General features: G+C 63.0%; 53 protein-coding genes (2 of these 53 only partly in view). 42 read left to right on the forward strand and 11 right to left on the reverse strand.

Annotated features, from left to right (window positions below; all coding sequences use genetic code 11):
* Both MESAU_RS25285 and MESAU_RS25290 read left to right on the forward strand, forming a co-directional pair.
* Positions 1-702 carry the 3' portion of an aminopeptidase gene (locus tag MESAU_RS25285; protein WP_015318867.1) on the forward strand. Its footprint begins 555 nt before the window's first position, so only the last 702 of its 1,257 coding nucleotides appear in the window; its start codon lies off the left edge, out of view; the stop codon is at positions 700-702.
* Between the two features lie 23 nt (positions 703-725).
* Complete coding sequence (locus tag MESAU_RS25290) at positions 726-1,079, forward strand: DUF488 domain-containing protein (protein WP_015318868.1); 354 nt, start codon at positions 726-728, stop codon at positions 1,077-1,079.
* A 96-nt stretch (positions 1,080-1,175) separates the two neighbouring features.
* Here the strand turns inward: MESAU_RS25290 and MESAU_RS25295 are convergent, their stop codons facing one another.
* On the reverse strand, positions 1,176-1,526 hold the full coding sequence (locus MESAU_RS25295; RefSeq protein WP_041163511.1) for an ArsC family reductase: 351 nt from the start codon (positions 1,524-1,526) through the stop codon (positions 1,176-1,178).
* A gap of 165 nt (positions 1,527-1,691) precedes the next feature.
* Here MESAU_RS25295 and MESAU_RS25300 point away from each other — a divergent pair, with 165 nt between their 5' ends.
* Together MESAU_RS25300 and MESAU_RS25305 are read left to right on the forward strand one after the other, a co-directional pair.
* Entirely contained in the window at positions 1,692-2,048 is a 357-nt protein-coding gene (locus MESAU_RS25300) for an ArsR/SmtB family transcription factor (protein ID WP_015318870.1), read from the forward strand.
* The gene (locus MESAU_RS25305; RefSeq protein WP_015318871.1) at positions 2,045-2,524 is read left to right on the forward strand and encodes an SRPBCC family protein; all 480 of its coding nucleotides are present in this window, start codon (positions 2,045-2,047) and stop codon (positions 2,522-2,524) included. The genes MESAU_RS25300 and MESAU_RS25305 overlap by 4 nt, the downstream gene beginning before the upstream one ends.
* A gap of 95 nt (positions 2,525-2,619) precedes the next feature.
* Here MESAU_RS25305 and MESAU_RS25310 read toward each other — a convergent pair whose 3' ends face one another.
* Complete coding sequence (locus MESAU_RS25310; RefSeq protein ID WP_015318872.1) at positions 2,620-2,973, reverse strand: SnoaL-like domain-containing protein; 354 nt, start codon at positions 2,971-2,973, stop codon at positions 2,620-2,622.
* 125 nt (positions 2,974-3,098) lie between these two features.
* The gene (locus tag MESAU_RS25315; RefSeq protein WP_015318873.1) at positions 3,099-3,701 is read right to left on the reverse strand and encodes a 2'-5' RNA ligase family protein; all 603 of its coding nucleotides are present in this window, start codon (positions 3,699-3,701) and stop codon (positions 3,099-3,101) included.
* 258 nt (positions 3,702-3,959) lie between these two features.
* Here MESAU_RS25315 and MESAU_RS25320 point away from each other — a divergent pair, with 258 nt between their 5' ends.
* From MESAU_RS25320 to MESAU_RS25340, 5 genes are all read left to right on the forward strand, one after another.
* Complete coding sequence (locus MESAU_RS25320) at positions 3,960-5,117, forward strand: fumarylacetoacetate hydrolase family protein (RefSeq protein WP_015318874.1); 1,158 nt, start codon at positions 3,960-3,962, stop codon at positions 5,115-5,117.
* Positions 5,118-5,412: 295 nt separating this feature from the next.
* A complete protein-coding gene (locus tag MESAU_RS25325; RefSeq protein WP_015318875.1) occupies positions 5,413-6,348 on the forward strand; it encodes a substrate-binding domain-containing protein in 936 nt (311 codons plus the stop codon).
* A gap of 117 nt (positions 6,349-6,465) precedes the next feature.
* Complete coding sequence (locus MESAU_RS25330; RefSeq protein WP_015318876.1) at positions 6,466-7,452, forward strand: ABC transporter permease; 987 nt, start codon at positions 6,466-6,468, stop codon at positions 7,450-7,452.
* A 3-nt stretch (positions 7,453-7,455) separates the two neighbouring features.
* Entirely contained in the window at positions 7,456-8,247 is a 792-nt protein-coding gene (locus tag MESAU_RS25335; protein ID WP_015318877.1) for an ATP-binding cassette domain-containing protein, read from the forward strand.
* Positions 8,248-8,278: 31 nt separating this feature from the next.
* Positions 8,279-9,301 carry a LacI family DNA-binding transcriptional regulator gene (locus MESAU_RS25340; RefSeq protein ID WP_015318878.1) on the forward strand — a complete coding sequence of 341 codons (1,023 nt, stop codon included), beginning with the start codon at positions 8,279-8,281 and terminating at the stop codon, positions 9,299-9,301.
* Between the two features lie 310 nt (positions 9,302-9,611).
* On the opposite strand, the gene MESAU_RS25345 is transcribed toward MESAU_RS25340, so the two are convergent.
* On the reverse strand, positions 9,612-10,202 hold the full coding sequence (locus tag MESAU_RS25345; protein ID WP_015318879.1) for a TetR/AcrR family transcriptional regulator: 591 nt from the start codon (positions 10,200-10,202) through the stop codon (positions 9,612-9,614).
* 491 nt (positions 10,203-10,693) lie between these two features.
* On the opposite strand from MESAU_RS25345, the gene MESAU_RS25355 reads away from it, so the two are divergent.
* A complete protein-coding gene (locus MESAU_RS25355) occupies positions 10,694-13,870 on the forward strand; it encodes an efflux RND transporter permease subunit (RefSeq protein WP_015318881.1) in 3,177 nt (1,058 codons plus the stop codon).
* Positions 13,871-13,885: 15 nt separating this feature from the next.
* On the forward strand, positions 13,886-15,037 hold the full coding sequence (locus MESAU_RS25360; RefSeq protein ID WP_015318882.1) for an efflux RND transporter periplasmic adaptor subunit: 1,152 nt from the start codon (positions 13,886-13,888) through the stop codon (positions 15,035-15,037).
* A gap of 43 nt (positions 15,038-15,080) precedes the next feature.
* On the opposite strand, the gene MESAU_RS25365 is transcribed toward MESAU_RS25360, so the two are convergent.
* On the reverse strand, positions 15,081-15,989 hold the full coding sequence (locus tag MESAU_RS25365) for a LysR substrate-binding domain-containing protein (protein ID WP_015318883.1): 909 nt from the start codon (positions 15,987-15,989) through the stop codon (positions 15,081-15,083).
* Positions 15,990-16,089: 100 nt separating this feature from the next.
* Between MESAU_RS25365 and MESAU_RS25370 the strand changes: the two genes are divergently transcribed.
* From MESAU_RS25370 to MESAU_RS25405, 8 genes are all read left to right on the forward strand, one after another.
* Positions 16,090-16,878, forward strand: coding sequence for a HalD/BesD family halogenase (locus MESAU_RS25370; protein WP_015318884.1), 789 nt, complete (start codon positions 16,090-16,092; stop codon positions 16,876-16,878).
* Positions 16,879-16,996: 118 nt separating this feature from the next.
* Entirely contained in the window at positions 16,997-17,689 is a 693-nt protein-coding gene (locus MESAU_RS25375) for a GntR family transcriptional regulator (RefSeq protein WP_015318885.1), read from the forward strand.
* Between the two features lie 34 nt (positions 17,690-17,723).
* On the forward strand, positions 17,724-18,830 hold the full coding sequence (locus tag MESAU_RS25380; protein WP_015318886.1) for a mandelate racemase/muconate lactonizing enzyme family protein: 1,107 nt from the start codon (positions 17,724-17,726) through the stop codon (positions 18,828-18,830).
* Position 18,831: 1 nt separating this feature from the next.
* Complete coding sequence (locus tag MESAU_RS25385; protein WP_015318887.1) at positions 18,832-20,016, forward strand: mandelate racemase/muconate lactonizing enzyme family protein; 1,185 nt, start codon at positions 18,832-18,834, stop codon at positions 20,014-20,016.
* A gap of 264 nt (positions 20,017-20,280) precedes the next feature.
* Positions 20,281-21,945 carry an ABC transporter substrate-binding protein gene (locus MESAU_RS25390; protein ID WP_015318889.1) on the forward strand — a complete coding sequence of 555 codons (1,665 nt, stop codon included), beginning with the start codon at positions 20,281-20,283 and terminating at the stop codon, positions 21,943-21,945.
* Between the two features lie 70 nt (positions 21,946-22,015).
* Positions 22,016-22,969 (forward strand): ABC transporter permease, encoded by a 954-nt coding sequence (locus MESAU_RS25395; RefSeq protein ID WP_083883283.1) that lies wholly within the window; start codon positions 22,016-22,018, stop codon positions 22,967-22,969.
* Positions 22,966-23,844 (forward strand): ABC transporter permease, encoded by an 879-nt coding sequence (locus MESAU_RS25400; RefSeq protein ID WP_015318891.1) that lies wholly within the window; start codon positions 22,966-22,968, stop codon positions 23,842-23,844. Before MESAU_RS25395 ends, MESAU_RS25400 begins: the two co-directional genes overlap by 4 nt.
* Positions 23,837-25,900 (forward strand): dipeptide ABC transporter ATP-binding protein, encoded by a 2,064-nt coding sequence (locus tag MESAU_RS25405; RefSeq protein WP_015318892.1) that lies wholly within the window; start codon positions 23,837-23,839, stop codon positions 25,898-25,900. Before MESAU_RS25400 ends, MESAU_RS25405 begins: the two co-directional genes overlap by 8 nt.
* A 14-nt stretch (positions 25,901-25,914) precedes the next feature.
* On the opposite strand, the gene MESAU_RS25410 is transcribed toward MESAU_RS25405, so the two are convergent.
* The gene (locus tag MESAU_RS25410; RefSeq protein ID WP_015318893.1) at positions 25,915-26,817 is read right to left on the reverse strand and encodes a LysR family transcriptional regulator; all 903 of its coding nucleotides are present in this window, start codon (positions 26,815-26,817) and stop codon (positions 25,915-25,917) included.
* 115 nt (positions 26,818-26,932) lie between these two features.
* Between MESAU_RS25410 and MESAU_RS25415 the strand changes: the two genes are divergently transcribed.
* The 6 genes from MESAU_RS25415 (at position 26,933) to MESAU_RS25440 (ending at position 35,037) form a co-directional block, all read left to right on the forward strand.
* Positions 26,933-28,588, forward strand: a complete 1,656-nt coding sequence (locus tag MESAU_RS25415; RefSeq protein ID WP_015318894.1) for an ABC transporter substrate-binding protein — start codon at positions 26,933-26,935, stop codon at positions 28,586-28,588.
* A 265-nt stretch (positions 28,589-28,853) separates the two neighbouring features.
* Positions 28,854-29,651, forward strand: a complete 798-nt coding sequence (locus tag MESAU_RS25420) for a DUF427 domain-containing protein (RefSeq protein ID WP_015318895.1) — start codon at positions 28,854-28,856, stop codon at positions 29,649-29,651.
* Positions 29,652-29,725: 74 nt separating this feature from the next.
* Positions 29,726-30,490, forward strand: coding sequence for an SDR family oxidoreductase (locus MESAU_RS25425; protein WP_015318896.1), 765 nt, complete (start codon positions 29,726-29,728; stop codon positions 30,488-30,490).
* 454 nt (positions 30,491-30,944) lie between these two features.
* Positions 30,945-31,919 (forward strand): ABC transporter substrate-binding protein, encoded by a 975-nt coding sequence (locus tag MESAU_RS25430; RefSeq protein ID WP_015318897.1) that lies wholly within the window; start codon positions 30,945-30,947, stop codon positions 31,917-31,919.
* Between the two features lie 74 nt (positions 31,920-31,993).
* Entirely contained in the window at positions 31,994-33,061 is a 1,068-nt protein-coding gene (locus MESAU_RS25435) for a quaternary amine ABC transporter ATP-binding protein (protein ID WP_015318898.1), read from the forward strand.
* The gene (locus tag MESAU_RS25440; RefSeq protein WP_015318899.1) at positions 33,058-35,037 is read left to right on the forward strand and encodes an ABC transporter permease; all 1,980 of its coding nucleotides are present in this window, start codon (positions 33,058-33,060) and stop codon (positions 35,035-35,037) included. Before MESAU_RS25435 ends, MESAU_RS25440 begins: the two co-directional genes overlap by 4 nt.
* Before the next feature lie 10 nt (positions 35,038-35,047).
* Here MESAU_RS25440 and MESAU_RS25445 read toward each other — a convergent pair whose 3' ends face one another.
* Positions 35,048-36,406: an NAD(P)-binding domain-containing protein gene (locus MESAU_RS25445; RefSeq protein ID WP_015318900.1), complete on the reverse strand. Its 1,359-nt coding sequence runs from the start codon at positions 36,404-36,406 to the stop codon at positions 35,048-35,050.
* A 257-nt stretch (positions 36,407-36,663) separates the two neighbouring features.
* Between MESAU_RS25445 and MESAU_RS25450 the strand changes: the two genes are divergently transcribed.
* Positions 36,664-37,380, forward strand: a complete 717-nt coding sequence (locus tag MESAU_RS25450; protein ID WP_015318901.1) for a helix-turn-helix domain-containing protein — start codon at positions 36,664-36,666, stop codon at positions 37,378-37,380.
* A 160-nt stretch (positions 37,381-37,540) separates the two neighbouring features.
* Here the strand turns inward: MESAU_RS25450 and MESAU_RS25455 are convergent, their stop codons facing one another.
* The 4 genes from MESAU_RS25455 to MESAU_RS25470 are packed head-to-tail and all read right to left on the reverse strand — an operon-like array spanning position 37,541 to position 41,323.
* Positions 37,541-38,581 (reverse strand): heme-dependent oxidative N-demethylase family protein, encoded by a 1,041-nt coding sequence (locus MESAU_RS25455; RefSeq protein WP_015318902.1) that lies wholly within the window; start codon positions 38,579-38,581, stop codon positions 37,541-37,543.
* Between the two features lie 9 nt (positions 38,582-38,590).
* Positions 38,591-39,556 carry a PDR/VanB family oxidoreductase gene (locus MESAU_RS25460; protein WP_015318903.1) on the reverse strand — a complete coding sequence of 322 codons (966 nt, stop codon included), beginning with the start codon at positions 39,554-39,556 and terminating at the stop codon, positions 38,591-38,593.
* Positions 39,553-40,149, reverse strand: coding sequence for a dimethylamine monooxygenase subunit DmmA family protein (locus MESAU_RS25465; RefSeq protein WP_015318904.1), 597 nt, complete (start codon positions 40,147-40,149; stop codon positions 39,553-39,555). Before MESAU_RS25465 ends, MESAU_RS25460 begins: the two co-directional genes overlap by 4 nt.
* Before the next feature lie 40 nt (positions 40,150-40,189).
* The gene (locus MESAU_RS25470; protein ID WP_015318905.1) at positions 40,190-41,323 is read right to left on the reverse strand and encodes an aminomethyl transferase family protein; all 1,134 of its coding nucleotides are present in this window, start codon (positions 41,321-41,323) and stop codon (positions 40,190-40,192) included.
* Positions 41,324-41,609: 286 nt separating this feature from the next.
* Between MESAU_RS25470 and MESAU_RS25475 the strand changes: the two genes are divergently transcribed.
* The 16 genes from MESAU_RS25475 to MESAU_RS25555 form a co-directional block, all read left to right on the forward strand.
* On the forward strand, positions 41,610-41,897 hold the full coding sequence (locus MESAU_RS25475; protein ID WP_015318906.1) for a hypothetical protein: 288 nt from the start codon (positions 41,610-41,612) through the stop codon (positions 41,895-41,897).
* Between the two features lie 11 nt (positions 41,898-41,908).
* Positions 41,909-42,286, forward strand: a complete 378-nt coding sequence (locus MESAU_RS25480) for a hypothetical protein (RefSeq protein WP_015318907.1) — start codon at positions 41,909-41,911, stop codon at positions 42,284-42,286.
* Between the two features lie 32 nt (positions 42,287-42,318).
* Positions 42,319-42,480 (forward strand): hypothetical protein, encoded by a 162-nt coding sequence (locus MESAU_RS30490; RefSeq protein WP_015318908.1) that lies wholly within the window; start codon positions 42,319-42,321, stop codon positions 42,478-42,480.
* A 14-nt stretch (positions 42,481-42,494) separates the two neighbouring features.
* Positions 42,495-43,901, forward strand: coding sequence for an APC family permease (locus tag MESAU_RS25490; protein WP_015318909.1), 1,407 nt, complete (start codon positions 42,495-42,497; stop codon positions 43,899-43,901).
* Positions 43,902-43,946: 45 nt separating this feature from the next.
* Positions 43,947-44,636: a hypothetical protein gene (locus MESAU_RS25495; protein WP_015318910.1), complete on the forward strand. Its 690-nt coding sequence runs from the start codon at positions 43,947-43,949 to the stop codon at positions 44,634-44,636.
* Positions 44,633-44,962 (forward strand): hypothetical protein, encoded by a 330-nt coding sequence (locus MESAU_RS25500; RefSeq protein WP_015318911.1) that lies wholly within the window; start codon positions 44,633-44,635, stop codon positions 44,960-44,962. The genes MESAU_RS25495 and MESAU_RS25500 overlap by 4 nt, the downstream gene beginning before the upstream one ends.
* Positions 44,963-45,045: 83 nt before the next feature.
* A complete protein-coding gene (locus tag MESAU_RS25505) occupies positions 45,046-45,942 on the forward strand; it encodes a class II glutamine amidotransferase (protein ID WP_015318912.1) in 897 nt (298 codons plus the stop codon).
* 4 nt (positions 45,943-45,946) lie between these two features.
* Positions 45,947-46,669, forward strand: coding sequence for a GltB/FmdC/FwdC-like GXGXG domain-containing protein (locus MESAU_RS25510; RefSeq protein WP_015318913.1), 723 nt, complete (start codon positions 45,947-45,949; stop codon positions 46,667-46,669).
* Between the two features lie 111 nt (positions 46,670-46,780).
* Positions 46,781-48,109, forward strand: a complete 1,329-nt coding sequence (locus tag MESAU_RS25515; RefSeq protein WP_015318914.1) for an FMN-binding glutamate synthase family protein — start codon at positions 46,781-46,783, stop codon at positions 48,107-48,109.
* A gap of 63 nt (positions 48,110-48,172) precedes the next feature.
* Positions 48,173-49,480 carry a type III glutamate--ammonia ligase gene (glnT, locus tag MESAU_RS25520; RefSeq protein WP_015318915.1) on the forward strand — a complete coding sequence of 436 codons (1,308 nt, stop codon included), beginning with the start codon at positions 48,173-48,175 and terminating at the stop codon, positions 49,478-49,480.
* Positions 49,481-49,572: 92 nt separating this feature from the next.
* Entirely contained in the window at positions 49,573-50,826 is a 1,254-nt protein-coding gene (locus tag MESAU_RS25525; RefSeq protein WP_015318916.1) for a sarcosine oxidase subunit beta family protein, read from the forward strand.
* A 15-nt stretch (positions 50,827-50,841) separates the two neighbouring features.
* On the forward strand, positions 50,842-51,117 hold the full coding sequence (locus MESAU_RS25530) for a sarcosine oxidase subunit delta (RefSeq protein ID WP_015318917.1): 276 nt from the start codon (positions 50,842-50,844) through the stop codon (positions 51,115-51,117).
* Positions 51,118-51,358: 241 nt separating this feature from the next.
* Positions 51,359-54,337: a sarcosine oxidase subunit alpha gene (locus MESAU_RS25540; protein WP_015318919.1), complete on the forward strand. Its 2,979-nt coding sequence runs from the start codon at positions 51,359-51,361 to the stop codon at positions 54,335-54,337.
* The gene (locus tag MESAU_RS25545) at positions 54,330-54,953 is read left to right on the forward strand and encodes a sarcosine oxidase subunit gamma (protein WP_015318920.1); all 624 of its coding nucleotides are present in this window, start codon (positions 54,330-54,332) and stop codon (positions 54,951-54,953) included. The genes MESAU_RS25540 and MESAU_RS25545 overlap by 8 nt, the downstream gene beginning before the upstream one ends.
* Before the next feature lie 105 nt (positions 54,954-55,058).
* Positions 55,059-57,428 (forward strand): trimethylamine N-oxide demethylase, encoded by a 2,370-nt coding sequence (locus MESAU_RS25550; RefSeq protein ID WP_015318921.1) that lies wholly within the window; start codon positions 55,059-55,061, stop codon positions 57,426-57,428.
* Positions 57,429-57,666: 238 nt separating this feature from the next.
* On the forward strand, positions 57,667-57,671 hold the beginning of the coding sequence (locus tag MESAU_RS25555) for a trimethylamine N-oxide permease (protein ID WP_015318922.1). It continues 1,705 nt past the right edge of the window; the window shows 5 of its 1,710 coding nt (coding positions 1-5); its start codon is at positions 57,667-57,669; the stop codon falls past the right edge of the window.

The following is a 57,671-nucleotide window of genomic DNA, read 5'->3' on the forward strand; positions in this document are numbered from 1 at the left end:
TCGCGGGTGGACGTGGAAGACCCGATCGGCAACTGGACGGCGCACAATGCGGCGCTGCGCGGCCGCACCGAATGGCTCAACGGCCATGATTTCCATGCCCTGCATTTCGCTGGACCGGGCACCGACCTGACGGTCGGGCTGGCGGATGGCCATGAGTGGATGGGCGGCGCCTCGACCGCCAAGAACGGCATCACCTGCAATCCCAACATCCCGACCGAGGAAGTTTTCACAACTCCGCATGCGCGGCGCGTCGAGGGCCATGTCTCCTCGACCAAGCCGCTGTCCTACCAAGGCACGCTGATCGACGACATCTCGGTGCGCTTCGAGGGCGGCAGGATCGTCGAGGCCAAGGCGTCGAAAGGTGAGGACGTCCTGAAGAAGGTGCTCGACACCGACGAGGGCGCGCGTCGTCTGGGCGAAGTGGCGCTGGTGCCGCATTCCTCGCCGATCTCGGCCAGCGGCCTGTTGTTCTTCAACACATTGTTCGACGAAAACGCCGCCTGCCACATCGCGCTCGGCCAATGCTATTCGAAATGCTTCGTCGACGGCGCCTCGCTCAGCCCTGACGAAATCGCGGCGCGCGGCGGCAACAAGAGCTTCATCCATATCGACTGGATGATCGGGTCGGACAAGATCGACATTGACGGCGTCGCCAAGGATGGCAGCCGCGTGCCGGTGATGCGCAAGGGCGAGTGGGCCTGAGGGGTTCGGCGTAGGGAGGTCGAATGGCTTTCGACCTGATGGTCAAGCGGATTTACGAACCGCCCGCTGCCGATGACGGGCAGCGGGTGTTGGTTGACCGCATCTGGCCGCGCGGCGTCAGCAGGGAGCATGCCGCGCTGGCACTGTGGCTGAAGGAGATCGCGCCGAGCGACGACCTGCGGAAGTGGTTCGGGCACGAGCCGGCACGTTGGGCGGAATTTCGGAAGCGGTACGGGGCTGAGCTCGACGGGAATGGTGAGGCGGTTGCGCAGCTGCGCGGCTTGCTTGGCGAGGGCAAGGTAACGCTGCTCTACGGCGCGCATGATGAGGCGCACAATAATGCGGTGGCACTGGCGGAGTATTTGAGCGCGGGTTGAGGCGCTCGGACCTTCGCGAGCAGGCGGGACAGCGCCCTTCTGTCCTGCCGGACATCTCCCCACGAGGGCGGAGATCGGACGGCGCGACGCTTCCGCCTACTTCCCCACCGTCTGCTCATAAACCTCCGGCTTGAAGCCAACCACCACCCGATCGCCGATCTCCAGCACCGGCCGCCTGATCATCGTCGGCTTGGCCAGCATCAACGCTTTCGCCTTCTTCTCGTCGAGGCCTTGCTTGTCCGCCTCCGGCAGTTCGCGAAACGAAGTGCTGCCCTTGTTGAGCAGCTTTTCCCAACCGACCTTGCCGGCCCAGCCATTCAGCTTGCCAGCCTCGATCCCTTCGGCCCGATAGTCGTGGAAACGATAGGGAAGGTCATGGCTCTCCAGCCAGACGCGCGCCTTCTTGATCGTGTCGCAATTGGTGATGCCGTACATGGTGATCGTCAAAGTGCTCTTCCCTTGGGCTGACAGTCGAATCCGTTTCGCAGCCTAAAACCGCCCTTCCCGCTTGGCCAGCAGCTTGGTCAGCGTTGCCGGAAATTTGGCGCTTGCCAACACTAAGGCAATTACCTAAGTGTTTCTAATCGCTTTTTGACGACCCGGGACCGATCGATGACCAGCCTCCAGAGTGCAAATCCAAGCCTCCCGCCGATCGACGGCATTTTTCGCGCGCTTGCCGACCCGACGCGACGGCGCGTGGTCGAGCGGCTGAACAGGAGCCCTGCTTCGGTCAGCGAACTGGCCCAGCCTTTCGAGATGGCCCTGCCATCCTTCATCGACCATCTCAAGATTCTCGAAGGCTGCGGGCTGGTTCGTTCGCAAAAGACCGGACGGGTCAGGACTTACGAGCTTGCGCCTGAACCGTTGAAGCTCGCCGAAAGCTGGCTGGCCGAACAGCGTACAGTTTGGGAACGCCGCCTCGACCGGTTCGATGCCTATGTCATGACCCTCAAGGAGCAGGAAAAATGAGTTATTCCTTCGAGCCCGATCCCCGGCTGGACCTGACGCTGGAGCGCGTAATCGATGCGCCGCGCGAATTGCTTTGGCGAGCCTGGACGACACCTGAGCATGTCAGGCAGTGGTTCACGCCGAAGCCATGGCTGATCACCGACTGCGAGATCGACCTCAGACCGGGCGGCCTGTTTCGGACACGCATGCAGTCGCCCGACGGCAAGGAGGTCAGTGACCGCCACTGCTGCTATCTGGAAATCGTGCCCAACGAGCGGCTGGTGTGGACGGATGCGCTGCTGCCCGGCTATCGACCCTCGGGCGAGCCTTTCATCACCGCGGTCATTTCGCTCCATCAGGATGGCCAGGGTACGCGCTATACCGCCACAGCCATTCACCGTGACCAAGCCACCCGCGACAACCATGAAGAGATGGGTTTCTTCGACGGCTGGGGCACGGTGGCCGATCAACTTGCGCAGTATGTGAAGACGATTTGAACGCTCCCAGCGGCCAGAAGGATCGCTCTGGCCGCCGTGCAAATTTTCAACCTTGCCGCAAAGAGAGCAAAGCTGGGAAGACCCGATTTCCGGCCTCAGTAGTAAAAGCGCTCTTCGGTGATCTTGCCGTTCTTGACCGTGTACAGGCCAACCTCATCCATGGTGACACGCTCGCCGGTGGCCTTGGGCGTTATGTCAAAGGTGAAGCGCACCGCGAATTGATCGCCGTTGACATAAGGGCCCTCGACCGAGCCGCCATGCACTTCGTGGTTCTCTTGCCACCACTGGCTTTTCTGCCTGAGGGCCTCCTTGCCGTGACTGACGGCCATCGGTCCCTCCATCGCTTCGTAGCTGGCGATATCGTCGGCATTGTATTTTTCGGCAGCACCTTCGTTGTTGCCCTGCTTGAGAAGTTCGGTGAACTCCTTGGCGATTTCCGTGACGGTCATTTTTGTTCCTCCTGTTCAGACGCATTGCAAGTAGGGAACCGCTTGCGGACCTGCCATCGCCGACAGGTCGATAGCTGACATGACCCTGTCAGGATGGGGTGTCGCGCGAACCAGCGGCCCCTTCGTTACATCGCAATCAGCGGCCAACGTTCCAGAAAATCATATTGCGTCAGCCCGCGCAGGCTGTGCACGAGAATGAACTCCCGCGCCACGAAGCTGATCGGCTCGATCGGCAGTTCGGGGATAAGTTTCTGGTCATAGGCAAGGGTCATATGAGGGACGAACCCGTCTGACGCCTTCAGGCCTTCACGCAGCATTTCGACGCCGAGATTCCCGCTCAGTTCACAAACCGGTCCGTCATCGGCCACAAGCACGAAGGGATGCTTGGCCGGTCGGCCCCTTGTCGTCGGGCGGCCAGGAAAGCTCCTGGCGTGGCGAAAGGTGATCTCAAAAGCAGGCATCATGACGCGCTGCCCCGATCGGGTGGCCGCAAAGATGATTTTCGACCGCAGCCGCTTGTAGTCCCCGACATGCTGCTGGCTGACATGAAAACGCTCCGGTATCAGCGGTGAGCCGGCTATGCCACATTTGTCGCATAGTCGGCTTTGACAATCAGCAAACCGAGAATAATCCCCTGCCTGCAGAAACACGCCGAAGAAGACACGATCCGGTTTTTGGGGCCGCCTTGGCGGTTCTGGAATTCCGAAATCTAGTTCGCCTTGGTACATTACCTATACGCTCGCCAAGGAACGCCTCCGTTCTGTTCTGGCGCCCGGAACAAAACACGAACAATTCTCTGAGTCAAGTTCGAGTAACCGGACCCTAAGCCCGGTGATGTCCTTGACATCCGGACATCGTGGATGACCCAGTCGGCATATTCGCGGCCACCGCTCGACTGCTTGGATGGGATAGACCTTTGAATGAAATCCGGCGAAAGTGCCGCGCCGACCGGGCCAGCATTTTCGATTCAACGAGGAACCCAACTCATGACCAACCCGACACATCTGCCCGCTGAAGGCTTGTTTGTCGGCCGCGCCAGGAGCGGCGATGCCTCGCACCCCCTGGTCGTCACGGTGCGCGACGGCACCGTCTTCGACATCACATCCAGCGCGGCGCCCACCGTGCGTGACGTCTGCGAATTGGCCGACCCGGCCGGCCATGTGCGCTCGGCCAGGGGCAAGCCGATCGGTTCACTCGACACCATCGCGGCCAACAGTTTCGAAGCCACGCGCGATCGGGCAAAACCCTTTCTGCTGTCGCCGGTCGACCTGCAGGCGATCAAGGCTTCCGGCGTCACCTTCGTGGTCAGCCTGCTCGAACGGGTGATCGAGGAACAGGCGCGTGGCTCGGCCGAGAAGGCCGACGCCATCCGCGCCGACATTGCGGGCCTGATCGGCCATGATCTTTCGAAGCTCAAGCCCGGTTCGCCAGAGGCGATGGAGATCAAGGCCAAGCTGATTTCGCGCGGCGCCTGGTCGCAATATCTGGAAGTGGGCATCGGCCCCGATGCCGAGATCTTCACCAAGTGCCAGCCGATGGCCTCGGTCGGCTTCGGCGCCGATGTCGGCCTGCATCCGGTTTCGACCTGGAACAATCCGGAGCCGGAGATCGCCATGATCGCCGCCTCGAGCGGCAGGATCGTCGGCGCCACCATCGGCAACGACGTCAATCTGCGCGACGTCGAGGGCCGTTCGGCGCTGCTGCTCGGCAAGGCCAAGGACAACAACGCCTCGGCCTCGCTTGGCCCCTTCATCCGGCTGTTCGACGACACGTTCTCCATCGCCGACGTGAAGCAGGCCGTCGTGCGCCTGAAGGTCGAGGGCGAGGACGGGTTTTCGCTGGAGGGGGCAAGCTCGATGGCCGAGATCAGCCGCTCGCCGGAGGAGCTGGTTGCCGCGGCCATGGGCCCGCATCACCAGTATCCGGACGGGCTGGCGCTCTATCTCGGCACCATGTTCGTGCCGTCGAAGGATCGCGGCGAAAAGGGCAAGGGGTTCACGCACAAGGTCGGCGACATCGTCACCATCTCGTCGGAAAAATTCGGCGCGCTGGTCAACCGCGTGCGGCTGTCGCCCGATTGCCCGCACTGGACCTACGGCGCCAGCCATTTGATGCGCGACCTGGCCAAGGCCGGCCTGCTCTAAGCGGCTCTTTGGGGGCTTTCGCCCTCAGAGACCGCCCAGACGTGATCGGGATAGTCCGCCCGGCTGAGCTCTCGGCGACAATCATCCGACTGCCCGGGAAAAATCATCCCGACTGATGCGATCTGATGGGGTCGCTGATGGCGCCGCGTCAGGCGCCCACTACATCTGCAGATGGAGGCTTGCCATTCGCCGAAAAAGGGAATGCTCTTAGGCATCCGAGCGGCGCTGGCAAAAAGACGCAATCCGGCTGAAGCCGGAACAAGGGACGGATCATCTTCAACCGGGAGGAAATCAAATGCTGACGAGACTAAGACTTGTGCTCTACGGCCTGCTGATCGCGCTGACGGTCATTCCGGCAGCCGCGCAGGCCAAGACGTTCTACTGGATTTCACATGGCGGGCCGGCCGACCCGGTCTGGACCTACTTCCTCGCCGGCGCCAAGCAATGGGCCAAGGACACCGGCAACACGGTCAACACGTCGTTCCACAATGGCGACGTCGCCTCGCAGCAAGAGGCGGTCCGTGCCGCCCTCTCGGCCAAGGCCGACGGCATCGTCACCACCAGCCCCGATCCGGGCAGCTTGGTCGAGATCGTCAAGGAAGCGCGCGCGGCCAACGTCCCGATCATCAACTTCAACACGCCCGATCCCAAGGCCAATTTCAACGCCTATGTCGGCGGCGACAACGTCACTTTCGGCAAGCACTGGGCGCAATATCTGGTCGACAAAGGCCTGGTGAAGAAGGGCGACTTCGTCTGGATGCCGGTCGAGATCCCCGGCGCCACCTACGGCGTGCAGGAAGAAGAAGGCATCAAGAGCGTCTTCGGACCGCTCGGCATCACCTATGAAGTGACCGAAGCGACGCTCGACCAGGCCGAGGTGATCAACCGCATGGTCGACTACCTCACCGCCCACAAGGGCAAGGTCAACGCCATCATCGGCCTGGGCGACCTCGTAACCGGTTCGATCAAGCGCGTGTTCGACCAGGTCGGCGTCAAGCCGGGCGAAATTCCGGTGGTCGGCTGGGGCAACTCGCTCGACACCACCCAGGAAGTGCTGAACGGCTATGTCAATGCCGGCCAGTGGCAGGATCCGCAGGCGACCAGCTATGTGGCGCTGTCGCTCGCCAACATGGCGGCCAGCGGCATTCCTCCGGGCTTCAACGTCATCACCGGCGCGCTCTATGAGAAGGACACCGCGGCGGTCTACGACAAGATCCTGTCCGGCAAATAATCCGCGATCCCCTGGCGCCGCGCGTTTTCGCACGGCGCCAGATATCTTCCTGCGCCGTGGCATGCCACCCGATGCGGTGGAGCTCGCGGCCCGTCCCAACCATGTCGCGGGTTCCCAGTGGAAAATCATTCGCTCATCCAACGCCTGATCGCGCGGCCGGAATTCGGACCTTTCATTCTGCTCATCGTGGAGATCGCCGTTTTCTGGGGTTTCAACCACGACTTCCTGTCGCCGCAGAACATCTCCAACACGCTGGCCTTCACGGTCGAGCTCGGCCTAATCGCGCTGGCGATGACGCTGTTAATGACTTCGGGCGAATTCGACCTCTCCGTCGGGTCCCTGTTCGGCTTCTCGCCCGTACTGATGTGGACGCTGTTCAATGCCGGCGTCACCTCGCTGGAAATGGGCTTCCTTGTCGCGCTGGTGGTTGCCGCCTTGATCGGCCTGGTCAATGGCTGGTTCGTCACGCAGCTCAAGATCCCGTCCTTCCTGGTGACGCTCGGCATGCTGCTGGTGGTGCGCGGCAGCGCGCTTTTCATCACCGACGGGTTTCCGCAGCGCACCTGGAGTGCCGAAGGCAGCTGGCTGGCGGAGGCTCTGGTCGGCGACTTCTTCATCGGGCCGTTCCGCATCTACATGTCGCTGTTCTGGTTCATCGCCGCGGCGATCGCGCTCGGCTATGTCCTGACGCAAAGCCGGACCGGCAACTGGATCCAGGCGGCGGGCGGCAATCCCAACGCGGCGCGTGCCCGCGGCGTCAATGTCAATCGCGTCAAGGTCGGCCTGTTCGTCCTGTCGTCGGTCATGGCCTCGCTTGCCGGCGTCATCTCCTCGCTGCGCACATCCGCCGCCAATCCCAACAGCGGTACCGGCTACGAACTCGAGGTAATCGCCATGGTGGTAATCGGCGGCACCGCACTCACCGGCGGGCGCGGCACCATCATCGGCACCGTGCTCGGCATCCTGATCCTGCGCGTGATGCGCAACGGCATCGTGCTGATCGGCGTGCCCGGCCTTGCCTACAACATCTTCATCGGCGCGATCATCCTTGGCATGATGGCGCTGCATTCATGGCTGGAACGCCGGCACCAGGCGGGGACTTGAACCATGGCCGAGCCATTGATCCGCATGCACAACATCCGCAAGTCCTATGGCCGCGTGCAGGCGCTGGTGGACGCCAATTTCCATGTCAACGAGCGTGAGATCGTCGGCCTGCTGGGCGACAATGGCGCCGGCAAATCGACGCTGATCAAGGTTCTCTCCGGCGCGGTGCCGCTGACCAGCGGGGATATTTTCATCCGCGGCAAGAAGGTCACCTTGCGCGATACCAGCGACGCCATCGCCCACGGCATCGAGACCATCTACCAGGACTCCGCCCTGGTCACGCAATTGTCGATCGCGCGCAACCTGTTCCTGGGTCGAGAACCGATCAAGCCGCCGCGCTTCCTCAACCGCATGGACCAGGACGCCATGAACACGGTCGCCCGCGATCTGCTCAAACAGGTCGGAATCTCCAAGAACATCCCGCCGACGACACCGATCGGCTCGCTCTCCGGCGGCGAGCGGCAGGCGGTCGCGATCGCGCGCGCCATGCATTTCGACAGCGACCTGATCATCCTCGACGAGCCGACCAACAATCTCGGCGTGGCAGAGACCCAAGGCGTGCTCAGCTTCGTGCGCAACGCCCGCGATTCCGGCCACTCCTGCATCTTCATCGCGCACAACATCCACCATGTCTTCCAGGTGGTCGACCGCATCGTCGTCATGCGCAGGGGCAAGGTGGTCGCCGACGACATCGATCCGAAGACGACAACCGTGACGGAAGTCGAGCGCATCATCACCGGCATGTCGGACAAGGACATCCGCGACGCCCTCGCCGACGGCAAGCCGGCGCACTGAGGACGTACGAAGCGACGTGTAGGGTTGCGGCATGAAGGCTACCGTCTCCGACATCGCCAGGAACTGCGGGCTGTCGACCGCGACGGTCGACAGGGTGCTCAACAACCGGCCCGGAGCGAGTGCCGCCAACCGGCAACGCGTCATGGAGGCCGCCAAGCAGCTCGGCTATCTACCGGTCGCCGACCAGGTGACGCTTCCCTCGAGGCCCGCAAACCTGGAATTCTTCCTGCCGATCGGCTCGAACGACTTCATGCACGACCTGGCAAAGCACATCGAGGACTACGCCTCGCGCCTGCCGCTGGTGGCGTCCTGCCGGATTCACAATCTCGCCGGTATCTCGCCCAATGCCTTGCAGACCGCGGTCGAAAAGCTGTCGCTGCGCGCCAACGGCGTCGGTGTCATCGCGGTCGATCATCCCAGGACGCGCAACATCCTGCGCGACATGGTCGAGGCCGGTATCCGGCTGGTGACGCTGGTGTCCGATATTCCGGCCGCTCCCCGCTCGGCCTATGTCGGCATCGACAACCGCGTGGCGGGACGGACGGCGGCACTTTTGATGGGACGCTTTCTCGGCGGCCGCGAGGGGCAGCTGGCGATGGTCGTCGGTTCGCGTTCCTATCGCGGCCATGAAGAGCGCGAGATGGGCTTCCGCTCCGTGCTTGGCGAGGAGTTTCCCAACCTCACCGTCAGCAGCGCCGTCGAGATCAATGACGAGCCCGATGCCAGCTATGCCGCAACCATGAAAGCGTTGCGCAACGAGCCGGAACTGCTCGGCATCTATTGCGTCGGCGCCGGGCGCTCCGGCATTGCCAAGGCGATCCGGGAAACCAGGCCCAACCGCAAGCCGGTCTTCATCTGCCACGATCTGACAAGGGAGACACGCGGCTACCTCGTCGACGACCTCGCCGACGTCGTCATCGACCAGAACGCCAGGCTGATCGCGGAGCAGTCGGTGATCCAACTGCTCGGCTCGATCGCATCATCGGCGCCCTATCTCACCCGCAAATTCATCGAGCCGCGACTGATCTTCCGGGAAAACGTGCCCGTGCAGTGAGATCCCGCATCTCCTGGGGAACATGACCGCCCCTGCAAATCTGCACAGCAGCTATGCACAATTCATTGTTGCCGAATCATTGGGCAACTCGTAGGTTCTGGTTGTCGGCCATCTACTCCTCCCAGATGCGATGCCGACGCTGAATGGGGCGCACCTCCTCCCGCGCCACATTCGAAATCGAGCCCGCTGCCACCTCCTCCCGGCAGCGGGCTTTTTTCGTTCAGTCAACGGGAAATAGCGTGCTGCCTATAGGGCAGCAGACATCGTTTCGGTCACGCGACCGCAAAATCACCAGCAGCCACGGCAATACTTAACCGGCGGCAGTGCCCCGGAAGGAAACGATCAGTCCTTCAGCCATCCGCACGAACTGCGTGCTCGGGCCCTCGGCACCGACGGTCTGCACGCTGACCCGCGCACCTTCAAACAGCAGCGACAGCGTATCGGCGAGAAGCTCGGCCTGGCCGATGCCGGCATCCCGGCAGAGCCCGACCAGGCGTTCGCGCTGGGCTTCCTTGAGTTCCTTGATGACGCGCCTTGCCGGATGATCGGGTTCGGTCAGCTCGGCGGCGGCGTTGGCCATGTCGCAGCCACGGCCGTCGGTGTTGAGCATGGCGGCGGCCTTGCGAACCCAGGCATGAAGTTGAGCGAGTTTGTCACCCGGATGCTCGGCCTCGAACGTTTCCCACATCGCGCCAGCTTTCAGTGCGTTGGCGCGCAGGCATTCGACGATCAGTTCGTCCTTGGATTCGAAGTGACGATAGAGCGTCATCTTGTTCGTGCCGGCAGCCTCGGTGATGGCGTCGACGCCGACGCCCTTGATGCCGTGCTTGTGGAACATGTCACGCGCCGTCTCCAGAATCCGATCCCGGGGACGAGAGCGCTCCACGACGCCGTCTGTCATCATGATCTCCTTTCGTTTCCAAAAAACCCTCGGCCACCTCTTGACTAGGGTGTTACCGGTCTGTAACTTCCAGAATGTTACTTACTGGTAACACCTATATCGTCCGTCGTCAATAACAAGGTCGTGAACTGGTCCTACCAGATCGAGATGGACGAAAAGATTGCCAATCATGCGGCCTCGGCCGGTGAAGAGATGAAAAACGGTTCGTGAGCACGGGCTGCGAATCGACAGACAAGGAGCCGGCCAATGCCACAGCGCCGCGATCTTACCATAGATGAGGCCGTCCGGGATCCGATGATCCGGCTGGTCATGAAGGCAGACGGGGTCGACCCCCGCGCGTTCGAGAACATGTTGCGCTCGCTTGCCGATGGGCAGCGTCGCGAGGTGCCGTTGCTGCGTTCACGGGAAGGGTCCCGGGACGGGCGCGGGCAGTTGTCCAGGGTCGCCAGCGCCTTCGGGCGGGCAAGAGCGGCCGGAGAGGCGTGCGTGTCGTGGTAAACTTCTTCATCCATCGTCCGATCTTCGCCTCGGCGATCGCCATCATCATGGTGCTCGCCGGCACGATTTGTTATTTCCTGCTGCCCGTCTCGCAGTTTCCGGACATCACACCGCCGCAAGTCGTCGTCAGCGCCCACTATCCGGGCGCCAGCGCGCAAGTGGTGGCAGACACGGTGACGACGCCGCTGGAGCAGCAGATCAACGGCGTGCAAGGCATGACCTACATGTCCTCGACGAGCTCCAATGACGGCTCGTCGACCATCACCATCACCTTCGATGTCGGTTATTCCCTGAGCACGGCAGCCGTCGACGTCCAGAACCGCGTCTCGCAGGCCGCCTCGTCGCTGCCGGCGATCGTCAACCAGGGCGGCGTGACGATCAAGAAGCAGAACCCGAACTTCGTGCTCATCGTCAACCTGACCTCGCCCGACCATTCGGTCGATCCGGTGGCGCTCTCCAACCTTGCCTATCTGCAGGTGGTGGATCCGCTGAAGCGGCTGCCTGGTGTCGGCGACGTGCAGATTTTCGGCGAACGGCGTTATTCGATGCGCGTCTGGCTCGATCCGGACAAGCTCGCCAATCTCGGCATCACCGCGGTCGATGTGCAAAATGCCATCGCCGAACAGAACGTCCAGGTGGCGGCCGGCAAGATCGGCCAGTCGCCGGCGCCCGCCGGCACCGCCTTCGAGATGCAGGTCAACGCCGTCGGCCGGTTGAGCGACCCGAAGGAATTCGGCGACATCGTCGTGCGTGCCAACACCGACACCGGCTCGCTGGTGCGGCTGCGCGACGTCGCCCGTATCGAGCTTGGCGCCCTGCAATATTCGTCCTCGGCCTTTTTCGGCAAGGACCCGACCGTGGTGCTCGCCGTTTATCAGATGCCCGGCTCCAACGCGCTCGATCTGCAGCAGCGCGTCAAGGACAAGATGCAGGAACTGTCGGCCCGTTTTCCCAAGGGCGTCGACTATGCGATGCACTACGATACGACGCGCTTCGTCTCGGCCTCGATGCATGACGTGCTGATCACGCTTGGCGAAGCCCTGGTGCTCGTCGTCGCCGTGGTCTTCATCTTCCTGCAAAGCTGGCGCACCACAATCATCCCGACGATCGCCATCCCGGTGTCGCTGGTGGCGACGCTCGTCATCATGGAGATGATGGGCTTCTCGCTCAACATGCTCTCGCTGCTCGGCATGGTGCTGGCGATCGGCCTTGTCGTCGACGATGCCATCGTGGTGGTCGAGAATGTCGAACGACAGCTCGAGGCCGGACTGAAACCGCTGGCGGCGACAAAGGCCGCCATGGCCGAGGTCACCGGCCCGATCATTGCGACCACCGCGGTGCTGATGGCGGTGTTCGTGCCGGTTGCCTTCATTCCCGGTGTCTCCGGCAAGCTCTACAACCAGTTCGCGCTGACGGTGGCGATCTCCGTCGGCATCTCCGCCTTCAACTCGCTGACGCTCAGCCCGGCGCTCAGTGCAGCCTTCCTGCGCCATCGCGGCGAAACGCAATTCTTCCTGTTCCGCTGGTTCAATACGGGCTTCGACAGACTGTCGCATGCCTATGCCAATGGCGTGCGCATCCTTATCCGGCTGCGCTGGATCATGCTTGGCCTCTTCGCCGCCGGCCTGGTCGCCACCTACTTCGTCTGGCAAAAGCTGCCCTCGACCTTCCTTCCGGTCGAGGACCAGGGCTATTTCTTCGTCGTGATCCAGCTGCCCGACGGCGCTTCGCTGGAGCGTACCGATGCAGTGGCACAGAAGGCGCGCGACATCCTGCAGGCAACGCCAGGCGTCGACATCGTCGGCTCGATCAGCGGCCTGAACTTCCTCACCAGCGCGGCGCAGTCGAACTCGGCGGTCGAGTTCGCCATCCTCAAGCCGTGGGAGGAGCGTGGCCCCGACCAGAGCGCCTCGAAGCTCGTCGGCGACGTGCGTGGCAAGCTGATGCAGATTCCGGAGGCTTTTGCGCTCTCCTTCGATCCACCCTCCATCCCCGGCATCGGCACCACGGGCGGCTTCGAATTCGTCGTCGAGGACCTCACCGGCCGCGGCAGCACGGCCCTCAACGACGCCACGCAAGCGGTGATCGCCGAGGCCCGCAAGCAGCCTGAAATCAATCCGCAGCAGCTGTTTTCGCCGTTCTCGACCTCGACGCCGCAGTTCAACTACGATCTCGACCGCGCCAAGGCGAAGCTGCTCGGCCTCAACCTGCCCGACGTCTTCAACACGCTGCAGATCTATCTCGGCTCGCTCTACGTGAACGACTTCAACCTGTTTGGCCGCACCTTCCGGGTGACCATCCAGGCCGACAAGGATTCACGTGCCGGTGCAGCCGACATTTCACGGCTCTATGTGCGCAATGCCTCCGGCGGCATGGTGCCGCTCAGCACGCTGGGGAAACTGGTGCCGTTCGTCGGCCCGGAAACCGTGCCGCACTACAACAACAACGCCTCGGCCAGCATCAATGGCGGCGCCGCTCCCGGTTATTCGTCGGGCCAGGCGGTCGCCGCCATGGAACGGGCCGCGGCGACCGCGCTGCCCAGGGATTTCGGTTTCGAATGGACCGGCATCACTTTCCAGGAGCTCAAGGCGGGGTCGATCGCGTCGGTGGTCTTTGCCCTCGCCATCGTCTTCGTCTTCCTGATCCTGGCGGCGCAGTACGAGAGCTGGGCGATGCCCTTCATGGTGCTGCTGGCCGTGCCGCTCGCACTGTTCGGCGCGTTCGCCGCACTTTGGGTGCGCGGCATGCAGATCGACGTCTATTCGCAGATCGGCTTCGTCATGCTGATCGGCCTGGCGGCCAAGAACGCGATCCTGATCGTCGAGTTCGCAAGACGGCGGCGCGAGGAAGGCCTCAGCATCGTCGAGGCATCAATGGAGGCCGCCCGGCTGAGACTGCGGCCGATCCTGATGACCGCGTTTGCCTTCATCCTCGGCGTGGTGCCGCTGATGATCGCCACCGGTGCGGGTGCCGCCAGCCGCCAGTCCATCGGGACCACCGTGTTCGGCGGCATGGTCGCCGCGACCATCCTGTCGCTGGTGTTCGTGCCGGTCTTCTACGCGGTCATCGAACAGCTGCGCGAACGGCGCGGCGGCGACGAGCCCGCTTCTCAACACACTGAACCAACGGCCAAACCCGCCTTTCCTCCTCTGGCGGAAGCGGCCGAATAAGATTGGAGAATCATCATGCGTAAATGGAAAATCGCGTTGGGAACGGCTGTCGCGCTGGGTGCGATCTCGGTGGCCAGTGTCCACCTGCTGGACATGGGCAATCTCAGCCTGAATGCCGGCACGGCCGGGGCCGCGCCGGCTCCAGCAGCGTTCGTCATGCCGGTGCCGGTGGCGAACGTGGTCAAGAAGACGATCCCGATCTATCTCGACTATGCCGCGCGGACCGAGCCGATCCGCAGCATCACGCTGCAGGCACGCGTCCCCGGCTATTTGCAGGAACAGACGGCGCAAGACGGCGCCGACGTGCGGCAAGGCGACCTGCTCTACAGGATCTCGCCCGATGACTTCCAGGCCTCGCTCGACCAGGCGAAGGCACAGGTTCAGCGCGACACGGCGACCCTCGATTATGCACGTTCCAATCTCGGCCGCGGTACCGAACTCGCCAAGAGCGGCTACCTGGACAAGGACAGCTTCGACCAGCGCACCAGCACCTTGCGCGAGGCGCAGGCGTCGCTGGCGCTGAACCAGGCGGCTGTGCGCACGGCCGAGCTCAATTTGAGCTACGCTGAAATCCACGCGCCGTTCGCTGGACGTCTGGGCCGCAACCAGGCTTCCGTGGGAACGCTGGTCAGCGTTGCCGGCACCGTGCTCAACACCCTGGTGCAGCTCGACCCAATCTACGTCACCTTCAATCCGAGCGAGACGGATCTGGCGCAGATCGAGGAAGCGCGTGCCGCCGGCCCGATCGAGGTCGAGGTCCTGCTTCCCGGTGAGACCGAGGCCCACCAGAAGGGCGAGCTCACCTTTATCGACAACACGATCGATCACTCGACCGGCACGATCACCGCACGCGCCACAATCGGCAACGCCAAGTTCACGCTCTTGCCTGGCCAGTATGTTCGCGTGCGGCTGCACGTCAAACAACAGCCCGATGCGCTGATGGTGCCGCAGGTCGCACTGGGATCAAGCCAACTCGGCAAGTATCTCTATGTCGTCGGCAAGGGCAATACGGTCGACCAGCGGCTGGTTTCGCTGGGGCCGACCAGCGGCGACATGGTCGCCATTCTCAGCGGCGTCGCTGAAGGCGACCAGGTGATCACAGGCAATCTGCAGAAGATCGGCCCCGGAATGCCGATTTCGCCCCTGCCACAGAAACCGGCTACCTGACTCCCCCGCAGGCCCGGTTTCCGCGCGGCGCCCCGACCTTTTCTCAGGTCGCGGGCGCCGTTTTCACGAGCAGACCGACCAAAGCGGCGACGTCGGCGCGGTCGGCCTTGGCTGGCGGCATGAAGGCGCAATAGGGGTGACCAAGGCGCACCGAGACCGATGACAGCGCGATCAGGCGCCCTGCCTCCAGATCGGCCTGCGCCATCACCCGCTGGCCGAGGGCAATGCCCAGGCCGAGCCTCGCCGAGGCGATCGCCAGGCTGGACAGGCCGACGCGGCGGCCATGCGACGGGTCGGGCGACCGGCTGGATCCGCATGCCGCGAACCAGTCGGTCCAACTCGGGTGCGAGGCATAGTTCGGTCCCCAATTGGTATGGATGAACTGGCTCTCATGCAAATCGGTGAGCCTCGCATCGCCATTGCCGTGCCGCTGCCAGAATTCCAGCGCGCAGACCGGCAGCACCTCGTCATGGACCAGGCGGACCATCCGCAGGCCGGGATAGTGATAGTCGCCATAGCTGATGCGCACGTCGACATTCTGGCGCACCAGATCGATCGGATCATCCTCGGCTCGCACATCGATCGCCATATGTGGGAAGGCATCCAGGAGTACGGCCAGCCTCGGCGCCAGCCACAGCTCGGCAAGCGAGAACGGCACGCTGACGACTAGTCGCGTCCTCAGGCCCCCTTCCAGCATGCGCTGGCCGATCGCGGCAATGTCGCCGAGCGCGCGCGCCGTCTGCGGATACATGGCGTGCCCGGCATCGGTCAGCGCGATGCGGTTGCCCGTGCGCACGAAAAGCTGCTTGCCGAACCAGGCTTCGAGATTGCGGATCTGCTGGCTGACCGCCGCCGAGGACACGCCGAGCTCGGCTGCGGCCAAGGTGAAGCTGCCTGACCGGGCCGCGACCTCGAACGCCTTGATCGCATTCAGCGGCGGCAGCCGGTCCAAATCAGGCTCCTGAAGTTTTTCTTGGCCAATCCTAATAATTTCCGGTGTTGAGAGAAAGAATTTTTTGCCGTCTTCTGTGCCTAACGTTGGAGCACATGACATGAAAGACATTCTCGATCTCGACCGCTATCCGCTCGACCGTGAAGGCAGCGTCGAATGGAACCGCCTCGTCGGACAGTCGAGCGCGGCGCTGGAAGCCGACGGCATGTTCAATCTCGAAGCTTTCTTGAAGCCCGGCGTCGCCGAACAGGCGGTGCGGGAGATCAAGCCGGTCATGGACACGCAATCCCATGTCCACAAGCGCATGCACAACATCTACTTCAAGCCGAGCATTCCCGAACTGGCGCCCGATCATCCCGCATTGCGCAAGGTCGAGACCGTCAGCCACACGGTCTGCGCCGACCAAATTCCCGGCAGCACGGTGATGGCGATCTATGAGTATGAGCCGCTGGTGCGTTTCCTCGCGGCGACGATGGGCAAGGCAAAGCTGCACGTCATGGAGGATCCGCTGGCCCGCACCAATGTCATGGCCTATCGCGCCGGCGAAGCGCTGAACTGGCACTTCGACCGCTCGGAATTCACCACCACCTTGCTGCTGCAGCAGGCGCAACGCGGCGGCGACCTCGAATACCGCACCGATCTCAGGTCGGATGACAACCCGAACTACGAGGGCGTCGCCCGGCTGCTCGAAGGACGTGACCCCGACGCCAGGATCCTGCGCATGAAACCAGGCACGCTGAACGTGTTTCGCGGCAAGAACACCGCGCATCGTGTCACCACGGTCAAAGGTGAACGCGAACGGATGATCGCGGTGTTCTCCTACTATGAGAAGCCAGGCGTGATGTTCAGCGAGGAGGAGCGCGTCGGCTTCTATGGCCGTGCGGCTTGACCCAGCCCTTCGCACCCCGGCCCGGGCCGCGAAGCGAAGATAAGAATTCGAGCAGAGCCTCTTGTTAGATTGTCGACAATCTGATTGTCTCTGCTCTGTTCTCGCGGGAGTGGGGCGGATGGTGAAGACGAAATTCAGCCCGATCGCCGACACGACACGCCGTGCCGAAATCGTGGCACTGCTCAGACGCGCGATCCTGACCGGTCAGCTCGAGCCAGGCCAGAAGCTCAACGAGCTCAGGATTTCCGAACAGATGCGGGTCAGCCGCGCCCCGCTGCGCGAGGCGATGCGCGAGCTGGTCCAGGAAGGCATACTGACCAGCATTCCCTATGCAGGCACCTTCGTCATCAATGTCACCGCCAAGGACATCGACGACGTCTATTCGCTCAACAAGGTGCTCGACGAATTCGCCATCGAGCGGACGTGGGAACTGCGCGACCAGCGCTTTTTCGATGAGCTCGACCGGCGCCACGAGGCGGTGAAGCAGGCGACGCGCGACCGCGACACCACGCGCCAGATTGAGACCGCGCTGCAACTGCATGGCCTGATCTATGAATGGGCCGACAATTCAGTGCTCTTGGAAACCTGGCAAAGACTGACCAGCCGTTTGCAGATGTATTTCGCCTTGCACCAGCAGGCACGCAACGAAGCCGTGCCCGCCGAAGACGTTCACGAGACTTATGTGCGGCTGCTCAAGAGCGACGACATGCGTGCCGCCCAGCGCCACGCACGCGAGCATATCGACCACGATTTCGAAGAGCTTCTTGCCTATGCGCGCGGCCTCGAAAAGCGTTCGTCGAAAGGCGCCTGACCCTCCCCCTCACCGCGGATAATGGATACCCCACGTGCAGATCGAAACCATCAAAGCCTATCACGTCGTGCAGCCTTTCGTGGATGGCCCCTATCGCATGTCCAAGGGGCGTGTGGCCGACTGCTTCGACGCGGTGATCGTCTCCATCACCTCCGACAGCGGCGTCACCGGCTGGGGTGAGATGGCGCCGCTCGGCAATTTCTACTCGGCCGCCTTCCCGGCCGGCACCCGAGCCGGCGTGCCGGAGATCGCACCGCACCTTATCGGCCAGGACCCGTGCGGGCTGGCCAGCATCGGCCGACTGATGGACACGGTGTTCAAGGGCCATCCCTACATCAAATCGGCGCTCGACATGGCCTGCTGGGATCTGGCGGCGCGTGCCGCCGGCGTACCGCTGGTGACGCTGCTCGGCGGCAGGGAAAGCGACACGGCCGAACTCTACAAGGTCGTCACCCATGGCACGATCGATCAAATGGCCGCACTTGCCAAGCGCATCGTCGAGGACGGTTTCCGCCGGCTCCAGGTCAAGGTCGGCGGCAATGTCCATGACGACGTCGAGCGCGTCATGGCGGTCGCCGCCTCGGTGCCGAAAGGCACTGTCATTTTCTGCGACGCCAATGCCGGGTGGACACCATACCAGGCGCGTCAGTTCACTGACGCGACGCGGGCGATCGACTATACGTTCGAGCAGCCTTGCACGACGATCGACGAGAACATGTCGGTGCGCCGCATGCTCGACAAGCCGATGGTGCTCGACGAATCCGTCACCTCGCTGGAGGCGATGCTGGAAATCCATCGCCTCGGCGCGGCGGACGGGCTGACGCTGAAGATCTCGCGGCTCGGCGGCGTCACCAAGACCCGGCTGATCCGTGACGTCGCCGTCGATCTCGGCTTCATGATCACGGTCGAGGATACCGGCGGCGCCGAGATCGACACATCCGCCATGGCGCATCTGTCGCTGTCGACGCCGGAGGAGCGCCGGCTGCACGCGATCGCCTTCCATGAATGGGTGACGGTGCGCACCGCGTCGAACGCGCCGCCGGTCACCGGCAGCCGCATGGGTATTCCCGCCGGCCCAGGCCTTGGCATCGACGTCGTTCCAGACCTGCTCGGCAAGCCCTTCTTCGAAGTTGGACGCTGAGATGAAGATCCGCGGCATCAAGGCCACGCCGATCAATCTTCGCCTCGAAGCGCCCTATGCCTGGGTGTTCGGCGAACTCGACGGTTTTTCGCCTGTTATCGTCGAAGTCGAGACCGAGGACGGCCTTGTCGGGCTGGGCGAAGCACCGACGCCGGCAGCGGCCGCCATCATCAATGATGTTCTTGCCCAGCGGCTGGTCGGCCGCGACGCCTTCGACATTGCCGGCGCCGAACATGTCTGCCTGCCGTTTTGGACCGGCGTGCAGTCGATCAACGACCGCACCCGCATCACGGCCTTCGGCGCCATCGAGATGGCGCTTTGGGACCTGCGCGGCAAGGCCTGGAACCAGCCGCTCTATCAGTTGCTCGGCGGGGCCGTGCGCAAGGACATCCCGTTCACCGACTATTTCTCGCTGCGCGGCGATGGGGATGGTGTCAAGGGCGAGACGACGCCGGAAGAAGTCGCCGACTATTGCGTGGAACTGCACGAGACACACGGCACGACCTTCTTCGAAGGAAAATTCTCGACCGACGACCCAAGGATCTCGCTGAGAATGGTCGAGCTGATCCGCGAAAAACTCGGCGACGATGCGATGATCCGCATCGATTCGAACCAGGCTTACTCGCTCAGCACGGCGCGGCGGCTTGCGCGGCCGCTGGAAGAGCTCGGCGTGCGCAACTGGGAGGATCCGGTGGCGACATCAGAGGAGATGCGCGAACTGCGCCGCCATTGCTCGATCCCGTTCTCGACCCACAATATCGACATCGCGCGCGCCATGGACCTCAAGGTGCCGGATGCATTCGTCGGCAACCCGACCGCGCATGGCGGCATCGGCCGGATGCTGCGCTTTGTCGGCGCCTGCGAGCACGCGGGCATCGATTTCTGGTGCTACAGCGGCGACAGCGGCATCGGCAGCGCGGCCTACCTGCATCTGTGCGCAGCACTCGGCTGGATCCGGGAGCCGAACCAGTCGCTGTTTCGTATGCAACCTATGGACATCACCGAGGAGGGGCCGTTTTGCCCCAGGAACAATACGGTGCGTGTCCCGGAAGGTCCCGGTCTTGGTGTCACCTTGTCGCGGGAAAATCTCGCGGCGTGCCATCGCGACTTTGCCGAGAACGGCCCTTGCAACAAATATCACGACCCGGCCAAGCCCGGGACATATCGCCGTTTGCCGCTGAACTAGGAGAACGACACGGGAAAGGAGACGTATTTCAAGAACAAGAGTCCGCCGCCGCGATCGATGGCGACGGCAGGAGCGGACGGGTGGAAGCATTGCTCAAGAAAATCTGACCCCCGCGCCGCAAGGATCGGATGGACCAGGAAAAACCGCATGCTACAGTCCCGTGCGACTGACATCGTTGATGGCCGGGACAGGAGAACTCCACGGACTTCGTCAACTGAAAAACGCATTCATCAAACCATAAGAAACAGGGGAAGGGTTAAACCCATGATCAAGAACTACCGCATTCTCGACCTGATCCGGCGCAATCGCTCGCCGCTTGAAAATCACCTGATCGACGGCCTCGTCGACGGCCGTGTCAGCCGCCGCGACTTCATCCGCCATGGCAGCCTGCTTGGCCTGTCGCTGCCGCTGCTTGGAGGCATCACCACGGCTGCCGGCCTTGGCGGCATGCCGTCGCTGGCGCGCGCCCAGGGCGCACCCGGCGCCACCATCCGTGTCGCCAGCAGCGTGCCGGCGGCAGCCATCGATCCCGTCACGATCGCCGACGCCGGCGGCCTGCTGATCATGCAGCAGGTTGCGGAATTCCTCTGCGTCGACGGCCCCGACCTGGTGCTGCAGCCCGCGTTGGCCGAGAGCTGGAAGCCGAACGACAACGGCTCGGTTTGGACCTTCAAATTGCGCAAGGGCGTGAAATTCCACAGCGGCGGCGAAATGAAGGCCGAGGACGTGGTGGCGAGCATCGACCGCCTGGCCGATCCGGCAAACTCATCCAACGCGCTGTCGGTGTTCACCGGTATCCTGTCGAAGGGGGCCAGCAAGAAGGTCGACGACTACACGGTGGAATTCCACCTCGACGCGCCGAACGGCAATTTTCCTTACATGGTCTCGTCGGACAATTACAACGCCGTCATCATCCCGGCGGACTACAAGGGCGACTACGAGAAGAGCTTCGATGGCACCGGCCCGTTCAAGGTGGAGAAATACACGCCGAAGGTCGGCGCTTCCTTCGTCCGCAACGAGAACTACTGGGGAGCGAAGGCGCTGCCTGACCGTACCGAGTTCACCTTCTTTACCGACGTGCAGCCGATGATCCTGGCGCTGCAGGGTGGGCAGGTCGACATCATCAACCAGATGCCGGTGCTGGCCGGCGTGGCCCTGCTCAACGATCCGGGCTTCGAAATCATCAGCCTGAAGTCGTCGGCTCACCAGCAACTGCATCTGCGCTGCGACGACGGCCCATTGAAGGATGCACGCGTGCGCCGCGCCATCGCGCTCTGCCTCGATCGCGACAAGCTCGCCGCCGGCCTGATGAAGGGACGCTCGGCGCTTGGCAATGACAGCCCATTCGCCGCGGTCTACCCCTCGACCGATACGAGCATACCGCAGCGCAAGCAGGACATCGCGCAGGCCAAGCAGCTCATGGAAGCGGCCGGTGCCGGCAAGGGCTTCAAGATCACGCTGACCACCGAGCGCTATCTCGAAATCCCCGAATATGCCCAGCTCATCCAGAACTGGGTCAAGGAGATCGGCATCGAGCTCGAACTCAACATCCTCGACCAGAGCGCCTATTATGGCGACGCGGTGTTCGGCAAATCGAACTGGCTGGATTCGGTGATGGGCATCACCGACTATGGCCATCGCGGCGTGCCGAATGTTTATCTTGCCGCTCCCCTGAAGAGCGACGGCACCTGGAATGCCGCGCACTTCAAGAACAAGGACTACGACGCGCTGGCGACCAGCTATATCGCGGCGCTCGACCTCGAGGCGCAGAAGGCTGACGCCGGCAAGATCCAGAAGCTTCTGCTCGAGGAAACGCCTGTCATCTTCGGCTATTTCTATGACTACCTGACGGCGACGGCGAAGGGCGTGGCCGGCGTGCAACCGACAGCCATGTCGCAGCTGTTCCTCGAAAAGGCATCGAAGGCGTAAGCGAAAAGGGAAAGCCAGTCCTCTAACAGCCAGCTCCCCCGGGGGGCTGGCTTTGCAAGGAGTCTTAGCCATTCTCTCCTTTTTTGCGCGGCGTGTGTCCCTGTCGCTGGTGACGCTGTTCCTGCTCAGCATCATGGTGTTCCTGGGCGGCCAGGTCCTGCCTGGCAATGTCGGGCGCGCGATCCTCGGCCCGTTCGCCGACCAACGCGCGGTCGACGCGCTCAATCACACGCTCGGCGTCGATCGCCCGCTGCTCACCCAGTACTGGAGCTGGATCTCGAACTTCGTCCAGGGCGACATGGGCACGTCCTACATATTCCGCTCGCCGGTGGCGCCCTTCGTCATCGGTGCGCTTGGCAATTCGATGAAGCTGGCGGCGGTCGCCTTCGTGCTGGTGGTGCCGATCGGCATCCTCGGCGGCGTCATTGCCGCACTCAACCTCAATCGCCCGCTCGACCGCATGATCAGCCTCGGCGGCCTGTCGGTGACGGTGCTGCCGGAATTCGTCACCGGCATCATCCTGATCCTGATCTTCGGCGTGTGGCTGCGCTGGCTGCCGATCTCGGCCGCGTGGCCCAGGGATGCCGGCTTCTTCACCCAGCTCTATTACCTGATCCTCCCGTCGCTGCCGCTGTTCCTGGTGCTGTTCGGCTATATCGCGCGCATGGCGCGTTCCGGCATGATCGAGGCGCTCGATTCCGACTATACGCGAACCGCCGTGCTCAAGGGCCTGCCCTGGCGCACGGTGATCTGGCGCCATGTGCTGCGCAATGCGCTGTTGCCGACCATCACCGTCATCGCGACCCAGACCGGCTATCTCATCGGAGGCCTTGTCGTGATCGAGACGCTGTTCCGTTACCAGGGAATCGGCTCGCTGATCTTCACCGCCGCGCGCGGCAAGGATTTTCCGATGCTGGAATCCGGCATCCTCACCATCGGCATCGTCTATGCGGTGGCCACATTGATCGCCGACTTCCTCTACTCCGTGCTGAATCCGCGCATCCGCCTGGGGTCAGACCAATGAGCGCCGTGCAGGCCCCCTCCCCCGCACAGGACGACATGCGGCGCCGCGGCCCGCTGGCCGAAGTCTTTTTCTCCCTGCTGCGCTCGCGAACGTTCCTTGTCGGCATCGCCATCGTGCTGTTCTGGGTTGCCTGCGCGCTGTTTGGCGAACATTTCGCGCCCTACGATCCGCTTGCCGACGACATCATCAACGCGCTGGCGCCGCCTTCGGCCGAACACTGGTTCGGCACCGACCAGATCGGCCGCGACGTCTTCTCGCGCGTCATCGTCGGTTCGCGCGATATCCTCACCGTCGCGCCCCTGGCGACCTTGCTGGCGACGGTCGCCGGCACCGCGCTCGGCCTGCTCACCGGCTATTTCCGCGGCATCGTCGACGATGTCGTCAGCCGCATCCTTGAAGCCTTCATGGCGATCCCCGTGGTGATCGTGGCGCTGCTTGCCATCGTCGCGCTGGGCACGTCCAAGACCACCGTCATCATCGTCATCGGGCTGAGCTTCGCGCCGATCATCGCGCGCACCGTGCGTTCGGCGGTGCTGGCCGAGCGCGAGCTCGACTATGTCGCCGCCGCACAGCTCAGGCATGAGAGCGCGCTGCATACGATGTTCGTCGAGATCCTGCCCAACGTCATCCCGCCGATCCTGGTCGAGACCACGGTGCGGTTGGGCTACGCCATCTTCGCGGTCGCTACCCTCTCCTTCATGGGTTTTGGCATCCAGCCGCCGTCACCCGACTGGGGGCTCTCCATCTCCAGCAATTACGGCATGATCGGCGGCGGCTTCTGGTGGACGGTGCTGTTCGACGCGCTCGCCATCGCCTCGCTGGTGATCGGCGTCAACCTGGCCGCCGACGGCGTGCATGGGGCCTTCAATGACTGAACCCGCCAATACAACGACAGGGAAGGCAAAGGACGCGCTCGATATCAAGGACCTGTCGGTCGCCTACCGGGTCGCCGGCCGCAATCGCGCGGTGCTGCGCGATCTCAGCCTCACCATCGGCCAGGGCGAGGCCTATGGGCTGGTCGGCGAATCCGGCTGCGGCAAGTCGACGGTAGCCCTCACGGTGGTGCGCTACCTCCCGCGCAACGGCTCGATATCGGGTGGCGCCATCTCACTCGACGGCCAGGACGTGATGAAGCTCGACGCGGAGGCGCTTCGGCGCGCGCGCGCCGAAAGCGTCTCCATGGTCTATCAGGACCCGGGAAAGGCGCTGAACCCGTCGATCCGCATCGGCCGGCAATTGACCGAAATTTTCGAGCTTGGCGGCATCACGGGCCAAGCTGCCACCGATCGCGCCATCGCCATGCTGAACCGCGTGCGCATCTCCGATCCGCCAAGCGTCATGCAGCGCTATCCGCACCAGCTGTCGGGCGGCATGCAGCAGCGCGTGGCGATCGCCATGGCGCTGGCCAACGATCCCTCGATGCTGATCCTCGACGAGCCGACTACCGGCCTCGACGCGACGGTCGAGGCCGAGGTGCTCGACCTCATCGCGCAGCTCAGGCAGGAACTGTCGGCGTCGATCCTGTTCATCAGCCACAATCTCGCCGTCGTCTCCAACATGTGCGACCGGGTCGGCGTGCTCTATGCCGGCATGCTGGTCGAGGAAGGACCGACCGATGTCGTCTTCAACGATCCGCGCCACCCCTACACGGTGGCGCTGCTGCGTTGCCTGCCGCGCGGCGGCCAGCGCAAGGACCAGGGCCGGCTCGACACCATCCCTGGCTTCCTGCCCGGCATCGGCGCTGACATCAAGGGTTGCGCCTTCGCCGACCGCTGCGCGCTGGCCACCGACCGCTGCCGCACCGAATTGCCGCCGCTCTATGATCTGACCGACGAGCGCGGGAGGCGGCTGTCGCGCTGCCACTACCACGACCAGGCGCAGGCCCTGCCACGTACCACGCCCGCCAACGTTGTGCCCGCACCGAAACCCACGACGGCGCCGGTGCTGCGCGTCGCCGGGCTGAACAAGACCTACGCCAGCCACGGCCATGCACTGCGCGCCGTCAAGGACGTTTCGCTCGATCTCAGGCCCGGCGAGACGCTCGGGCTGGTCGGCGAATCCGGCTCGGGCAAGACCACCTTCGCCAGGCTGCTGCTCGGGCTGGTGCCTCCCGATGAGGGCGGCACCATCGAGCTCGAGGGCAGGGCGCTGGCGCCGAAGCTGGAGAACCGCGGCGACGACCAGGTCAAGGCGATGCAGATCGTCTTCCAAAACCCGGACTCCGCCCTCAACCGCTCGCATTCGATCCGCCATCTGATCGGCCGTGCGCTGAAGCGGCTGGCGGGCTTGAGGGGTGCCGCACTGGAGGCACGCCTCAACGATCTCGTCCGCTCGGTGCGGCTCACCGACCGGCATCTGGCGGTCAAGCCGCGCCAGCTTTCGGGCGGGCTGAAGCAGCGCGTCGCCATTGCGCGTGCCTTCGCCGGCGATCCGCGTATCGTCGTCTGCGACGAGCCGACCTCGGCGCTCGACGTTTCCGTCCAGGCGGCGATCCTCAACCTGCTCGCCGACCTGCAGGCCAAGGAAGACGTCAGCTACATCTTTATTTCGCATGACCTTGGCGTGGTGCGTTATCTCTCCGACAAGATCGCCGTGCTCTATCTCGGCCGCATCATGGAGATCGGGCCATCGGAGGACGTTTTTTCCGGACCGCATCACCCCTACACCGAGGCGCTGCTATCGGCCGTGCCCAAGCTCGATCAGGCCGAGACGGCACGCATCCGGCTCGATGGCGAAATCCCCAGCGCCACCAACCCGCCATCGGGCTGCGTCTTCCACACGCGCTGCCCACGCAAGATCGGGCCGATCTGCGAACAGCAGGAGCCGCCGCTCGCCGAGGCCCAGCCGGGGCATTCGATCCGTTGCCACATTCCCTATGCCGAGTTGAGGCGGCTGCAGAAACCGGCGGCGGTCGCAGCCCTGCCGGCGTAAGCGGCCCGCATCGATCACGCCTGGCCGGTCATGCTGAAGGAGCGGTCCCCCTCGGCAAAGCCCTGATCACCGGTCCAGTCCCTTGTCAGCGTCCGCAATCCGGTCAACGCGACGTCGAGCACATCCGAAGATGCGGGATTGCTGGGATAGGCGAGATAGATCGGCCGCTGAAACACAGGCGCATCCTCGATGCGTTTCATCTCACCGTTCTCGATGTAGCCGCTGACGGCACTGAGCGGCAGATAGGCCGCGGCTTTTTGCGACAGCACGTGCTGCAGGCCGATGAAGACCAGCCCGGCCGAGATTGCCGGCTGCACCATCCCAGCGAAGGCACGGTCGTGCTCGATGCGGAATTCGAGCCCCCAATCCATCAGGATGTAGTTTTGCGTCCACGGTCCTGGCTGTGCGGAATGCTGGACAAGCACGACCTGATCGACGGCCAGCGTCTCGTAGACGATGCCGGGATGCGGCCGCGGCAGATAGAGAATGCAGATGTCGAGCAGTCCTTCGGCCAATTGGTCGATCGCCAGGTCGGGAAAGCTTCCTTCGAGCCGCAGCGCCACGTTCGGCCGCTGGGCCCGCATCCACGCGATCCATGGCGAGGTGACGCGATCCCAAAGATAGGCGGGCGCGGTGAAGCGCAACAGCGACTCGTAACCGTCGGGAACGGCGATGTCCTGCCGCGATTGCTCCCAAGTGCGGGTGATGGAGGAGGCATGCGGCAGGAACTGCCGGCCAGCCGGCGTTAGCGTGACGCCGTCGCGATCCCTTACGAAAAGCCGGCGCCCCAACTGCTCCTCCAGCCCCCTTATCCGGGCGCTGACCGTTGACTGCGCGAGATTGAGCCGGCTGGCCGCGACGGTGAAACTGCCATGCTCGGCGACCTCCAGGAAGCTGCGCAGGTTTTCGGTATCCATGCCATCACTCCAGCATCGAAAATTTCGATGGGCCCCATCAAAAAATATCGCTTTCCGGTCGCGGTCAACAATGACCTAAATGGCCACTCTCCCGAGGGCAACGAGGAATGCAGCCATGCCAAGGCATTTCATGACGATCGACGCCGCCCGCAAAAGCCTCACGGAAATCGAAAATTCCGCTGTCGACGAGTTGCTGGCAGGCAGGCTCGACCGGCGTAATTTTCTCCGCCACGGCAGCATGCTTGGCCTGTCGCTGCCGTTGCTTGGCGGCATTTTGGGAGCGGCCGGTTTCGGCACGCGGAAGGCCCGCGCCGAGGGCAAGCCGGGCGGAACGGTGCGTGCCGGCGTGGCCACGCCCGGCGGGGCCATCGATCCCGTCACCTTCTATGACAGTGGCAGCTATCAGCTGGTTTTCCAGACCGCCGAATTCCTTTGCATCACCCAGCCGGATCTGACCTTGAAGCCGGTTCTGGCGGAAAGCTGGTCGCCCAATGCGGACGGCAGCGTCTGGACCTTCAAGCTGCGCAAGGGCGTAAAATTCCACAATGGTGAGGAATTCAAAGCCGACGACGTCGTCGCAACGTTCGACCGGCTGGCCGATCCCAACGGCGCCTCCAACGCGCTGTCGGTGTTCAAGGGCCTGTTGTCGAAGGGTGGAACCCGGAAGGTCGACGATCACACCGTCGCCTTCCATCTCGATGCGCCGAACGGCAGCTTTCCCTATTCGGTGTCGATCGACAATTACAACGCCGTCATCCTGCCGGCGAGCTACAAGGGCGATTACGAAAAGACTTTTGAGGGTACCGGGCCGTTCCGGATGGAGACCTATACGCCGAAGGTCGGCGCGACCTTCGTGCGCAATCCCGACTATTGGGGCGAGAAGGCATTGCCCGACCGGCTCGAATTCAAGTTCTACGGCGACGTGCAGCCGCGCATCCTGGCGCTGCAGGCCGGCGAGGTCGACATTCTCGACGCGGTTCCGCTCGATGTCAGCCAGGTGGTGCTGAACAGCCCCGACATCATGGTGCTGCGCGTCCCCTCGACCGCGCATCGCCAGTTGCACATGCGCTGCGACATGGCGCCCTTCACCGACAAGCGCGTGCGCCAGGCGCTGGCGCTCAGCATCGATCGGTCCAAGCTGGTCGACGGACTGTGCCGCGGCATGGCGGCGACCGGCAATGACAGCCCGTTCGCGCCGGCCTTCCCGGCCACCGACAAGTCGGTGCCGCAACGCACGCAGGATATCGCCAAGGCCAAGCAACTCATGGAGGCGGCGGGGCTTGCCGATGGTTTCGACATCACACTGACGACGTTGCGCTACTCCGATATTCCCGGCTACGCGCAGCTGTTCCAGAATTTCGCCAAGGAGATCGGCGCCCGCATCTCGCTCAACATCGAAGACCAGGACAAATATTACGGCAAGGCCGTATTCGGCCAATCGGACTGGCTGGACAGGCCGCTCGGCATCACCGACTACGCTCATCGCAGCGTGCCGAATGTGTTCCTCAAGAGCCCGCTGGTCAGCGACGGCCCCTGGAACGCGGCGCATTTCAAGAGCCCTGCCTATGACGGCATGGTCACGAGCTATCTCAAGGCGCTCGATATCGGCGCGCAGCGCGCGGCAGCCTCCGACATCCAGAAACTGCTGCTCGACGAGACACCCATCATCTTCAGCTACTTCCCCGATCTCCTGGTGCCGGTGCGCAAGAATGTCAGCGGCTTGCCGCCGATCGCCGCCGGGCTGCTGCTCGATCGGGTGTCGCTGGGGTAGATGCTGCCAAGATCATGCTCGGCAGGCAGAAGCAATATTGGGCGGCTCCGTGTTTCGGGCGGTGAGGCTATCCGGCAACAGGCCCGCGACGAACGATGGGGGCCATCGCTCCAACGGTTCGACACCGGCAAACGCCCACCGTCCGGAAGCCCTCGCCGGCCGTCGGCCCAGCCTCATATCGTCCTAACCACGCGCCGACGACAGACAGAAACAGGAGACTACCATTCGCAAGCCTCATCTGCGCGGTCGCGGACCGCATTTCCCCGTGCTCGACACTATCGAGCAGTACGAGTTCGAGCCCGGCTATGTCGCCTTCACCATGCCGTCGCTGAAGCGGCTGCGGGTCCAGGTCGGCTCGATGACCGTTGCCGACACCACCAAGGCATTGGTGTTGTACGAATCCGATCATCTGCCGGTCTACTATTTCCCGATCGAGGACGTGCGCGAGGAGTTCCTGCTGCCCTCAAAGACGACGACGGAAGATCCGTACAAGGGCGTTGCCACGCACTACTCGCTCAATACAGGCATCACCTTGGTCGAAGACGGTGCATGGCGCTATCTCGATCCGGTCAAGGGTTGTCCGCCGATCGCGGGCTACATGTCGTTCGTGTGGAGCAAGATGGGCCACTGGTTCGAGGAAGACGAGGAGATCTTCGTGCACGCTCGCGACCCGTTCCGCCGCGTCGACTGCCTGCCGTCGTCGCGGCGCGTCCAGGTCATCCTCGATGGCGAGCAGGTCGCCGATTCACGGCGCGGCGTGTTCCTGTTCGAAACCGGCCACCCGGTGCGCCACTATCTGCCGATCTCCGACACGCGGCTCGATATGTTCGCGCCCAGCCGTTACATCTCACGCTGCCCTTACAAGGGCATTTCCAACTATTATCACGTGACCACGCCCAAGAAACGGCACGAGAACATGGTCTGGTACTATCCGGAGCCGGTGCATGAGGCAGAACGCATCAAGGGACTGGTCTGCTTCCACCACGAACTGGTCGACAAGATCCTGGTCGATGGGGTCGAGATCTCAAAGGAAGCCACGGCCGCGTCCGACGGATATTTCTAGGCATGCCGCAGCCCGCTGAAGGCTTGATCGAGATATAGGTCAGCGCATACCCTCCTTGAGGAGGAGGGCTATAGATGGATCTTTTCAAACTGGACGGCGACGTTGCGATGGTCACCGGCGCTGGCAGCGGCATTGGCCAGGCAATCGCGATCGGACTGGCCGAGGCAGGCGCCGATGTCGCTTGTTTTGGCCATGCGTCGAAGGGCGGGCTGGACGAAACCGCTCACCGGGTCACGGCACTCGGCCGCAGGGCGCTGGTGCTGACGGGCACGGTGACGTCGGAGAGCGACCTGGCCAGGGCCATCGATCGCGTCGAAGCCGAACTCGGTCCGTTGGCGGTCGCCGTCAACAATGCCGGCATTGCCGGCTCCGAACCGGCGGAGACACTGGCGCTGGAAACATGGCGGAAGGTGCACGAGGTCAATGTCGCCGGCGTGTTCCTGTCCTGCCAGGCAGAAGCGCGCAAGATGCTGGCGCGGGGCAAGGGCTCGATTATCAACATCGCCTCGATGTCGGGCACCATCGTCAATCGCGGACTGACGCAGGCGCATTACAATTCCTCGAAGGCCGCCGTCATCCACATGTCGAAGAGCCTGGCCATGGAGTGGGCCGACCGCGGCCTGCGCGTCAACGTCGTCAGCCCGGGCTACACGCTGACGCCGATGAACAAACGGCCGGAGGTGGCCGAAGAGGTGAAGATCTTCAAACGCGACACGCCGATGGGACGCATGGCGGCGCCGGAGGAAATGGTCGGGCCGACGGTTTTCCTGGCCAGCCGCGCGTCGAGCTTCGTCACCGGCCTCGACCTGATCGTCGATGGCGGCTACGTCTGCTGGTAAACAGGCCATGCGACCCGTGTCCCGCCGGCTACGCCTGCAGTCTGGAATTCTGCTTCTTCGCGGCGTTAGTCGTTGCGCGGCATGAACGTTGGTATATATATTTTCATCCTGTGAAACCGCGCTGGCGAGAAGGGGCTTGCCAGGCGATAGCCGAGAGCAATTCCGCTGGAAATGCTCGGGATCATGGGACCTTGATGGCTCGCATCTTGCAGGGCGCCGCAGGACTGACAATTGATCCGCCGACGATCGCTATCGCGGCGATCGATCGGCCATGAGACTGGCTGTCTCGGCAGCGTCCGTCATCACCGAAATCGAGCATCATCGCGCCTGTGCCAGCTTGGCCCCGACATGGCGAGAACGGTCTTGCACAACAGCCTGCCTTTCCAACACAATCAAGAAAAGACGCAACAAGGGAACGACCAATAACCGTCACAGCTTGAAGGAGAACCAAGCAATGCCATTCCGCAGTGTGATATCGAAATTCTCAGTGGGAGCTTTTGCACTTGCCGCGGCAAGTGTCCTGACGCCGACAGCGCAGGCAGCGGCGCCGGAATCCAACGACCCGATCAAGATCGCGCTGTTCGACTGGACCAGCGTCAATCTCAACGCCAAGATCCTCGGCGGCATCCTGGAAAAGCTCGGCTATACCGTCGAATACCCGACCGCCGACTATCTCTCCAGCCTGACAACCGGCCTCACCAATGGCGATATCGATGTCGGCCTGGAATTCTGGGATACGACGGCAGGCGAAGCGATGAAGGCCTCCGACGCCACGGGCCAGACCGAAAGGCTCGGCAAGCTCGGCCCGAAGGCCAAGGAGGAGTGGTGGTTTCCCGAATACATGAAGGAGAAATGTCCGACCTTGCCGGACTGGCACGCTCTGCTCGACGCCACTTGCGCGGCATCGTTCTCGACCGCCGAGACGGCGCCAAAGGGGCGCTATCTCGGCGGCCCAGTGACCTGGGAAGGGTTTGACGACGAGCGTGTCGCGGCGCTGAAGCTGCCCTTCACCGTGATCCATGCCGGCACTGATGCCGCGATGTTCGCCGAGTTGGATTCCGCCTATCAGCGCAAGGCGCCGATCATGCTGTGGATCTATTCGCCGCATTGGGCGCCTGCAAAATACAAGGGCGAATGGGTGCAATTCCCCGAATACACGCCCGAATGCTACACCGACCCGAAATGGGGCGTGAACCCGGACGCCAAATACGACTGCGGCAAGCCGCATGGCGAGATCTGGAAGTACTCCTGGAACGGCATGAAAGACAAATGGCCGGTCGCCTACAAAGTGGCCAAGGCCTACACGATCGACACCGACGAGTTGAACAAGATGAGCGGCGAGATCGATCTTGACGGCAAGACGCCGGAAGACGTCGCAGCCGCCTGGATCGCCGCTCACGAGGCAGACTGGAAAGCCTGGGCGCAGTGACCTCCGACTGGAAAGGGAGGCCCGGCTGTTGACCGGCCGGGCCTCAATTCCTGATGTTCCAGAAGGGCGACTGAATGACGGAAGCGATTGAACAGGCATCCGACGCGACGGATGCCCGCCCGATAAAACTTGCTTGCCGCAACGTCTGGAAACTGTTCGGCTCGAACGCCGCCAATTTCATCCGCGAGCGTGACGGCAAGGCCAGCATGGCGGAGGTTTCGGCGGCAGGCCTTGTCGGGGCGGTGCGCGCCGTCGACCTCGAAATCCGCCAGGGCGAGATCTTCATCATCATGGGCCTGTCCGGCTCCGGCAAGTCGACGCTGGTGCGCTGCATGTCGCGGCTGGTCGAGCCGACACATGGCAAGGTCGAATTCGAAGGCAAGGACCTGCTCAAGATTTCCGATGCCGCCCTGATCGAGCTCAGGCGCCATCGCATGGGCATGGTGTTCCAGAATTTCGCGCTGTTGCCGCATCTCAACGTGCTCGACAACATCGCCTTTCCTCTGAGTATCCAGGGACAGGATCGGACGAGACGCGAGGCGCGCGCCCGGGAAGTCATCGAACTCGTCGGTCTGCGCGGCCGCGAGCATTTCTATCCGCGCGAACTGTCGGGCGGCCAGCAGCAGCGTGTCGGCATCGCCCGCAGCCTCGCCACCAAGCCGGAGATCTGGTTTCTCGACGAGCCGTTCTCGGCGCTCGATCCGCTGATCCGCCGCGAGATGCAGGACGAGCTGATGCGGCTGCAGACCATGCTGCACAAGACCATTGTCTTCATCACCCATGATTTCGACGAGGCCATCAGGCTGGCCGACCGCATCGCCATCATGAAGGACGGCCAAGTCATCCAGATCGGCACGCCGGAGGAACTGGTGGTCAATCCGGCGACCGACTATGTCGCCGAGTTCACCCGCGACGTCGACCGCGCCAAGGTGATCTCGGCGCGCAGCCTGATGCGTAGCTGCGATGGCGCCGAGCACGGCGGCACGGTGGCGCCCGAGGCCAAGATATCGAGTTTTTCGGCCAGCATCGTTGCCGCCGGCAAACCCTTCGCCGTGATCAACGGCACCGGCATCCCAATCGGCGAAGTGACGCCGCAAGCGGTGATCGATCTTCTGGCTGGCATCGAGCGAGCCGGCGCATGACGGTAACGGCAAACGCCAGCCGGACAAGGCCGCCGATCCAACGGTGGCTGGTGACCTGGGTGCTGGCGCTTGCCGCCGTGCTGGTGATGTTCCTGCTGCAGGATAGGCTGCCATGGGCCGTCAACTACCCGGTCGAGCGGGTCGTCCCCGTCGCCGACTGGGTCAGCGCGCTGATGGGCTGGATCAAGCCGAACCTGTCCTGGCTGACGCGCTCGGTCACCGCGGTGCTCGGCGTGCCGCTCGACTTCGCGCTCAATCTCTTGGCCAAGAATTTCAAGTTCGGCCATGGCGCCGACGCTTTCGTGCTGCCGCGTTTGTCCTGGGTTGGCGTCTGCGCCGTCGCCTTCCTCGCCGGCCATGCGGCGGGAGGCAGGAAGCTCAGCCTGCTGGTTGGCGGATGTTTCCTCTACATCGCGCTGTTCGGCCAATGGACCAGTGCCATGCTGACCCTGGCGCTGATCTCGATCGCGGTGCCGTTCTGTATTCTCACCGGGCTATTCGCCGGCATCTGGGCCTGGCGCACCCCGTGGGCCGAGCGGCTTGTGGTCTCCCCAGCACTTGACCTGATGCAGACGATCCCGACCTTCGCCTATCTCATCCCGATGCTGCTGCTGTTCGGCAACAGCCCGGTCTCGGCGATGATCGCCACCGCCATCTTCGCCACGCCGCCGATGGTGCGAGCAACGATGCTGGGTCTGTCCCGGGTGCCGTCCGAGATCGACGATTTCAGCGAGATGGCAGGCTGCACGGCGCGGCAGAAATTGTGGCGCGTGCTGCTGCCGTCGGCACGGCCGACGCTGATGGTCGGCGTCAACCAGGTGATCATGCTGGCACTCAACATGGTGATCATCGCTTCGATGATCGGCGCCGGCGGCCTGGGCTACGACGTGCTTTTGGCGCTTCGCGCGCTCAAGGTCGGCGAGGCGATGGAAGCCGGCCTTGCCATCGTCGCGCTGGCCATCGCGCTCGACCGGCTGAGCCAGGCCATCGCCCATAAGCAGGCGAAGGGCAATGTCCACCAGTCCGCGAACCCGGGGTTCTGGCGCCGCTACCCCAATCTGACGCTCGCCATTGCGATTCTTGCCGTCACCACTCTGCTCGGCCTGTTCATACCCGCCTTCGCGGCCGTGCCCAAGGCGATCACCTTCACCACCGCGCCACTGTGGAAAGCGGCGGTGAACTGGGTGACGATCAACTTCTTCGATCTCATCGAAGCCTTCCGCGTGGCGCTGATCCTCAATGTGCTCAATCCGCTGCGCGCCTTCTGCGAAGGCTTCCCCTGGCTGGGCGCGGTGTTCCTGCTCGGCCTTGCCGGCTACCAGCTTTCCGGCCCGCGGCTGGCCGTCCTGGTGGCAATGCTGACCGCTTTCTGCGCGGTCACCGGCCTGTGGGAAAAGACCATGGCGACGGTCTATCTCTGCGGCATCTCCGCCTTCATCGCCTGCCTGATCGGCATTCCCATCGGCCTGATGGCTGCCCGTAGCGACCGTTTCGAAAAGATCGTCACACCCGTCATCGACACCCTGCAGGTGCTGCCGTCCTTCTGTTTCATCATCCCGGTCGTGATGCTGTTCAGGGTCGGCGACGTGACGGCGATGATTGCAACGATAGCCTTCGCCGTGGTGCCGGCGATCCGTTACACCAATCACGGCATAAGGCAGGTGCCGCCGGCACTGATCGAGGCAGCGAAAGTGTCGGGCTGCACCCCGCGCCAGACATTTTTCCGCGTGCAACTGCCGTTGGCGCTGCCGGAGATCATGCTCGGCGTGAACCAGACCATCCTGATGGCGTTGGCGATGATAATCATCTGCGCCATGGTCGGCACGCGCGATCTCGGCCAGGAAGTGTTCATCGCGCTGTCGAAAGCCGATTCCGGCCGCGGCATCGTCGCCGGCCTCGCCATCGCCTTCATCGGCATCGTCGCCGACCGGCTGTTCAATGCCTGGACGGCCAAGGCGCGGGCAAGGCTTGGATAGCGGCGGCGGCCTACTCGGCCGCCACTCCTTTCACCTCGAGATAGCTCTCCATCGAATCGTCCAGCGCCTGCAGCCAGGGCGTATGGTGCAGCGGCGCCATGGTGCCGGTCATCAGCGAGCGATAGGAATGATCGCGGAAGCTCATAATGTCTTCGGCCTTGTGGTGCTCCCACTCCATGAAGGTCTGGTTGACCGCCTCGACGTCGAAGCCGGGATAGTCGGTCTGGTCCATCAATTCCTTGGTGTAGTCGCCCTGGAACCAGATCATCTGCTCGGCGTCCTCCAGCGTCTCCTCGCGGGCGCGCCATTTGGCGCCATGCGCTGCCATCGCCTCGGCCGACGGCAGCCTGATGCGGCCCATGATGACGTCGCGCGCGAACCAGGCCTGCGCGTCGAACATGTTGAAGGTGTAGAACTGGTCCTGCATGCCGATATAGGACAGCTTCGGGTTCTTCTCCCAGACAACGCCCTCGTAGAGGTCCAACGGCCACATGCGGTTGGCGGTCTTGAGCTTGAGATCGTCGGTCAGGAACGGGAAGGAATGGAGATAGCCGGTGCACAGGATGATGGCGTCGACATCCTTGGTCGTGCCGTCCTTGAAATGCGCCGTCTTGCCGACGACCTTTTGCAGCAGCGGCACTTCCTTCCAATTCTCGGGCCATTTGAAACCCATCGGTTTGGAACGATAGCTGGAGGTGATCGACTTGGCGCCATATTTGTAGCACTGCGAACCGATGTCCTCGGCCGAATAGGAGCGGCCGATGATCAGGATGTCCTTGCCCTTGAACTCCATGGCGTCGCGGAAATCGTGGCTGTGCAGGATGCGGCCGTTGAAGGTCGAGAAGCCCTCGAAATAGGGCACGTTGGGCACAGAAAAATGCCCGGAAGCGACGACGACATTGTCGAACTCTTCCGAATAGGTCACGTCGTTGCTGCGGTCATGCGCGGTGACGGTGAATTTCTTCGTCTCGTCCGAAAAGGTGACCATGCGCACCGGGCTGTTGAAGCGCACCCATTTGCGCAGGCCCGACTTCTCGACGCGGCCCTTGATGTAGTCCCACAACACCGCACGGGGCGGGTAGGAGCCGATCGGCCGGCCGAAATGCTCCTCGAATGTGTAGTCGGCGAATTCCAGGCATTCCTTCGGCCCGTTCGACCAGAGATAGCGGTACATCGAGCCGTGCACGGGATCGCCATGTTCGTCGAGGCCGGTACGCCAGGTGTAGTTCCACAGGCCACCCCAGTCGGACTGCTTTTCGAAGCAGACGATCTCGGGAATCTCGGCGCCCTTGTCGGCCGCCGACTTGAAAGCCCTGAGTTGGGCCAGACCGGACGGTCCGGCTCCGATGACGGCAACGCGAGTGTTCATTCCGGGCCTCCTTTTTTTGATTTCCCCAGCGAAACAAATTTCACTGGCAGTGACAGTAATTGGCCTCTTGGTGCTGTCAACAGACATCTGCTGGAACGGCGTTTGCGCGCAGTGGATTCCTGGCGGGAAACCCGCGGGCGTCGCGATGGTCGCACTGCCGCGCGCAACATAAGATGGCTTGCCGTTGCGGTTGCGCTCCTGTATCGGCACCTGACATGTTCACCTTGAGTGAAATAAATCCTGACGATGGGGGCGACATGGCAAAGGCTAATTCGGATTCCAAGGCTCCCGCGAGCGCAAAGGCAAAGCCGTCGCCGAAAGTGTCGGCGGACGGCAGGACCATACGCGCGCCGCTGACACAAAACCCGCACGCTATTCGCGATACACGCGAAAAAGTGCTGGAGGTCGCGATCGGCCGCGAGGTGCGGGCCTTCCGCAAGAAGCTCGGCATCACCGTGGCGGATCTCGCGGTCGCCACCGATATTTCGCTGGGCATGTTGTCGAAGATCGAGAACGGCATCACCTCGCCGTCGCTGACCACCTTGCAGGCACTGTCGCGGGCGCTCGGCGTTCCCGTCACCGCCTTCTTCCGCCGCTTCGAGGAAGAACGCAGCGCCGTCTTCGTCAAGGCCGGCCAGGGCCTCGATGTCGAGCGCCGCGGCACGCGCGCCGGCCACCAGTACAATCTGCTTGGCCATATCGGTTCGAACACCAGCGGCGTCGTCGTCGAGCCCTATCTGATCACGCTGACCGAGGATTCGGACGTGTTCCCTACCTTCCAGCACGAAGGCATGGAGTTTCTCTACATGCTCGAGGGCGAGGTCGTTTACCGGCATGGCAGCAACCTCTACCCGATGAAGCCCGGCGACAGCCTGTTCTTCGACGCCGACGCGCCGCACGGACCGGAGCAACTGACGAAACTGCCGATGCGGTATTTGTCGATTATCTGCTACCCGCAGGGCAGTGCTGGGTAGGCGGGCCGCCGCAACGCTCACCCGGATTGCCAACCGAATTGCGAAAGGGCAATTCGGGCAATCCGGCCTCTCCCCGAAGGGAGAGGAGCCTGACGCCGGCGTCGGTCATCTCTTCCCCTCGGGAGAAGGTGACCGCGAAGCGGCCGGACGAGGGGGGCTTTTAATCCGGTCCGAACCCCGGGCTCGTCGGGCTGCCATCGTCCAGCTTCGACAGCCATTCGACCAGTGTCGGGCGAAAGCGCGTGAGGCCTTTGTAGCTGGCGAGTTCCTCGGGTAGGTCGCGGATGACGCGGTGCAGGCGCCGCGCCCATTTAGGCTGCGTCACCAGTTCGTCCATCTTGATCAGGTAGCAGCGGATCGGAAAGACGATGCCATTGGAGCGCGGCAGCCGCCAGAAGCTCTGCAGTTCGACCCGCAGATGCACCTTGTCGCCGACATTCTCCGACGTCACCGTCGCGCGGTCCGGACCCCATTTGTGATAATTCTCCGGGCTGGTGTCCAGCCGCGGATTGATGGTCATCGTCCAGTTCAGGCGCCGTGCCGGCCTGCCCTGCTGGATGTTGGTGAGGAACTTCAGCGCGCGCGTGAAAATGCCCTTCTCATGCGCCAGCGGCACAGGCGCGTGCCACTCGAAGAAATTCATGCCGATGTCGAAATCGAGCGACCAGTCGGCCTGGGTGGTGACCATGCCTGCGTCCATCCACAGATTGCCGTCGCGCTGGTCGAGGATGCAGAAATCGCCCTGGCTCTGACGGGTGATGTATTCCATCGGCCCGTAAGGCAAAGTCGAGGTGTCGCCGAAGGTGAAAGTATCGTCGATGCCGAGCGGCCGGTTGATCCAGCGCCAGCGATCGCCGTCGCGCGTCAGCGTGAAATGCTCGGGATAGCCCAGCGCCTGCTGCTCCATCAAAAGCTCCAGCAGGTCCCAGCCGGCGAGCGTCATGTGCGGCAGCGACTGGCAGCGCAGGGGATCCTCGGCCAGCACCAAGGCGCGGTCCTGCATCTCGGCGACATAGTGTTCGTCGACGTCGATCAGGTTTTCGAGCACCGAGCCTTTGGGGCCGACGACATGCGGCTCGATGTTGACCGCGTACATGTAGCTGTCTTCATGGAAGGGGAACGGAAACCGCCTGATGTGCTCGGGGCTGTTCTTGAAAGTGAAGTCGTCGCGGAACGTTTCCTTGCGGAAGGTGATGCCCATTCTCGCCTCCTATCTTTCCAAGACCAGCGACCTGCCCTCGAAGCGCGACACGCACGGCATGATCTTCCTGCCCGAACGGTGCTCTTCCTCGCTCAGCCAATGGTCGTTGTGGATGAATTTGCCGTCACACGAGATGACGTTGGTCTCGCACTGGCCGCAGACGCCGCCACGACAAAGATAGGGCGGATCGACGCCGGCGGCTTCAATGGCTTCCAGCAGGCTCTGCTGCTCGCCGACGCGGATGGCCTTGCCGCTGACGGCAAGCGTCACGTCGAATGGCAGGCCGGGCTGCGGCGCCGCGAAATGCTCGTAGTGGACGGTCTCCGGCGGCCAGCCCAGGCTAGCTGCGCGGTCGCGCACCCAGTTGATCATGCCGGCCGGGCCGCAGACATAGAGGTGCGTCCCGAGCGGCTGCGAGGATAGCAACCGGTCGAGTTCGATCCGCTCCTCGAGGTCATCGTGATAGAGCCGGACGCGACGGCCGTAGCGTTCCCGCAGCACGTCGGCATAAGTGCCAAGCGAAGCGGTGCGGCAGGTGTAGTGCAGTTCGAAATTGCCGCCCTCCCCCGCCAGTTGCGCGGTCTGGGCCATGAACGGCGTGATGCCGATGCCGCCGGCCAGCATCAGGTGTTTCTTGGCGCGCAGATCGAGCGAAAAAAGATTGACCGGATAGCTGATCACCATCTCCAGGCCCGGCTTGACCGACCTGTGCATGAACAGCGAGCCGCCGCGACCGACATCGTCGCGGCGCACCGAGATGGTGTATTCGCGCGTGTCTAGCGGCGAGCCCATCAGCGAATAGGGATTGAGCCTTGTGCGCTGGCCATCGCGCATCTCGACCACGACATGGGCGCCACCGGAAAAGGTCGGCAACAGCTCGCCATCACGCCGGCGAAAATGGAACCGCGTGACCAGCTCGTTGACCGGGACGACATCGCTGACGACGACGTCGAGCTTGGTGGTGCCGGTGCTCATCGAAATATCTCCTCCATCGGAGGAATTTCACTGCGATCCTCGGCATTGATGCAGACGCCCTGGAACGCGGCAAGGCGCCTTGAATAGTGATCGCGCACGAGAAGCAGCAGGCCACAATGCGAGCAGGTTGCCGGCTGCGTCGTCACATTCTCGGTGATGCCCTTGCAGTGCACGCACTGCATGCGCCGCGCCAGCGAGCCGCGATGCTCGGTCTGCACGGAGGTGTGGTCGATGCCGGCTTCGAGCGCTACCTGCATGGCCTGGCCGATCAGCCCTTCGGTGCCGGCGAGATAGAGGCGCAGACCCATATGCGCGTTATCAAGCGTCTGCTTCAGACGCGGCAGCAGACTGGCGAAGGACGGCGCGATGTGAAATTGCGCCGGCTTCAACCCTTCGAGGGCAGCAATATATTTGCCATCAGGACCGGGAATGAAGACGATCTCGGCACCATCGAAAAAACCAGGTGGCGCGGTTCGGGCCATATCGGTAATTGCCAGCGCGCCTTCGGCGTCGGCGATGAACAGATGATGCCTGCCAGGCTGCGGAGACAGAGTTCCGTAAATGGGCCGGCTGATGATGGTCTTGGCTGCCATTCTCTCTTTGTGCCTCGAAACCTTCGCTGTCGATTATGCCTCAGCCTTTCGCCGTGCGCTTGGTCTTCTTGGGATCGTCGAACGGCAAGGGCTGCGCCGTCGCCTTGATCGATCCGCTCTTGTTGCGGATTTCGAGCGTGGTGTCCTTGACTGCGCAGTCGACGTCGAGCCGGGCGATGCCCATCGATTTCTCGACCAGCGGCGAATACATGGCGCAGGTGACAACGCCGACCTTTTTGCCGTCGCGATAGACCGGAGCGCCCTCGTCCGCCGGCTCCTTGCCGTCGAGCAGCACGCCATAGATCTTGAAGCGCTCCTTGCCCTTCAGGCGATAGTGCTCCTCGGCACCGCGAAAGCCGGTCTTGCCGGGGCTGACGGTGAAGTCGAGGCCGAGCTCCCAAAGCGTATCGCCGGGGCCTTCATTCTCGAACGGATACTTTTGGGAATTGTCGTAGGGGTAGAACAGCAGGTAGCTTTCGACGCGCAGCATGTCGAGCGTGGTGAAGCGGCAGGGAATGATGCCGGCGTTCTTGCCCTCGTCGAGAATCCTGTCCCAGATCGTGCCGGCGTCCTGGCCACGGCAGAAGATCTCGTAGCCGCGTTCGCCGGTATAGCCGGTGCGCGAGATCATGACGGGGAAGCCGAACAGCTGCGTCTGCATGTGATGGAAGTAGTTGAGGTCGCGGATGCTGGGCACGTGCTTGGCCAGATAGTCGACCGCTGTTGGCCCCTGCAGCGACAAATCGTGCAGATTGTCGTCGAAGCGCAGCGACACGTCCCGTCCCATCGCCGCCCGCTGCAGTTCCTCATGGCCGGTACCCGAGCCGTGTACCACCATCCAGGAATTCGGTCCCATGCGGTAGAGGATGCAGTCGTCGGTGAATTTTCCCGCCTCGTTCAGCATGCAGGCATAGGCCGACTTGCCGGGATAGATCTTTTCAACGTCACGCGTGGTGGCGAGGTCGATCAGATGCGAGGCGTGCGGCCCTGTGATGTGCACCTTCTTCAGGCCGGAAACATCCATAAGCCCGGCCTTGGTGCGGATGGCGATATATTCCTCGTCGGCATCCTTGTCGTAGGTCCAGGCGGTGCCCATACCGCTCCAGTCTTCGAGTTTCGAACCCAGCGCACGATGGCGATCCGCCAGGGTCGAAAATCTCCAGGATGCCGTCATCCGCTCGTCCTCCATTCGAAAATGCTGCTGTTCCCTGCTCCCGTGCGCTAGGCCGGGAGCTTGGTCGAATATTGATCGCAAACGCGGGAGGCCCGCAATCCCCTAAAAGCAAATAATTTCATTGTCAGGCAAAATCGGCAGGTCGAAGCAAGCGGTTAACTCAGCGTAAATTCGTCTTGACAATTGCGAAATTCGGCCTGAATTTATGAAAAAAATTTCACTCTCTTGAAAGAGAGCGGCGGGCGGTGGATTCGGAACCGGACGTCGGCAAAGAAGGGGAAAACCGATGGCAGACCTGCAGCAGCGCATCGAGGCGCTGTACCGCTCCGACTTGCGCGGATCCGCGCTCCTGATCATCTGCCTGTGGGCGACGATCCTCTTCGTTCTCTTCATGACATGGCCATACATTCCGCAGGGCGGCATCAAGACTGTCGTCGCCATTGCCGCCGCCGCCGTGCTCATCTTCAACACGGCAGCCATCCTGGCGATGGTCAAACACTACAAGGAAGACAAGGAGTTCATCTACGGGCTCGACATCAAGAACGCCGACGCATCCCGCAACCGCAAGTCCTGAGGGGAGAAACAATGTCCCGCTATACGCCGCCGGAGCAGAGCAAGGCCGGGCAAGTCTTCGACATCGCCGTTGTCGTGGTCGCCATCTTCGTGGCGCTGTGGCTGCCGCTGAAGCTTGGTCTTGCCGGTGCCGCAAAATCAATCGACGCGCTCGATGCCAAGACCTGGGAAGCGCTCGGGCAGAATCCGACCATGGCGTCGATCTGGGAAAAGCTCGGCTATACGCCCGAGACCGCGCACGACATCATCCAGAACCGGTTCCACTACATCATCGACTGGCCGACGCTGATCATCATGGCGGCCGTCCTGATCGGTTATTTCGTGTTCCTGTTCCGGGCATCCGACCGCGAATATCGCGATGTGATCAACGAGAAGTTCGACGACAGGTAAAGTTTGGCGACGAAGAATTTGGGGACACGATCATGTGGGTGGCACTCTCTTACGCATGCTGGGGCATCTCGATCGTGCTCGCGCTGTGGATGCTCTACGACTGGTTCAAGGTCGATACGAACTACTCCGAGGACGTTTTGACCTCGTCGCGTGAAGGCGAGCTTGAAGCCGCTTCCGAAAAACACCGGATCTGAGTGGGGATTGATCGATGACGGTCGCGCTTGAAAACACCACCACCACCACAATTCACGGCGACCGGGTATCGCTGCTTCGGGTGCTTGGCCCGGCCCATGTCTGGGCGCTCGGCGTCGGCATCGTTCTGGTCGGCGAGTTCACCGGCTGGAATTTCTCGGCCGACAAGGGCGGCGCGCTGGCTGCCCTGATCGTGTGCTGGGTCGTCGGGCTGCTCTACACCTCGGTGGCCATGATCGATTCCGAGGTGACGTCGACAGTGGCCGCCGCCGGCGGCCAGTATGCGCAGGCCAAGCACATTGTCGGGCCGTTGATGGCGTTCAACGTCGCGCTGTTCCTGGTCTTTGCCTATACGATGCTGGAAGTGTCCGATGCCATCCTGCTCGGCGACACCATCGTCGCCAAGGCGGGTGTGGAAGGGCTGACCCACAATTCCTTCATCGCCGCTACCATCGTGGTGCTGGCCTGGCTCAACTATCGCGGCGTACTGATGACGCTCAACGTCAACTTCGTCATCACGGCCATCGCCTATGTCTCGATCGTCGTCCTGTTCTTCTCGGTCAGCCCCTGGACGCAAGGCGCGGTGCTGAAGCTCAACGAACTGGTCACTCCAGGCAACGCGCTGCCCTATGGCTGGATCGGCGTCATCGCCGCCTTCCAGTTCGGCATCTGGTATTATCTCGGCATCGAAGGGACCACCCAGGCCGCCGAGGAAGTGCGCTCGCCGGCACGCTCCCTGCCCTACGGCACCATGGCCGGCATGATCACGCTGCTCATCGCCGCCGCCATGACCTGGTATGTCTGCGCCTCGCTGATGCCTTGGGAGTATCTCGGCATCACCTATTATCCGCTGTGGGACGCCGGCAAACTGACCGGCAGCCCGCTGCTTGAGAACCTCCTGTTCATAGCGACGCTGCTCGCCGCGCTTGCCTCCGCCAATGGTTGCATCAATGACGCGGCGCGCGCCTGGTTCTCGCTCGGCCGCGACCGCTATCTGCCGAGCTGGTTTTCGGCGGTGCATCCGAAATACCGCACGCCCTATCGCTCGATCCTGTTCCTGCTGCCGATCGCGCTGGCCTTCGCCTTCATCGCCGACCTCAACCAGGCGATCACCTTCTCGATCCTGTCGGGCGTGCTGCAATACACCTTCATGAGCATCAACATCATGATGTTCAGGAAGAAGTGGCCGCTGGGCTCGATCCGCCGCGGCTACACGCACCCCTTCCATCCGCTGCCGGCAATCGTCCTGTTCAGCCTGTGCGTAGTGACCTTCTTCGCCATCTTCCTCGGCTTCGGCTCGCAGTTGATCGCCATGGTCGCCTTCTATTTCCTGATTTCGCTGTGGTTCCATTTCTATCGCTACAAATTCGTGCGGCGTGGGGACCAGTTCACCATGCCGTGGCCGAAACCACAGGGCTATTGATGGGAGTAGGCCCGCCCAGCATCTGGACGGGCCTTGCACGATAAAATGTCCGACGTGATATCAGCACTGCTTGCCGGGGCAATTGTCCTGGCTCTCGTCCTTCACTTTGCGTGGCAGGCGCGCCGCAGCCGCGACAGGGCCTCGGCAGCGCTCGCCGCCGACGAGGCGGGCATTCGCGCTGTCGTCGCGGATGCAGACAATGTCTCGGACGGCACCGCCGGCGTCATCACCTGGGAAGGATCATGGAACGGCCAACGCGTGCAGGTGCGCACTATTGTCGACACGCTGGCGACACGGAAACTGCCGGCCCGCTGGCTCAGCGTTTCGATCACCGAGAAGGTCTCGGTAACTGCTATTTTCGATATGATGATGCGGCCGGGCTCGCCGACGACGTTCTCCAATTTCGACCATCTCCAGCATACGCTGCCGAAGGCGCCCGGTTTTCCGGCCGAGGCGGTGCTGCGGACAGACCGCAGGGGCACACGGTTCCCGCAGAGCATCATCGCCGGCCATATGGAGCCGTTTTCAGAAGGCCGCGCCAAGGAGCTGCTGATCACGCCGAACGGAGTGCGCATCGTGTGGCTGCTGGCCGAGGCCGAGCGGGCACGCTACGGTGTCTTCCGGCAAGCCGCGTTCGGTGACACACGGATCGATTCTGCGCTGATCGAGCGGTTGCTGGTATCACTCTCGGATCTGCGCGACGCCATCAACCGAAGCGAACGGCAGGCCGCATGAGCACTTCAGACCCTTCGCCGGCGCCAGTGAGCCCTTATCTCGTCCTGGGCGCCGCAATCGTGCTGCCGGCAAGCGGCCATGTCATTCTGGGCATCCCGGTGCGCGGACTGCAGTTCCTTTTCTTCATGGTCGTCCTGGCCTGGGTGACCGCCAGGATTTCACCGCCGGACGCCAGCTTCGTCGGCCGTCACGCCGGCGGCTTCCTGATCTATGCGCTGTCGATCCTCGACGCCTACAAGATCGCCCGCATCCGTACCGCCAAATGGGCTCATAATGCCCGGACGGAAGGAAACGATACGCAGAGCGGCATTGAGCCGCATACGTAACCAGAGGAAAATTTCTTTCATGCCATTGAATTAGAGGATTTCATTCGGTACATCATCTTAGTCACAAACGTCGGGAGGCTGACATGTGCGGAATCGTTGGACTTTTCCTGAAGGACAAGGCGCTGGAGCCGAAGCTCGGCGCGATGCTGTCGGAGATGCTGGTATCGCTCAGCGATCGCGGCCCTGACAGTGCGGGCATCGCCATCTATGGCGCGACATCCGGCAACGAGGCCAAGATCACCATCCAGTCGCCGAAGCCGGAACGCGATTTCCGCGGCCTGGACGCCGAACTCGCGAAGGCCGTCGGAGCGCCGGTGAGCATTGCGGTGAAATCGACGCACGCGGTGGTCAGGACCACGCCGGACAAGGTCGACGCGGCGCGTGAAGCCCTCCAGTCGCTCAGGCCCGACATCCGCATCATGGGCGCCGGCGAGGCGGTGGAAATCTACAAGGAAGTCGGCCTGCCCGAAGCCGTCGTCGATCGCTTCGACGTGCGCAAGATGACCGGCACGCATGGCATCGGTCATACCCGCATGGCGACGGAATCGGCAGTGACGACGATGGGTGCGCATCCTTTCTCGACCGGTGCCGACCAGTGTCTTGTGCACAATGGTTCATTGTCGAACCACAACAATGTTCGCCGCGAATTGATCCGCGAAGGCATGAAATTCGAGACCGAGAATGATACCGAAGTGGCGGCCGCCTACCTTTCCTCGCAAATGGCGCATGGCAAGAATCTCGGCGAGGCACTGGAAGGCACGCTGTCCGACCTCGACGGCTTCTTCACCTTCGTCGTCGGCACCAAGAATGGTTTTGGCGTGGTGCGCGATCCGATCGCCTGCAAGCCCGCCGTGATGGCCGAGACCGACCAGTATGTCGCCTTCGGCTCGGAATATCGCGCCCTGACCAAACTGCCGGGTATAGACAATGCGAGGGTCTGGGAACCGGAGCCCGCAACCGTTTATTTCTGGGAGCATTGAGTTCATGCCGGCAACCTCCAAGGCAACGCGCGACAGCCATGCGCGCGTCTTCGACCTCGACGTCCTGTCGCTGCGCGAACTCAATCAAGCACTCCACAATCTGGCTCCGGGTTCGAACGAGACGGCGTGGGAAGTGCTCAACCCGAAAGGGAGCCATTCGGTCGCCGTGGGTGTCGATCATCCTGTCAGCATCGATGTGCGCGGCAGCGTCGGCTATTACTGCGGCGGCATGAACTCCGGCAGCGCCATCACCGTGCACGGCTCGGCCGGCCCCGGCGTTGGCGAGAACATGATGTCGGGCTCGATCACCGTCAAAGGCGATGCCAGCCAGTATGCCGGCGCCACCGGCAAGGGCGGGCTGCTGGTCATCGAAGGCAATGCCTCGTCGCGCTGCGGCATCTCGATGAAAGGCATCGACATCGTCGTGCACGGCAATATCGGCCATATGTCGGCCTTCATGGCGCAATCCGGCAACCTCGTTGTTCTGGGCGATGCCGGCGATGCACTGGGCGATTCCATCTACGAGGCGCGGCTCTTCGTGCGCGGCAAGGTCGACAGTCTCGGTGCGGATTGTATCGCCAAGGAGATGCGGCCCGAGCATCTTGAACTGCTGCAGGGTCTGCTCGACCGCGCCGGCGTGACCGGCGTCAAGCCGTCGGAGTTCAAGCGCTACGGCTCGGCGCGCACGCTCTACAATTTCAATATCGACAACGCCGACGCGTATTGAGGCAGCATGACCTATCGCAACCCGCCGACGACGCCGCGCAAATCCGCGACCTTCGACGACTACACGCTCTCCGAATTCAATATCGACAACGCCGACGCGTATTGAGGCAGCATGACCTATCGCAACCCGCCGACGACGCCGCGCAAATCCGCGACCTTCGACGACTACACGCTCTCCGAAATCCGCCGCGCCGCGGCGACCGGCATCTACGATATCAGAGGTGCCGGCGCCAAGCGCAAGCTGCCGCATTTCGATGACCTTCTGTTCCTCGGCGCCTCGATCTCGCGCTATCCGCTGGAAGGCTACCGCGAGCGCTGCGACACATCCGTGGTGCTCGGTTCGCGCCACGCCAAGAAGCCTATCGAACTGAAGATCCCGATCACCATTGCCGGCATGAGCTTCGGCTCGCTGTCCGGTCCCGCCAAGGAAGCGCTCGGGCGCGGCGCGACGCTGTCGGGCACCTCGACCACGACCGGCGATGGCGGCATGACAGAGGAAGAGCGCGGCCATTCCAAGCAACTAGTCTATCAATACCTGCCCTCGCGCTACGGCATGAACCTGCGCGACCTGCGTCGCGCCGATGCGATCGAAGTGGTCGTCGGCCAGGGCGCCAAGCCCGGCGGCGGCGGCATGCTGCTCGGCCAGAAGATTTCGGATCGTGTCGCCGAAATGCGCACGCTGCCCAAAGGCATCGACCAGCGCTCGGCCTCGCGCCACCCCGACTGGACGGGCCCGGACGATCTCGAGATCAAGATACTCGAACTGCGCGAAATCACCGATTGGGAAAAACCGATCTACGTCAAGGTCGGCGGCGCCCGGCCCTACTACGATACAGCGCTTGCGGTGAAGGCCGGCGCCGATGTCGTCGTGGTCGACGGCATGCAGGGCGGAACGGCGGCGACGCAGGAAGTGTTTATCGAGAATGTCGGCCAGCCGACGCTCGCCTGCATCAGGCCGGCGGTGCAGGCGCTGCAGGATCTTGGCATGCACCGCAAGGTTCAGCTCATCGTCTCAGGCGGCATCCGCAACGGCGCCGATGTGGCCAAGGCGCTGGCGCTCGGCGTCGACGCCGTGTCGATCGGCACCGCGGCACTCGTGGCGCTCGGTGACAACGATCCCCGCTGGGAGGCGGAGTACAACGAACTCGGCACCACATCAGGCGCCTATGACGACTGGCATGAGGGCAAGGATCCTGCCGGCATCACCACGCAGGACCCCGAACTGATGAAGCGGGTCGACCCCGTGGCCGCCGGGCGCCGGTTGGCGAACTATTTGAAGGTGATGACGCTGGAGGCGCAGACCATCGCCCGCGCCTGCGGCAAGAACAGCCTGCACAATCTCGAACCCGAGGACCTCGTCGCATTGACGATCGAGGCCGCCGCCATGGCCGGCGTGCCACTGGCCGGCACCAACTGGATACCGGGGAAGAACGGCTTCTGATCAACAAAGGGCCGAAGGCCATATGCTCTAGGGCCAACAATCGATAAGAAATGGGGAACTTCAGTGACAGTTGATCTTGCAGAGTTCGCAAGGGCGAAAAACGTCAAATATTTCATGATTTCCTACACTGACCTGTTCAGTGGCCAGCGTGCCAAGCTGGTACCGGCGCAAGCCATCGCCGACATGCAGAAGGACGGTGCCGGCTTTGCCGGGTTCGCCACTTGGCTCGACCTCACGCCGGCACATCCCGATATGCTGGCGGTGCCGGATCCGGACTCGGTCATCCAGTTGCCATGGAAACCGGAAGTCGCCTGGGTCGCCGCCAACTGCATCATGGACGACAAGGACGTCGACCAGGCGCCGCGCAACACACTGAAGCGGCTGATCGCCGAGGCAGCCGCCGACGGCATGCACGTCAAGACCGGCGTCGAGGCCGAGTTCTTCCTGATCTCGCCGGACGGCAAGACGATCTCCGATGAATACGACACGGCATCGAAGCCTTGCTACGACCAGCAAGCGGTGATGCGCCGTTACGATGTCATCGCCGAGATCTGCGACCACATGCTGGCGCTCGGCTGGGGCGCTTACCAGAACGACCACGAGGACGCTAACGGCCAATTCGAGATGAACTGGGCGTTCGACGATGCGCTGCCGACCGCGGACAAGCATTCTTTCTTCAAGTTCATGGTCAAGTCGATCGCGGAAAAGCATGGGCTGCGCGCCACTTTCATGCCCAAACCGTTCCAGGGCCTGACCGGCAATGGCTGCCATGCCCACATCTCTGTCTGGGACAAATCGGGCAAGACCAATGTCTTCGCCGACAATTCGATGGAGCTCGGTCTTTCCGCCAAAGGCAAGAACTTCCTTGGCGGCATCATGAAGCACGCTTCGGCGCTCGCCGCGATCACCAACCCGACGGTCAATTCCTATAAGCGCATCAACGCGCCGCGCACCATTTCGGGCGCGACCTGGGCGCCGAACACGGTGACCTGGACCGGCAACAACCGCACCCACATGGTGCGCGTGCCCGGCCCCGGCCGCTTCGAATTGCGCCTCCCGGATGGCGCTGCCAACCCTTATCTGCTGCAGGCGGTCATCATCGCCGCCGGCCTCGACGGCATCCGCTCGAAGGCCGATCCGGGCAAGCGCTACGATATCGACATGTACCAGCATGGCCACACGGTGAAGGGCGCGCCTAAGCTGCCGCTCAACCTGCTCGATGCGTTGCGCGAGTTCGACAAGGACAAATCGCTCAAGGCGGCGCTGGGTGAGGAATTCTCGTCGGCATATCTAAAGCTGAAGCACCAGGAATGGAATTCCTATGCTTCGCACTTCACGCAATGGGAGCGCGACCACACGCTGGACATCTAGAGCATCGGACCGAAAAAGTGTGACACGGTTTTCGGCAAAGGCGATGCGTCAAGAAAGTTCCTGTGTGGGGCGGGCGACCTCGGAATGAACGTATGAAATACTCGATCTTCTCGCTCGCCCGCGCCGCTCTTTCCGGCCACAAAAACTGGCAACGCACCTGGCGCGACGCCGCGCCGAAGGACCACTACGACGTGGTGATCATCGGCGGCGGCGGCCATGGGCTGGCCACCGCCTGGTTCCTGGCCAGCGAATTCGGCATCAAAAATGTCGCGGTGCTGGAAAAGGGCTGGATCGGTTCCGGCAATGCCGGCCGCAACACCACCATCATCCGCTCCAACTACGGCCTGCCCGGCAATACCGGCTTCTACGAATTGTCGATGAAGCTTTGGGAACGGATGGAGCAGGACCTCAACTACAACGCGATGGTCAGCCAGCGCGGCGTCATCAACCTCTACCATTCCGATGCGCAGCGCGACGCCTATGCACGGCGCGGCAACACCATGCGCATCAACGGCATCGATGCCGAACTGCTCGACCTGGCGGCGGTCAAGAAGATGATCCCGTTCCTGAACTTCGACAATGCGCGCTTTCCCGTGCAGGGCGGGCTGCTGCAGCGGCGCGGCGGCACGGCGCGGCACGATGCGGTGGCCTGGGGCTACGCCCACGCTGCCAGCGAACTCGGCGTCGACATCATCCAGAATTGCGAAGTCACGGGCTTTGTCAGGGACGCGAACGGCAAGGTGACTGGTGTCGAGACCTCGCGCGGCAGGATCGGCGCCGGCAAGGTCGGCATGGCGGTGGCCGGGTCCTCATCGCGCGTCGCGGCGATGGCTGGCCTGCGGCTGCCGATCGAAAGCCATGTGCTGCAGGCCTTCGTCTCGGAGGCGATCAAGCCGCTCATTCCCGGCGTCATGACGTTTGGCGCCGGCCATTTCTATGTCAGCCAGTCCGACAAGGGCGGGCTGGTCTTCGGCGGCGACATCGACGGCTACAATTCCTATGCCCAGCGCGGCAATATGCCTGTCATGGAAGATGTCTGCGAGGGCGGCATGGCGCTGATGCCGATGATAGGCCGCGTCCGCCTGCTGCGCCAATGGGGCGGCATCATGGATATGTCGATGGACGGCTCGCCGATCATCGACAAGACACCGGTCGACGGGCTCTACCTCAATGCCGGCTGGTGTTATGGCGGCTTCAAGGCGACACCCGGCTCAGGCTTCGTCTTCGCCCATCTGCTTGCTCGCGACGAATCGCACGCCGAGGCCGCCCGCTTCCGGCTCGACCGGTTCCGGTCTGGTGCTGTCATCGACGAAAAGGGCCAGGGCGCCCAACCGAACCTGCACTGAGGACAGTCGAAAAACATGCGTATTGTCTGTCCCTTCTGCGGTGAACGCGAGCTCGGCGAGTTCACCTATCTCGGCGACGCCAAGCCGGTGCGGCCGGCGCCTGGAGCGTCGGAAGATGAGGTCTACGATTACGTCTATCTGCGCGACAACATCGCCGGCGTGATGGATGAGAACTGGTATCATGGCGGCGGCTGCCGGGCCTGGCTGAAGGTCACCCGCAACACGGTGACGCACGAGATTTCGGCGGTTGAACCGGCAGCGGGTGCCGGGGCGAGGCAGGTTGCGAAATGAATATTTCCTGCCAACTCGGCGCCGCCCCTCACCTGCCTGCCGGCATCCTCTCCCCGTATAATGACGGGGAGAGGGGTGCTGCCGTCCCCGCTTTCGCCGATCGCCAGCGCTGCAAGAAGGAAGCCAACTTAGCGGCCAGCCCCCTTCTCCCCGTCACTATACGGGGAGAAGTGCCCGGCAGGGCGATGAGGGGCAGTGCTGCCCTCCGCCATGACATCGAATCGACGAGAGGCTGGACATCGTGACCTCTCAACCCCATCGTCTCACATCCGGCGGTCTCGTCGACCGTTCGGCGCCGCTGAATTTCAGGTTCGACGGCAAGAGCTTCTCCGGTTTCAAAGGCGACACGCTTGCCTCGGCACTGGTTGCCAACGGCGTCAAGCTGGTTGGCCGCTCGTTCAAGTACCATCGCCCGCGCGGCATCCTGACCGCGGGATCGGAAGAACCTAACGCGCTGGTGGAGCTGCGCAGCGGTGCACGGCGCGAGCCGAACACCAAGGCGACGACAGCGGAGCTCTATGAAGGGCTCGACGCCGCCAGCCAGAACCGCTGGCCGTCGCTCGCCTTCGACGTGATGTCGGTCAACCAGCTGTTCGCGCCGATCTTCGTCGCCGGCTTCTACTACAAGACCTTCATGTGGCCGGCGAAGTTCTGGGAAGCGATCTATGAGCCGGCGATCCGCCGCGCCGCGGGTCTCGGCCGTGCAGCCGGCATTGCCGACCCGGATCATTACGACAAGGCCTGGGCGCATTGCGACGTGCTGATCGCCGGGTCCGGCCCGACGGGCCTCGCAGCCGCCCTCGCAGCAGGCCGCAGCGGCGCCCGCGTCATCCTGTGCGAAGAGGACTTTGTTCCCGGCGGGCGCCTGCTTGCCGATGGCGGCATGATCGACGGCATGCCTGCCGACGAATGGATCGCGCGCACGCTCAGTGAGCTTGCCGCCATGCCTGATGTCCGCATCATGACGCGCACGACGCTGTTCGGCGTCTATGATGGCGGCACCTATGGCGCGATCGAGCGTGTCAGCGACCATCTGCCCTCGCCGCCGGAGCACCAGGTGCGCCAGCGGCTATGGCGGATCGTGGCCAAGCGCTGCGTCGTCGCGGCAGGCGCGCTCGAACGGCCAATCGTCTTTGCCGGCAACGACATGCCGGGCGTGATGATGGCGTCCGCCATGCGCAGTTATATCGCACGTTATGCCGCGGCACCGGCCAGACGCATCGCGCTGTTCACCAACAACGAGGACGGCTGGCGCACCGTCGAGGCAGCGCTCGGGGCGGGACTGCAGGTCGCCGCCGTGATCGACGCGCGCGCCGAAATCTCTTCCGAGCACCGCTCGCTTGCCAGCAAGGGCGGCTTTGCGGTTCTGCATGGCTCCGTCAGCGGCATCGATGGCGGCAAGAATGGCGTGCGCAAGATTTCCGTCTCACTCACCGGCGGCGCGCGTGCCGAAGTGGAAGCCGACGGGCTTGCCGTTTCCGGCGGCTGGAACCCGGCGGTCGGGCTCACCTCCTATCATCGCGGCCGGCCGAAATGGCGCGACGATATCGCCGCCTTCGTGCCCGACGGCGCGCCTCCGGGAATGGTCGCGGCTGGTGCCGCCAACGGCGCCTTCGGGCTTGGCGCCTGCTTGCGCGAAGGATTTGCGGCGGGCGCGGCCGCGGCACGTGATGCCGGACACGGCAATGGCTCAGGCTCCACGCCGGTGGCCGACGACGAAGCCTTTTCACTGGCGCCGCTTTGGCACGTTGCCGGCAAAGGCAAGGCTTTCGTCGACCAGCAGCATGATGTCACCGCATCGGATATCGAGCTGGCGCAGCGCGAAGGGTTCGAATCGGTCGAGCACCTGAAGCGCTACACCACGCTCGGCATGGCGACCGACCAGGGCAAGACCTCGAACGTCGCCGGCCTCGCCATCATGGCGGCGGTCACAGGTAAATCCATTCCCGAGACCGGCACGACAATCTACCGGCCTCCCTATGTGCCGGTCGCCATCGGCGCCTTCGCCGGCCATCATCGCGACGAGAATTTTCACGCCACGCGGCTGACGCCGTCGCATCACTGGGCCGCCGAACAGGGCGCGATCTTCGTCGACACCGGCCTATGGAAGCGCGCGCAATGGTATCCGCGCGCCGGCGAGAAGGATTGGCTGGAATCGGTGACCCGCGAGGTCAAGGCGGTGCGCTCAGGCGTCGGCTTCTGCGATGTCTCGACGCTGGGCAAGATCGACGTGCATGGCGCGGACGCCGGCACCTTCCTCGACCGCGTCTACATCAACACCTTCTCCACTCTTGCGGTGGGAAAAGCGCGCTACGGGCTGATGCTGCGCGAGGACGGCATCGTCTATGATGACGGCACCACGTCGCGGCTGGCCGAGGACCACTATTTCCTCACCACCACCACGGCCAAGGCCGGGCTGGTGATGCAGCATCTCGAATTCTGCCGGCAGGTGCTGTTTCCGGAACTCGATGTGCAGTTAACCTCGGTCTCCGACCAGTGGGCGCAATTTTCCATTGCCGGACCCAAAACCCGCGACCTGTTGAAAGAGATCGTCGATCCCTCGGAAGACCTTTCCAACGAAGGGTTCCCCTTCATGGGCGCGCGCGAAGTTGCGTTGCGCGGCGGCGTCAGGGCGCGGTTGTTCCGCATTTCCTTCTCGGGCGAAATGGCGTTCGAGATTTCGGTGCCGGCGCGCTACGGCGAGGCGATGGCGCGCAATTTGATGATTGCGGGCAAGCCGTTCGGCGTGACGCCTTACGGCACCGAGGCACTCGGCGTCATGCGCATCGAAAAGGGTCACGTCGCGGGTCCGGAACTCAGCGGCACGACCACCGCGGCCGATCTCGGCCTCGGCAAGATGATGTCGACCAAGAAGGATTTCATCGGCCGCGTCATGGCCGGACGCGAGGCGCTGATCGCAGCTGATCGGCAGGTCGTCGTCGGCATCAAGCCGACCGACAAGGCCCGGCGCCTGCGTTCCGGCGCGCACATCATTCCGAAGGGGCAGACACCCGGGCCCGACAACGACCAGGGCTACGTCACCTCGGTCTGCTTTTCGCCGACATCAGACCAATGGATCGGGCTTGCACTTGTCGAGCGCGGCCGCGAGCGGTTCGGCGAGATCGTGCATGCGCACGATCCGCTACGCGGCGAGGATTACGATTTGGAACTGTGCAACCCTGTCTTCTATGACCCGGATGGAGGGCGCCAGCGTGGCTGAGTTTTCCTGGGAAACCCGCAGCCCTCTCCACCGCGCACTCGTCGCCGGTCCACACGGCGCGCGAGGCGACGCCGGCGTGACCCTGAGCGAGATCCGCAATTTCGACCTTGTCCAGGTGATGGCGCGGCGCGGCAAGACGGCCGAGATGGCGAGCGCCGCGAACGCGCATTTCGGCGTGACGGCGCCGGAAACACCGAAGACGGCCGCAGCAGCCGAAGCCACGCTCATCTGGTCGGGACCGGATCAGTTCTTCGTGCTGTCGAAAGGCAGACACACGGTGGAGTCGCTGGCCCCGGTTTTCGCGACCTCGGCTTCGCTCTCGGACCAGTCACATGCGCGGGTGTTGATCAGCATTTCCGGCAACAAGGCGCGCGCCCTGCTCGCCAAACTGTCGTCGATCGATCTGTATCCGGCGGCGTTCCCGGTCGGAGCCGCGGCAACCACCTCGATGGATCACACCAGCGTCACGCTGTGGCGTGGCAATGATGCGCCGGACGGACAGGCTGTTTTCACCGTTCTGGTGTTTTCGACCTTCGCCGAAAGCCTGTGGCACACGATGCTGGACTCGGCTGCCGAGTATGGTGTCGAGATCGGGCATTCGGAGGACTTGGCGTAGCACTGCGCTTCTTCCCCGCCTTGCCAAACTCCGCTCCGCTGCTATTCTTGCCGCTAAAATAATTTCACGCACAGGCAAACTTGTTTCTCGAACCGCAAGGCTGAGATGAGCCAGTCGCCCTACCCCACCGTGACAGCCGGACCGCCCAGGCCAAGCCTGATCCTGCGGCCTGGCCAGATCGCGCTGCCGGCCGGCATGGAGCGCTATACCGTACAGGGGAATGGCGCGGTGCTGATCGAGGTCGAGGCCGGCGATACGATCACGGTTCGCAACGTCGAGGGAGGCCAGGCCTGCGAGTTGCTGGCCTGGGACAGGTCAGGCGCCAGCGATCCCGGCATTCTCGGTGAAAAATCCAACAGCAATGCCGCCGGCATCAAGGCGCTGCTCACCGAGGGCGACGACAGTCTTTCGGCGGTGCGCCGCGGCCTCGAACGCCGCCAGGTTCAGCTTGGGCAGGCCGAGGCGGTGCGCGTGTTTGGCGGCACCACACCAGCCGGTACCGAGCAGGCATTCACAGTCGCGCGCGACGGCGCGATGCTGATCGCCGCACCCGGCGGTCCGATGCTGGTCGACGGGCACGACACAGCGACGCCGCTCAGCGTCGTCGTGCGGCGCAACACGATCCGCCTGAAAACGAAATCCCGGCTTGCCGATCCATTGGCCGATCCGGTGCTCGATTTGCGCGTTCATTCGGCGACGGCGGAATCGTATTTCGTCAAGGCGGGCGACTATCTGCAGATCATCGATGTCGACGGGCGCCAGTGCACCGACTTCCAGTGTTTCTCGGCCCGCAAGCTGGACAAGGGGCTCGACCATCCGCTCGACGTCACGACCACGCGCACGCTGATGGGCGCAAGCTATCCGATGCCCGGCCTGCATTCGAAATATTACGACCAGGACATGGAACCGCTGGTTGAGGTGGTGCAGGACACATGCGGCCGGCATGATGCCTTCGCGCTCGCCTGCGCGGCGAAATATTATGACGACATCGGCTATCCCGGCCACACCAACTGCTCGGAGAACTTTAATCGCGCGCTGGACGGCAAGGGCGTCAATCCCCGCACCGGCTGGATGGCGATCAACTTCTTCTTCAACACGGCGATCGACGCCCATGGCGTTATGGTGTCGGACGAGCCATGGTCGCGGGCCGGCGACTATGTTCTGCTCAGAGCGCTGACCGACATCGTCTGCGTCTCCTCGGCCTGCCCCGACGACACGACGCCGGCCAATGGCTGGGACCTGACCGACATCCACGTGCGGACCTATTCCGGCCAGCACAAATTCTCGCGAGCGATCGCCAGACGCATGACGCCTGATTCGGAACCGAAAATGACCCGCGAGACAGCTTTCCATTCGAGCTTTGCCAAACACACACGCGACTTCGTCGAGTACAGGGGCTATTGGCTGGCCAATTCGTTCGCCAGGGAAGGCGCCATCGCCGAATATTGGGCCTGCCGGCAGGATGCCGTGATCATGGACCTGTCGCCGCTGCGCAAGTTCGAAGTGACCGGCCCGGATGCCGAAGCGCTGCTGCAATATACGCTGACGCGTGACGTCAAGAAGCTCGGCGTCGGCCAGGTCGTCTACTCCGCCATGTGCTACGAGCATGGCGGCATGATCGACGACGGCACGCTTCTGCGGCTCGGCAAGGACAATTTCCGCTGGGTTGGCGGCGACGATCTGTCCGGCGAATGGCTGCGCGAGACGGCGACAAAACTCGGCCTCAACGTGCTGGTGCGCTCGTCCACCGACCAGATGCACAACATCGCCGTGCAAGGGCCAAAGAGCCGCGCCATCCTGAAGGAGGTGATCTGGACCTCGCTGCTGCAGCCGTCGATGGAGGAACTCGAATGGTTCCGCTTCGCCGTCGCCAGGATCGGCGGCGGCAACGGCATCCCCGTCGTCGTTTCACGCACCGGCTATACCGGCGAGCTCGGCTACGAGATCTGGTGCCATCCGCGCGACGCGCAAAAGGTCTTCGACGCAATCTGGGAGGCTGGCCAGCCGCATGGGCTGAAGCCGATGGGCCTGCAGGCGCTCGACATGGTGCGCATCGAGGCCGGACTGATCTTCGCCGGTTACGAATTTTCCGACCAGACCGATCCGTTCGAGGCCGGCATCGGCTTCACCGTGCCGCTGAAGAGCAAGACCGACGATTTCATCGGCCGCGAGGCGCTGATCCGGCGCAAGGATCATCCGCAGACAAAGCTGGTCGGCCTCGACATCGACAGCAATGTCGCCGTCGGCCATGGCGACTGCGTCCATGTCGGCCGCGCCCAGATCGGCGTCGTCACGTCGGGCATGCGCTCGCCGGTGCTGAGCAAGAACATCGCGCTGGCGCGGCTCGACGTCACTCATGCCGCTATCGGCACGGAGGTCGAGATCGGCAAGCTCGACGGCCATGCCAAGCGGCTGCCGGCTCGGGTCGTGGCCTTTGCCCACTACGATCCGCAAAAGACCAAACCACGTTCCTGACCTGCCTTTTTGGGCCCGCAAAGCACCCGCCGGCCGCTTTGATGTTCGCGCGCAAGCATGATGTGCATGGTTTCACAAATCGCTTGACGTGACGGCGCGCCGGATCAATCTTCACTCCTAAGAAAAAAATACGACTGAGTGGAAACACTGCGGCCGGAACGATCATTTGCCGGGGAGTAAGTTTCGCGTAGCCGAGGCATCACTGGCGGGGAACATCGAAAAAGGGGAACTCATCCACATGAG

It is taken from the genome of Mesorhizobium australicum WSM2073, from assembly GCF_000230995.2.
GTDB classification, from domain to species: Bacteria; Pseudomonadota; Alphaproteobacteria; order Rhizobiales; family Rhizobiaceae; genus Mesorhizobium; species Mesorhizobium australicum.

What these genes read in the sequence shown, in the direction of transcription:
- MESAU_RS25440 (WP_015318899.1), top strand. Translation starts at nt 33,058, where the DNA reads ATGACGGTAACGGCAAACGCCAGCCGGACAAGGCCGCCGATCCAACGG.
- MESAU_RS25405 (WP_015318892.1), top strand. Translation starts at nt 23,837, where the DNA reads ATGACTGAACCCGCCAATACAACGACAGGGAAGGCAAAGGACGCGCTC.
- MESAU_RS25360 (WP_015318882.1), top strand. Translation starts at nt 13,886, where the DNA reads ATGCGTAAATGGAAAATCGCGTTGGGAACGGCTGTCGCGCTGGGTGCG.
- MESAU_RS25480 (WP_015318907.1), top strand. Translation starts at nt 41,909, where the DNA reads ATGTCCCGCTATACGCCGCCGGAGCAGAGCAAGGCCGGGCAAGTCTTC.
- MESAU_RS25465 (WP_015318904.1), bottom strand. Translation starts at nt 40,149, where the DNA reads ATGGCAGCCAAGACCATCATCAGCCGGCCCATTTACGGAACTCTGTCT.
- MESAU_RS25460 (WP_015318903.1), bottom strand. Translation starts at nt 39,556, where the DNA reads ATGAGCACCGGCACCACCAAGCTCGACGTCGTCGTCAGCGATGTCGTC.
- MESAU_RS25345 (WP_015318879.1), bottom strand. Translation starts at nt 10,202, where the DNA reads ATGACAGACGGCGTCGTGGAGCGCTCTCGTCCCCGGGATCGGATTCTG.
- MESAU_RS25445 (WP_015318900.1), bottom strand. Translation starts at nt 36,406, where the DNA reads ATGAACACTCGCGTTGCCGTCATCGGAGCCGGACCGTCCGGTCTGGCC.
- MESAU_RS25490 (WP_015318909.1), top strand. Translation starts at nt 42,495, where the DNA reads ATGACGGTCGCGCTTGAAAACACCACCACCACCACAATTCACGGCGAC.
- MESAU_RS25410 (WP_015318893.1), bottom strand. Translation starts at nt 26,817, where the DNA reads ATGGATACCGAAAACCTGCGCAGCTTCCTGGAGGTCGCCGAGCATGGC.
- MESAU_RS25370 (WP_015318884.1), top strand. Translation starts at nt 16,090, where the DNA reads ATGAAAGACATTCTCGATCTCGACCGCTATCCGCTCGACCGTGAAGGC.
- MESAU_RS25475 (WP_015318906.1), top strand. Translation starts at nt 41,610, where the DNA reads ATGGCAGACCTGCAGCAGCGCATCGAGGCGCTGTACCGCTCCGACTTG.
- MESAU_RS25425 (WP_015318896.1), top strand. Translation starts at nt 29,726, where the DNA reads ATGGATCTTTTCAAACTGGACGGCGACGTTGCGATGGTCACCGGCGCT.
- MESAU_RS25310 (WP_015318872.1), bottom strand. Translation starts at nt 2,973, where the DNA reads ATGACCGTCACGGAAATCGCCAAGGAGTTCACCGAACTTCTCAAGCAG.
- MESAU_RS25470 (WP_015318905.1), bottom strand. Translation starts at nt 41,323, where the DNA reads ATGACGGCATCCTGGAGATTTTCGACCCTGGCGGATCGCCATCGTGCG.
- MESAU_RS25300 (WP_015318870.1), top strand. Translation starts at nt 1,692, where the DNA reads ATGACCAGCCTCCAGAGTGCAAATCCAAGCCTCCCGCCGATCGACGGC.
- MESAU_RS25290 (WP_015318868.1), top strand. Translation starts at nt 726, where the DNA reads ATGGCTTTCGACCTGATGGTCAAGCGGATTTACGAACCGCCCGCTGCC.
- MESAU_RS25500 (WP_015318911.1), top strand. Translation starts at nt 44,633, where the DNA reads ATGAGCACTTCAGACCCTTCGCCGGCGCCAGTGAGCCCTTATCTCGTC.
- MESAU_RS25515 (WP_015318914.1), top strand. Translation starts at nt 46,781, where the DNA reads ATGACCTATCGCAACCCGCCGACGACGCCGCGCAAATCCGCGACCTTC.
- MESAU_RS25455 (WP_015318902.1), bottom strand. Translation starts at nt 38,581, where the DNA reads ATGGGCATCACCTTCCGCAAGGAAACGTTCCGCGACGACTTCACTTTC.
- MESAU_RS25325 (WP_015318875.1), top strand. Translation starts at nt 5,413, where the DNA reads ATGCTGACGAGACTAAGACTTGTGCTCTACGGCCTGCTGATCGCGCTG.
- MESAU_RS25530 (WP_015318917.1), top strand. Translation starts at nt 50,842, where the DNA reads ATGCGTATTGTCTGTCCCTTCTGCGGTGAACGCGAGCTCGGCGAGTTC.
- MESAU_RS25400 (WP_015318891.1), top strand. Translation starts at nt 22,966, where the DNA reads ATGAGCGCCGTGCAGGCCCCCTCCCCCGCACAGGACGACATGCGGCGC.
- MESAU_RS25315 (WP_015318873.1), bottom strand. Translation starts at nt 3,701, where the DNA reads ATGTACCAAGGCGAACTAGATTTCGGAATTCCAGAACCGCCAAGGCGG.
- MESAU_RS25390 (WP_015318889.1), top strand. Translation starts at nt 20,281, where the DNA reads ATGATCAAGAACTACCGCATTCTCGACCTGATCCGGCGCAATCGCTCG.
- MESAU_RS25495 (WP_015318910.1), top strand. Translation starts at nt 43,947, where the DNA reads ATGTCCGACGTGATATCAGCACTGCTTGCCGGGGCAATTGTCCTGGCT.
- MESAU_RS25305 (WP_015318871.1), top strand. Translation starts at nt 2,045, where the DNA reads ATGAGTTATTCCTTCGAGCCCGATCCCCGGCTGGACCTGACGCTGGAG.
- MESAU_RS25320 (WP_015318874.1), top strand. Translation starts at nt 3,960, where the DNA reads ATGACCAACCCGACACATCTGCCCGCTGAAGGCTTGTTTGTCGGCCGC.
- MESAU_RS25335 (WP_015318877.1), top strand. Translation starts at nt 7,456, where the DNA reads ATGGCCGAGCCATTGATCCGCATGCACAACATCCGCAAGTCCTATGGC.
- MESAU_RS25435 (WP_015318898.1), top strand. Translation starts at nt 31,994, where the DNA reads ATGACGGAAGCGATTGAACAGGCATCCGACGCGACGGATGCCCGCCCG.
- MESAU_RS25415 (WP_015318894.1), top strand. Translation starts at nt 26,933, where the DNA reads ATGCCAAGGCATTTCATGACGATCGACGCCGCCCGCAAAAGCCTCACG.
- MESAU_RS25525 (WP_015318916.1), top strand. Translation starts at nt 49,573, where the DNA reads ATGAAATACTCGATCTTCTCGCTCGCCCGCGCCGCTCTTTCCGGCCAC.
- MESAU_RS25550 (WP_015318921.1), top strand. Translation starts at nt 55,059, where the DNA reads ATGAGCCAGTCGCCCTACCCCACCGTGACAGCCGGACCGCCCAGGCCA.
- MESAU_RS25385 (WP_015318887.1), top strand. Translation starts at nt 18,832, where the DNA reads ATGAAGATCCGCGGCATCAAGGCCACGCCGATCAATCTTCGCCTCGAA.
- MESAU_RS30490 (WP_015318908.1), top strand. Translation starts at nt 42,319, where the DNA reads ATGTGGGTGGCACTCTCTTACGCATGCTGGGGCATCTCGATCGTGCTC.
- MESAU_RS25510 (WP_015318913.1), top strand. Translation starts at nt 45,947, where the DNA reads ATGCCGGCAACCTCCAAGGCAACGCGCGACAGCCATGCGCGCGTCTTC.
- MESAU_RS25340 (WP_015318878.1), top strand. Translation starts at nt 8,279, where the DNA reads ATGAAGGCTACCGTCTCCGACATCGCCAGGAACTGCGGGCTGTCGACC.
- MESAU_RS25505 (WP_015318912.1), top strand. Translation starts at nt 45,046, where the DNA reads ATGTGCGGAATCGTTGGACTTTTCCTGAAGGACAAGGCGCTGGAGCCG.
- MESAU_RS25430 (WP_015318897.1), top strand. Translation starts at nt 30,945, where the DNA reads ATGCCATTCCGCAGTGTGATATCGAAATTCTCAGTGGGAGCTTTTGCA.
- MESAU_RS25450 (WP_015318901.1), top strand. Translation starts at nt 36,664, where the DNA reads ATGGCAAAGGCTAATTCGGATTCCAAGGCTCCCGCGAGCGCAAAGGCA.
- MESAU_RS25375 (WP_015318885.1), top strand. Translation starts at nt 16,997, where the DNA reads ATGGTGAAGACGAAATTCAGCCCGATCGCCGACACGACACGCCGTGCC.